We start from the raw sequence: 50,660 nt of genomic DNA, 5'->3' as shown, positions 1-50,660 counted from the left end.
CCAAACACAAAAAACACCAACTCGCCGCGCCGGCCCCCCGCCCCACCCGCCCCCCCCCCCCCCCCCCCCCCCCCCCCCCCCCCCCCCCCCAGGCGGGTGCAGGTGGGCGCCGGCAGGTGCAGCGCGGCCCCCAGCTCGCCCATGGTGCGCCCGCCCCCGGCGAGCGCCCGCAGCACCCGGTACCCGTCGAGCGTGCCGCCGTCCTCCGCGAGGGCGGCCGCCACGCCACCGGCCACCCGGCGCTGGGTCACCGTGAGCAGCTCCACCAGGTCGTCGGCGGCGGGCACGGCGTCGACGTCACCGCCCGGGAACATGGGGAGACCATACTTCTCCGCGTGTCCGGTGCCAGGCCTCCGCTCGACCCGTGGGAGCTGCTGCTCGCGGGGCCGCGCTCCGACGCGCTCCACGTCGGGCTGGCGGTGCCGCTGTCCGGCCCGCTCGCCCTGACCGCACCCTCCGCGCTGGACCTCGCCGGGCTGGCCGCCGACGAGCTGAACGCGGCCGGTGGTGTGGACGGCCGCGAGGTGCGGCTCGTCGCGGTCGACTCCGGGCGCGCGCCGGAGGTCGTCGCGGCCGATGCAGTGTCGCTGTTCGCGGCCGGGGCCTTCGACGTCCTCGTCGGGTTCCACACCAGCGACGTGCACCGCGCGCTCGAGCGCACCCTGCCGCCCGGTGCCCGATACGTCTTCACCCCGCCGCACGAGGGCGGGCGCCCACGGCCCGGCGTCCTGCGCACCGGCTCCTCCCCCGCGGAGCAGCACGCCGCGGCGCTCGCCTGGCTGGTCGCGCACCGCCGGGCCCGCCGCTGGGTGCTGCTCGGCACCGACTACGTGTGGCCGCGCGCGGTGCACCGGGCCGCCCATCGGGCGCTGGCCGCGGCCGGCGCCCGGGTGGTCGGCGAGGCGCTGGTCCCCTTCGGCCCTACGGACATGGGTCCGATGCTGGACCTGGTCCGCCGCACGCGGGCCGACGGCGTGCTGCTGAGCATGGTCGGGCGGGACCTGGTCACCTTCAACCGCGAATTCTCGCGCGCCGGCCTGGACCGGCGGGTGGTGCGGCTCTCCGGGGCCCTGGAGGAGAACGGCCTGTACGCCCTGGGCGGCGACGGCACCGGTGAGCTCTACGCGTGCATGCCCTCGTTCGCCTCCTCCGGTGACGGCCCCGACGAGGCGCAGCTGGACCTGCAGGAGCGGCACGCCCGGCGCTCCGGCCCGTCGGCGCCGGTCGTCTGCGCGTACGCCCGCGGGCTCTACGACGGCGTCCGGCTGGTCGTCTCCCCGGCGCGACCGGGCCGGTCGCGCCGCCGCGCACCGGCCGCCCGGCTGGCCCGCGCGGACGGGCTGGCGCTTCGCGAGATCCCGGACCGTCTCACGGCCTGAGACAGGTACTTCCACCTGGAAGGAATTGGTCCTACTCTGCTCGCGCCCCGGCACCGCACCGGGCAGAGAGACGGAGTGAACCGCCCATGAGCGAGCCCCGCACCACCACCGGCGCCCCCGACGGCGCCCCCGTCCTCGGCGGCGTGAGCCCCGTCGCCAGCGCACAGGGCGTGGAGTCCTTCGGCTACCAGCAGGAGCTCAAGCGCTCGCTCACCTTCGGCGACCTGCTGGTCTACGGCCTGGTCTTCATGGTCCCGATCGCGCCGTTCGGCATCTTCGGCGGCGTCTTCCAGGCCTCGGGCGGCATGGTCGCCCTCGCGTACGTCGTCGGCGGCCTGGCCATGGCGTTCACCGCCGCGTCCTACTCGCAGATGTCGCGGGCGTTCCCGATGGCCGGCTCGGTCTACACCTACGCCGGGCGGGGCATCGCCCAGCCGGTCGGCTTCATCGCCGGGTGGATGGTCCTGCTGGACTACCTGCTCATCCCGGGCCTGCTGTACCTGATCTCCGGGTTCGCCATGAACTCGATCGTGCCCGGCATCCCGGTCTGGATCTGGATCGTCGCCTTCGTCCTGCTGAACACGGTGGTCAACTACTTCGGCATCGAGTTCACCGCCCGCGTGAACAAGATCGTGCTGGTGGCCGAGCTCGTCGTCCTGGCGATCTTCCTCGTGGTCGGCGTCATCGCGCTGGCCGGTGGCGAGGGCGGCGGTTGGGACCTCACACCCATCTACAACAGCGACACCTTCTCCCTGGAGCTGGTGTTCGGCGCGGTCTCCATCGCGGTGCTGAGCTTCCTCGGCTTCGACGCCATCTCCACCCTCGCGGAGGAGAACCGCGACTCCGCGCGCTCCCTCGGCAAGGCGATGATCGCCGCGCTGGTGCTCGCCGGCACGCTGTTCGTCGTCCAGACCTGGGTCGCCGCGCTGCTCGTGCCGAACCCGGACACGCTGATCGCCGAGGGCGACGCCGCCGGCACCGCCTTCTACGACGCCGCCGGGGTCGCCGGTGGCGAGTGGCTGGCCACGCTGACCGCCATCGCCACCGCCATCGCCTGGGGCTTCGCCAACTCGCTGGTCGCCCAGGCCGCCACCTCGCGGCTGCTCTTCGCCATGGCCCGCGACCGCCAGCTGCCCGGCTTCCTGGCCAGCGTCCACCCCGTCCGGCGCGTGCCGGTCAACGCCACGCTGCTGGTGGCGGTCATCTCCCTGGTCCTCGGCGTCTACATGAGCACCCGCGACGACGGCATCACGCTGCTCTCCACGCTGGTCAACTTCGGCGCCCTGTCGGCGTTCCTGCTGCTGCACGTCTCGGTGGTCGTGCACTACATCGGCCGGCTCCGCAGCCGGAACTGGTGGCTGCACCTCGTCGTGCCGGTCGTCGGCTTCGCGATCCTGGCCTACGTGGTCTACAACGCGCAGGTGGCGGCGCAGGAGCTCGGCTTCGTGTGGTTCGCCGTCGGCCTCGTGCTGCTGGTGGTCCTGCTGGCCACCGGCCGCCGGCCCGAGCTGCGGACGGAGGAGAAGCTGTGAGCCTGGAAGTCGTCTCCCTGACGCCGACCCCCGACCAGTACCGGTACCTCTTCGGCGGGGCGCCCGAGCCGCTGGTTCGGGTGCGGCCGGGCACCGTGGTCGAGCTGACCACCGAGGACTGCTTCGGCGGCCGGGTGACCAGCACCGACGACCTGCCCAGCCGGGCCTGCGACTTCTCACAGCTCAACCCGGTCACCGGCCCGATCCACGTGGAGGGTGCCGAGCCCGGCGACACCGTCGCCGTCCACTTCGTGGAGATCGCACCGGCCCGCGACTGGGCGGTGTCCACGACGTTCCCGCACTTCGGGGCGCTCACCGCCACCCACAGCACGGCGATGCTGCACGACCCGCTCGAGGAGGTCGTGTGGGTCTACGAGGTCGACCGGGAGCGGGGCACCTGCCTGTTCCGCCCGCGCCGCGGCGGCCCGGAGGTCGAGCTCCCGCTCGACCCGATGCACGGCACCGTCGGCGTCGCCCCGGCCGGCGGTGAGGTGTTCGCCACGATCACCCCGGGCGCGCACGGCGGGAACATGGACACCCCCGAGCTGCGCGCGGGGACGACGGCGTACTTCGGCGTCAACGTGCCCGGCGCGCAGCTGGCCATCGGTGACGGTCACTGCCGCCAGGGCGAGGGCGAGGTCTGCGGCACCGCGGTGGAGGCGGCCATGCGCACCGTGGTCGTCGTCGACCTGATCAAGGGCGCCGCCACGCCGTGGCCGCGGCTGGAGACCGACGAGTTCCTGATGTCCACCGGCTCGGCACGCCCGCTGGAGGACGCCTACCGGGTGAGCCAGCACGACCTGGTCACCTGGGCCGCCGAGCTCACCGGCTGGGACACCCTCGACGCCTACCAGCTGGTCAGCCAGGCCGGCCTCGCCCCGGCCGGCAACGTCGTGGACACCAACTACACGATGGTCGCCAAGCTGGCCAAGCGGTACCTGGGCCGCGAGGGCGTCGTCGCCGCCGACGGCGTCCACGACCGGCTGCGGCAGACGGGGGCGGCCTACCTCGCGCAGCGCTGAGGCCCGCCGTCACAGGATCGTCGGGTCGACCGCCGTTGGCCCGCCGGCACGGCGGGTACCGGTTCCGGCCATGGACCGGGTCGCCGAGCAGCACCGCCCCGCCCGCCCGCGCACCGAGGCCGCCGACGGCGTGGGCCGGTTCGGCGTCCGCGCCCTCCTGGGGTGGGCCGCGCTGCTGGCCGGAGCCGTGCCGTTCCTGCTGCTCCTGCTGCTGGTGCAGCAGGAGTGGTCGCCGCTGGCTGCGCTGGACGGAGACGTGGCCGCCGACCTCAACGCGGTGGTGAGCGACTCCCCCGCGCTGGTCAGCGTGCTGCGGGTGGTCACCGACCTCGGCGGGAACGCCGCGGTGATCCTGCTGTTCGCGCTGACCACCGTCTTCCTGCTGATCCGGGGTCAGCGCCGGCTGGCCGCCTTCGTCGTGGCAACGGGCGTCGGGATGGCGATCCTGGTGCCGCTGACCAAGGCGCTCATCGGCCGCGCGCGGCCGGTCGTGGAGAGCCCGGTCAGCGAGCTGCCCTCCAACGCCAGTTACCCCAGCGGCCACGCGACGCTCTCGCTGGTGACCTTCGGGATGCTGGCGCTGCTCGTCCTGCCCGCCGTGCGTCGCCGCGCCCGGCCCTGGGTCGTCGCCGCGGCGTTGCTGCTGGCCCTCGCCGTGGGCTTCACCCGGCTGGCCCTCGGCGTCCACTTCGTCACCGACGTCCTCGCCGGCTGGTTCCTGGGGGCGGGGCTGCTGGCGGTCACGACGGCGGCCTTCCGCGGCTGGCAGCACGACCACCGCCGGCCGACGGGGGCGTCGCCGGGCCCCCTCGACGTCGACCCCCACGACGTGCCGCGCCTGGCCCCCTCCCGCCAGCCCGCGCTACCGGACGGTCGCCGCACGGTGCTCCGCCTGCTGGGCGCCGCGGCTGCGCTCTCCGTCGTGCTCGTCGCACTCGGGCTGCTGGTCACCGCGGTGCTCGGCGACAGCACCCTCGGCCGGTTCGACCGGGAGGCCGCACGCGCCGTCGTCGAGCTGCGCACACCGACGCTGACCGACGTCGCCACCACGGTCGAGAGGCTGTCGGGGACCGCCATGATCATCGCGGTCCCCCTGACCCTCGCCACCGTGGCCCTCGCGGTCACCGGGAGCTGGCGGCCGGTGCTCTTCGTCCTCGTCACCGTGCTCGGGGAGCTCGGCATCTACTTCGTCGTCTCGCGGACCGTGGACCGGGCGCGGCCGCCCGTGGCGGACCTGACGTCCGGCCTGCCGACGGCGGCCAGTTGGCCGTCGGGCCACGTGTCCGCGGCGGTGGCGCTCTACGGCGCGCTGGCCGCGCTGGTGATCACCCTCGGCCGCAGCCGGTGGCGGTGGGCGGTGCTCGCCGTGCCCGTCCTGGTGGCGCCGGCCGTCGCGCTGGCCCGCATCTACACCGCGGCGCACTACCCGACCGATGTGCTCGCCGGGCTGGTCCTCGGCACCGTGTGGGTGCTGGTGTGCGCCCGCCTGCTCCTGCGCGGGACGGCCGACCAGGTGCGCTACCCCCGGCCCCGGGTGGCCGGGGAGCCGGCGGACCGGCCGGTCGCCCGCACGGCACCGCGAGACGGCTCGAGCCTGTCGCGCCCCGGTGCGGGGTAGCGCCGTCCACCACGCCGGGCATCCACGTCGGGGCCTCCCGCACCCGGTCGCCCTGGTCCGGCCCCGCAGTCGTCCGGCGACGCCGAGGACCGGTTGTGCACGACCGGATCGTCATCACATCGACACACCGGTCCCGGCCGGCCCGGGTACTGCTGCCACATGACCGACGTGACCTCCTTCGACGGCACCCGACTGGCCCTCCACTCCTGGGGAGCCGAGGACGCCCCCCTCCTGGTCCTCGTGCACGGGTTGGGGATGTCCACCGACTCCTGGGGAGAGGTGCCCGAGCGGCTCGCCGCGCGCTACCGCGTCGTCGGGTACGACCTGCGCGGGCACGCCCAGAGCGGGGACGCGCGCTCGGGGAGCTACCACCTCGCCGCGCACGCCCAGGACCTCTCGGCGGTGCTCGGCGCCGTGGTGCCCGCGGGGCGCTCCGCGATCGTCGTGGCCCACAGCCTCGGTGGCGGGATCGTGCTGGCCCACGTCGACGGCTCCGGTGACGAACGGATCGGCGGTGCGGTGTTCGTCGGCTCGGGTGGCTCGGGCGTCACCGCTCCCGGGTTCCCGGCGCGGAGCCTCCCCCCGTGGGCGCGGGCCCGGCTCCGCTCCTCCTGGTTCTCGCTGCTGCGCACCGGCGCGCGGCTGGGCCGGCGGATCCGGCCGGTGCGCACCGTGTCCGACCGGGCGATACGCCGCTTCGCCTTCGCGCCGGGCGAGCCGGTCGAGCTCGTCGAGCGGGTCCGCGACGACTTCCTGAGCACCCGGCCGCTCGCGCTGGCCGGCACCACCCTGGCCAGCCTCTCCCACGACGGCGTGGAGCTGGCGCCGGCCCTGCGGGTGCCCACGCTCCTGCTGCACGGCAGCCGCGACCCCGAGGTCCCCCGCCAGGAGATCGACCAGCTGCTGTCCGGGCTGCCCGACGGCGAGCTGGTCACGGTCCCCGGCGCCGGCCACATGCTGCCCCTGACCGATCCCGACGTCGTCGTCGACCAGGTCTCCCGGTGGGTCGAGCGGGTCACCGGCCGCGGGAACGCGGCTGCTCAGCCGTCGACGACGACCTCGATCACCGGGTGACCGGCGGCGCCGTCCGGCGCCACCGGGGTCCGCCGGTCGGTCTGCACCTCACCGCCTCCGTCGGTCGCCCGGGCGGCGATGCGGTGCCGGCCGGGCGTCGCGTCCCACGGCAGGTGCCACTGCCGCCAGCAGTCGACGTCGAGCGACTCGGCGAGCTCGGCCTGCTGCCACGCCCCGTCGTCGATCCGGACCTCGACCCGCTCGATTCCCCGGGTCGGCGCCCAGGCGACACCGGCGATCGGCCGCCGCCCGGGCCCGACCGCGACACCGGACCGCGGCACATCGATGCGCGCCTGCGTCTTGATCGGCCCCTCCTTGGCCCAGCCGCGGGGGATCCAGTAGCCGTCCACGTCCCAGTCGGTGAGCTCGATGGCCGAGAGCCACTTCGTCGCCGACACGTAGCCGTAGAGGCCCGGCACCACGAGCCGGGCGGGGAAGCCGTGCTCGGCCGGCAGCGGCTCGCCGTTCATGGCGACGGCGACCATGGCCTCGGCCACGTCGAGGGCGGTGCGCACCGGGAAGCCCGCGGTGAAACCGTCGACCGAGCGGCCGACGAGCTGGGTGGCCCCCGCGTGCGGGCCGGCCCGGTCCAGCAGCGCCCGGAGCGGAACGCCCTGCCAGCGGGCGTTGCCGACCAGGTCTCCGCCCACCTCGTTGGAGACGCAGACGAGCGTCACGTCGGCCTCGATCTGCGGCAGTTCCAGCAGCTCCGCGTAGGTCAGGCTGAACGGCTCGTCCACCATCCCGCGGATCTCCAGCCGCCAGTCGCCGGGGTCGACGGTGGGCACGCGCAGCGCCGTGTCGATCCGGTAGAACTCCGCGTTCGGGGTGAACAGCGGGGTGAGCCCCGGGATCTCCAGGTCCGCCGCGGCGGGCACCGGTCCGGCCGGCCGCGCCGGCACGGGCAGCCGGATGGCGGCGCGCAGGCTGTCGAGGCGCTCGCGACCGGACAGCAGGAATCCCCCGACCCCGGCGAGGACGCCGAGCAGGGTGGCCCCGCCGGTGACGGCCAGGAAGCGACGGCGGTCGACCGGGCCGAGGACCGGCGTGCCGTCGGCACCGGTCGGCGGCGCCGCGGGCAGTGCGCGGCTGGGCAGCGCCCGCACCAGCAGGTGCAGCACGGCGATGCCGGCGGCGGCGCCGATCGCGCCGACGAGCACGCTGAGGACCACCGGGCTGCGGTCGTCGGCGAGTGCGGCCACGACGCCCAGGGCCGCGAACAGCGCGATACCGCCGGCGGCCGGGACGAACCGCCGACGGGCGAGCAGCCCCAGGCCCGCCCCGAGGAGTGCCGACAGGACCAGGATGCCGCCGATCAGCACCGGTTTGTCCGCCGTGCCGAGGGTCGCGATGGCCCACTGCTCCAGCCCTCCGGGCACGCTGTCCACGACCGCGTCCCCGACGGCGATGACCAGGGACGGGGCGCGCGGGACCAGTCCGGCGACGAGCTCGGCGACCCCGAGGGCCACCGCCACCGCCCCGATGCCGGCCAGCGCGCCGCTACCCCGGTCACCTTGGCGCGACGGTCCCGTCCGGCCCTGCGTCGAGGGCATCTCCTCCGGCATCCCCTCACGGTGTCCGGATCCGACGGTCCCGATACCGCCGGCCCCGAGACGTCCCGGGAACGTCATGCGGTGGACCGGGCGTCAGGGACGGCGACCGGCGAGCCCGATCGCTCCCCAGCCCCGCAACGGCCGGCCGACGACGTCGGACGCCACCTCCAGGGCCCGCCTCCGCAGGCCTCGCGCGCGCCACTGCTCCGCGTCGACGCGCTCGCTGCGGTCCACGTCCTCGTCGAAGTGCGCGTCCAGCAGAGCGGCCACCGCCGGATCGTCGGCCACCAGGCACACCTGCTCGTTCAGCGCGAGCGACCGGGTGTCGAGGTTGGCCGTGCCCAGCATCGCGACCGCGCCGTCGACCGTGACGACCTTCGCGTGCAGCAGCGACGGCTGGTACCGCCAGATCTCCACCCCGGCGTCGAGCAGCGGCTGGAAGTCCAGCTCGCCCTGCAGGTGCACCGACGACCGCTCGACGCGCGGTCCGGCGACCAGCACCTGCACCTGCACGCCGCGCTCGGCGGTGGCGACCACCAGTTCGCGGAGCCAGCGCGGCAGCCGGATGTAGGGAGTGGTGACGCGGACGCGGTTGCGCGCCGACCGCAGCAGCGCGGCGACGGCCACGGCGGCGTCGCTCCAGCCCGGCTGGGACGGCGGCCGGACGACCTGGACGGCCGTGCCGCCCGCCGGGGCGAGTTCGGGGAACCGGTCGTCGTCGGACACCAGCCCTCCGGGGAGCCGGACCTGGGCCTGCATCCACGTCTGGAGGAACGCCGACCGCAGCCCCGCGACCGCGGGGCCCTCGACACGGACGGCGGTGTCCCGCCAGCTCCCCGGGTGCCGGCCGTCCCCCGTCCACGCCGTGTCCACCCCGGTCCCCCCGGTGAACGCCACCGTCTCGTCGCAGAGCAGCACCCGCCGGTGCGTGCGCAGGTTGAAGACGCTGAAGCGCGCGGTGTGGAGCGGCCGGTAGAAGAAGACCGTGCACCCGGCCTCCCGCAGCACCCGGAGGTCGGCCCGGTCGATCTCCTTGGCCCCGTACCCGTCGAGCATGATCCGCACCCGGACGCCGTCCCTCGCCCGGTCGGCGAGCGCCCCGGCCATCTGGTGGGAGATCTCACCGCCGCGCCAGGCGAACCACAGCAGGTCGACGGTCCGCCGCGCCGCGGCGATGGCTGCCAGCAGCGCCGGGAAGGTCTCGTCGCCGTCCTTGAGGATGTCGACCCGGTTGCCCTCGGTGAACGGAACGCCGACCAGCGCCTCGATCACCCGCCTGGGTCTCGCCTCCGTGGCCGGCCAGCCGACCCGGTCGTCCCGCTCCTCCGATCGCACCCCGATCGGGGCCACCCCGTCCACCGCGCGTCGGGCAGGCACGCAACGCTCCTCTCGATCGGCACGTCGGTCGTCGACGGGATGTCCGGGAACGCTGCGGCTGAACCACGATGCCGAGGACCGTCGACGGAGCGGCACCGTCGGCCGCGGCGCGCGCCGGGCCGCCACCGGGGGGAGCTACCAGCGCCCCGCCGCGACGGCGACCGCGTCGAGGTGCTGCGGGAGCAGCGGCGCAACGACCGATCGTCGATCTCGCCCGGCCGGCAGCGCCTCGGTGGCCGAAGATGCGCACGTGCCCAGCGCCCGGTGCCGGCCGAGAACCGCGGGACGGGCACCCATGATCGGAGGACGCACGGTGCGGACGGGATGGCTTCGGTGAGACGGTGGTCGAGACGAGGGTCGAGCGAGGTGCCGGAGAACCCTCCCGGTGCCCCCGCGGCCCCGGCCGACGCGTCGGCGGGCGGCGGCCGCGTCCCTGCCGCGCTGCCGATCGCACCGGCGTGGGCGGTGCGGACCCTCGTCGTCAGCGCCGCCCTGCTGGCGCTGGCCGGTATCGGCTGGCTGCTGTTCTGGTTCCTCCTGCGGCTGCCGCTGCTGACGGTGGCCATCGCCGTCGCGCTGCTGCTGACCGCCATCGTGGAGCCCATCGCGCGGTGGCTCTGCCGGGGGCTCCCCCGAGCGCTCGCCGCGCTGCTGTCGGTCCTGTTCCTGCTGGGCGTCCTGGCCGGCGTCGGCTTCCTCATCGGGTTCCGGGCGGCGGACCAGCTGCGGAACCTCACCCGGCCGCTGGCCGCGGGGATCGACCGCATCCGGGTCTGGCTGATCGAAGGGCCGCTGGGCCTGGATCCCCAGCAGGTCACCGAGGCGCGCAACGCCGTGGTGGACCGCATCTACGAGCTCGCGCCCGAACCGACGGCCGCGGCCGGCATGGCGCTCTACGGACTGGCCGCCGTCCTCCTGGTGCTCTTCCTGACATTCTTCCTGCTCAAGGACGGCGCATCGATGTGGGCCTGGGCGCTCCGGCTCAGCCCCGATCGACGGCGCGCCCAGATCGACGGCGCCGGGCGCTCGGCGTGGGCGGTGCTGTCGCAGTACGTGCGCGGGATCATCATCGTGGCGCTCATCGACGCGGTGGGCATCGGTGCCGCGCTGCTCATCCTGGGCGTCCCGCTGTGGGCGTCCCTCACGCTGCTGACCTTCATCGGCGCCTTCGTCCCGCTGTTCGGGGCGACGGTGAGCGGGGCCGTGGCGGTGCTCGTCACCCTCGTGACCAACGGCTTCACCGACGCCGTCATCGTGCTGATCGCCGTCCTGGTGGTGCAGCAGGTCGAGGGGAACATCCTGCAACCGATCATCGTGGGGCGGACGCTCCGGCTGCACCCCGCCGTCATCCTCGTCGCGGTGACCGCGGGCACGCTGCTGTGGGGGCTGTCCGGTGCGCTGCTGGCCGTTCCGCTGGTGGCCGTCGCCTACCGGGTCCTCGGGTACCTGCGCGAGCACCCGGTGGCACCCCCGCCTCCCGCCCCGGTCGTCCTCCCCCGGCAGCCGGCGCCGGGTGCGCCGGGCGCTCCCTGACCTCCCCGGCCGGCGACGGGCGGTTCAGCCGGCGGGCTGCTGCACGGCCTCGACGTCCCGCGCCGCGATGGCGATCTGCCCCCCGAGGTCGGTGAAGAAGGCCTCGGGGTCGTCGACCAGCACGTCGGCGGCGATGCCGAAGATGGCCTCGAAGTCCTCCGGGGACACCCGGCCGACCGTGCCGGTCACCCGCTGGACGTCTCCGACCTCCAGGTCGCCCGGCGGGGTCGCCGTGATCACGCCGACGGTGTTCCCCTCCCCGTCGGCGAGCCGGAAGGCCGCGCCCACCTCGGTGACCGCGACGACGTCCGAGACCTCGGCCACCACGGTGACGTCCCGGCCGATCAGCGCTCCGGGGTCCTGGAACACGCCGGCGGGGTCCTCGACCGGCCGCGGCGACGCCTCCCCTCCCGACGTCGCGCCGTCGCCGGGCTCCGCGCCGTCGTCGGACGGTGGCGCACTCGGCTCGGACGACGGGCGCGACCGCGCCTCCAGCTCGCTGACGCGCTCGCGGAGCGCGGCGATGTCGTCGCGCAACTCCTCCAGCTCCTCGGCGGCTGCCGGGTCGGTCGACGGCCCCGGCGCGTCGTCCCCGCAGGCGGTCAGGCCCCCCAGCGTCAGGGCGAGGACCAGCACGGTCCCGCGGACGGCCGCGCTCCTCCCGGGTCGCGTGCCCTGATGGCTGCGCATGCCTCCTCCTTCCCCCGGCCGGAGTGCCACGACCCCGCTCGGACCGACTGCCGATCACCCTCCAGCCTGCACCCCCGGAGCGGACGGGGCCCAGCGTCCGTTACCCGTTCGACACGGTGCCCGGAGGGCGGCGGCGCAGGCGGAGGCCTCGCGACGACCGTGCTCCTTGTGCCAGGCTCGAGGCATGGCACGACGGGGCGCGAGTCAGCTGGTCGAGGAGCTCGGAACCCTCCTCCTGGGCGCTCCGCTCCCCCTGTCGGTGCGCTGCTGGGACGGCTCCGAGACCGTCGTCGACGGAGCACCCACCCTGGTCGTGCGCCACCGCCGTGCCCTGCGCCGCCTCGTCTACGCGCCGGGCGAGCTCGGGCTCGCCCGGGCCTACGTCAGCGGCGACCTCGACGTCGAGGGCGACCTCTACGCCGTGCTGAGCTTCCCCGACGACCTGCCCTCGCGGCCGGACCTGCGGCTCGACCGGCGGGCGCTGGCCCGGTCGGCCGGCCCCCTGCTCCGGCTCGGCGTCCTGGGGCCGCCGCCCGCGCCACCCGCGGAGGAGTCCCGCGTGCGCGGGGTCCGTCACTCGCTGTCGCGCGACCGGCGGGCGATCAGCCACCACTACGACGTCGGCAACGACTTCTACCGGCTGCTGCTGGGCCCGTCGCTGGTCTACAGCTGCGCCTACTTCCCCGAGCCCGGTGCGACGCTGGAGGAGGCGCAGGAGGCGAAGCTCGACCTGGTCTGCCGCAAGCTCGGGCTCGAGCCGGGCATGCGGATGCTCGACGTCGGCTGCGGCTGGGGCTCCCTCGCCCGGCACGCGGCGTCCCGCTACGGCGTCTCGGTGGTCGCCGTGACCATCTCCGAGGCGCAGGCCGACCTGGCCCGCCGGCGGATCGCCGACGCCGGGCTCGCCGACCGCGTCGAGGTCCGGCTGCAGGACTACCGCGAGGTCACCGACGGACCGTTCGACGCGATCGCCTCCGTCGGGATGGCCGAGCACGTGGGCCACGCCCAGCTGCCGGCGTACGCGTCCCTGCTGCACGAGCTGCTGCGCCCCGGCGGCCGGCTGCTCAACCACGCGATCGCGCGCGGCCCCGCGGCCGGCCCCGACCGCCCCGACCCGGGCTCGTTCCTCACGCGGTACGTCTTCCCCGACGGGGAGCTCCAGCCGCTGGCCACGCACGTCCAGGTCCTGGAGGAGGCCGGCTTCGAGGTCCGAGACGTCGAGGCGCTCCGCAGGCACTACGCGCTGACCTGCCGGGCCTGGGTGCGCAACCTCGAGGACCACTGGGACGAGGCCGTCCGGCTCTCCTCCCCCGGCCGGGCCCGGGTGTGGCGGCTGTACCTCGCGGGATCGGCGCTGGCCTTCGAACGGCACCGCGTCGGGGTCAACCAGGTGCTGGCGGTGAAACCGGGCGGGGACGACCGGCTCCCGCTGCGCCGCCCGGACTGGGCCGGGGCCGGCGTGCCGGGTGCCGGCTCGTGACCGGGCGATACCGCGCGCCGACCAACCCTGCGGCCCTGGACTCGCGTGCGAGGGGACGGTCCCGGCCGGTCGACGGGGACGCGGCACGCACCACGACCCGAGCCGCCCGTAGCGTGAGGGCATGAGTCGCGCGCACCCTGAGCTCCGCCTCCCCCCTCCGCTGCCCGAGGGGGGCCTGCGGGTCGTGGCCCTGGGCGGTCTCGGGGAGATCGGTCGCAACATGACCGTGCTCGAGCACGCGGGCCGGCTGCTGATCGTCGACTGCGGAGTGCTGTTCCCCGAGGAGCACCAGCCCGGGGTCGACGTGATCCTCCCCGACTTCACCGCCATCCGCGACCGCCTCGACGAGGTGGAGGCGATCGTGCTGACCCACGGGCACGAGGACCACATCGGCGGTGTCCCCTACCTGCTGCGCGAACGCCCCGACATCCCCCTGGTCGGCTCGCGCCTCACCCTGGCGTTCATCGAGGCCAAGCTGAAGGAGCACCGGATTCGGCCGGTGACCCGCCAGGTGCGCGAGGGCGACCGGGTCTCGTTCGGGCCCTTCGACTGCGAGTTCGTCGCCGTCAACCACTCCATCCCGGACAGCCTCGCGGTGGCGGTCCGCACCGGCGCCGGCCTGGTCCTGCACACCGGCGACTTCAAGATGGACCAGTTCCCCCTCGACCGGCGGATCACCGACCTGCGCGCGTTCGCCCGGCTCGGCGAGGAGGGCGTGGACCTCTTCCTCACCGACTCCACCAACGCCGACGTGCCGGGCTTCACGACGTCCGAGGCGGAGCTCACCCCGGCGATGGAGACGGTGTTCCGGACCGCGCCCCGGCGGGTCATCGTCTCCAGCTTCGCCAGCCACGTGCACCGCATCCAGCAGGTCCTGGACGCCGCCCACGCCCACGGCCGCAAGGTCGCCTTCGTCGGCCGCTCCATGGTGCGCAACATGGGCATCGCCAAGGACCTCGGCTACCTCACCGTGCCGCCCGGCCTGCTGGTCGACATGAAGGAGCTCGAGAAGCTCCCCCCGGAGAAGGTGTGCCTCGTCTGCACCGGGTCGCAGGGCGAGCCGATGGCGGCGCTGTCCCGCATGGCCAACCGCGACCACGTCATCCGCATCACCGAGGGCGACACGGTGCTGCTGGCCAGCTCGCTCATCCCCGGCAACGAGAACGCCGTCTACCGCGTCATCAACGAGCTCACCCGGTGGGGCGCCAACGTCGTGCACAAGGGCAACGCCAAGGTGCACGTCTCCGGGCACGCCAGCGCGGGCGAGCTCTCCTACGTCTACAACCTCGTGCGACCGCGCAACGTCATGCCGGTGCACGGTGAGTGGCGGCACCTCAAGGCCAACGCCGACATCGCGGTACGGACCGGGGTCCACCCCCGCGGCGTGGTCATCGCCGAGGACGGCGTCGCCGTCGACCTGCTCGACGGCAAGGTGCGCATCACCGGGAAGGTGCCCGCCGGCAACGTCTACGTCGACGGCGCCACCGTCGGCGGCGCCACGGAGGCCCATCTGCGCGACCGGCGCACGCTGGCCCAGGAAGGGGTCATCACCGTCGTGGCCATCGTGGACGCCGACACCGGCGCGCTGGCCGAGGAGCCGGACTTCCTGGCGCGCGGGTTCGTGCACGACGAAACGACGTTCGACGAGGTCGTGCCCCTGATCGAGAAGGCGCTGGCGAAGGCCGCCGAGGAGGGTGTCGGCGGAGCCGTGCAGCTCGAACAGCTGATCGCCCGGGCCGTCGGCCGGTGGGCGGACCGGAGCTACCGGCGCAGCCCGCTGATCATCCCGATCGTCATCGACGCCTGAGCGGAACGTCCGGCCCGGCGTCAGGACACGGAGTCCACGGAATGGCAGACCAGGGGCGCCCGCACCCGGATGTCATGCCGGCGCGCTGGGAGGACCGGGTCCTCGGGCTGCTGCTCGGGGGCGCCGTCGGCGACGCCCTCGGTGCCCGGTTCGAAGGCTCCGCTCGGGTGCCGCCCGACGAGCTCCACCGGTCGCTCACCTCGGACGGGATGCTGCGCTGGACCGACGACACGGCCCTGCAGGTGGCGCTCGCCGATCACCTCGCCGATCTCGGTGCGGACGACCTCGACCAGGACGCCCTGGCGCTGAGCTTCGCCCGGACCTGGGAACGGGAACCATGGCGTGGGTACGGGGCCAACCCGCCGCGGATCTTCGCCGCCGCGCTGGCCGGTCGGGACTGGCGCTCGGTGGCTCGGGACTCGTTCGACGGCTCCGGCTCCCTGGGCAACGGCGGCGCCATGCGGGCCGCGCCGGTGGGCACGCTGAGCGGCGGGCCCGAGCGGGTGGCGGAGGTGGCGAGGCGGAGCGCGGAGATCACCCACGCCCATCCCGTCGGCCAGGACGGCGCCGTCGCGATCGCGGTCACGGTCGGCCACCTGCTCGGGACTCCTCCGGGGGCGCCACCGCCGGTCGACGCAGTGCTGGCGGCGTGCCGCCGGCACCTCTCGACCGCTCAGCTCGAGCGCGCCGTGGCCGCGGTCGCATCGGCCGCCCGGTCGGCCCTTCCCGAGGAGGCGGCGGCGACGACCGGGAACGGCATCACCGCGCACGAGGCGGTGGGGGCCGCCCTGTGCGCCGCACTCCCCCGGCTCGAGGACCCCGTGGCTGCCGTGGTCTTCGCCGTGCGGATGGGCGGGGACACCGACACCGTCGCGGCGATGGCCGGATCGATCGCCGGCGCCTTCGCCGGCGCGCGGGCGATACCGGAGCACCTGCTCGCCCGGCTGGAGGACCGGGAACGGATCGAGTCGGTGGCCCACCGCCTGGCCGCGGGCTCCGGCCGGCCGAGCCCCTAGTCCGGCAGCGCGATCGGGCCGAGCTCGGCGAACACGTCGCCGGGGCCCGGATTCTGCGCGTGAGTGCCGCCGCCGAAGTGCCGGATGATGCCCCAGACCGCGTTGAGGGAGGTCTGCACGGCGCCCTCGACCCAGGCCGGCGTCCACGACACGTCGTCCCCTGCCAGGAAGATCCCCCGCTGCTCGGGCGGGAAGTCGTCCTGCACGAAGTGCGAGTACATCCGCTGGTTGTACCGGTAGTGCCCGGGCAGGGCGCCCTTGAAGGCACCCAGGAAGTTCTCGTCCGCCTCCCACGAGACGGTGATGGGGTCACCGATGATGTGCTGCGCGATGTCGACGTCGGGGTAGATCTTCTTCAGCGCGCCGAGCGCGAGGCGCACGCGCTGGTCCACCGGGTAGGGCAGCATCTTCAGCGCGTCGCTCATCCACGAGTACGTCAGGCAGATGACGCCGGGCCGGTCGTCGCCGTGGTCGAACAGGTAGGTGCCGCGGGTCAGCCGGTCCGTGAGCGTCATGCTCATGACGTCGCGGCCGGTCCTCGGGTCCTTGTCCTTCCAGAACGGCCGGTCGACCATCACGAAGGTCTTCGACGACTGCATGTACCGGGTGCGGTCCAGCGCCGTCCACATCTTCTGCGAGAAGAGGCTCTCGTCGCAGTCGATCTGCGTCGTCAGCAGCCAGCTCTGGCAGGTGACGAGCACCGCGGGGTAGCGGCGGACGTGGCCCCAGGCGTCCGTCACGGCGAAGCTCCCGTCCGCGTCCCGGGCGATGGCGGCGACCCCGGCGCGCGGCCCACCGGAGTGCAGCTTCGCCAGCGTCGTCCCGGCCGGCCAGTGGGCGAGCTGGGACGGCGCGTGGTTCCACAGTCCCCACGGCACCTGCTCCACGCCGCCCACGACGAAGCGCTGGTCCTCGTCGCAGTTGGTCATCACGACGCGGAAGATCTCGAGCATCGAGTTCGGGAAGTCGGAGTCCCACCCGCCGGTGCCGAAACCCACCTGGCCGAAGACCTCCCGGTGGTGGAACGACAGCCGGGAGAACGCCTCCGAGCTCGCGATGAAGTCGTAGAAGGTGCGGTCGTCCCACAACGGGACGAGCTCGTCCCACAGCGACTTCAGCTTCTTCACGTCGCGCGCCCGGATCGCGTCCTGGATCTCGGAGAACCCCACGGTCCCGAGGGCGTCGGCCCACGCCGCCGCGACCTCCTGGAACAGCGGCGGCAGCGCCTCGGACGACTCGGCGTAGTGGGTCTCGCCCTCGATGTCGATCACCGTGCTGCCCGACGCCGGCGTCAGCGGGTTGGGGAACGGCCTCGTCTCCAGGCCGAGCAGGTCGACGTAGCGGTAGAAGGCGGTCGACGACACGGGGAACCGCATGCCGCCCAGCTCGGCGACGATCTCCTCCGGCGCGCCCTCGAACCGCGCCGACCGCAGCCGGCCACCCATCTGCGAGGCCTCGTAGAGCACCGGCTTGAGGCCGAGCTTCATGAGCTCGTAGGCGGCGACCAGGCCGGAGATGCCCGCACCGACGATCGCCACCTCCTCGCCGAGCCGCTCGGGTGGGATCTCGCCGAGGCCCGACGGGTGGGTGATCCAGTCGTCGAACGCGAACGGGAAGTCCGGGCCGAAGATCGTGACCGGCGGCCGGTCCTCGTCGTGGACGGTCTCGCGATCCGGACCGATCGTCATCGCCTCCTCCCTCCCGGCCGGCACCAGCTGCCCGCGGCGCGGTGTCGCACCCTACGGGGACGGCGGGAACCGGTCCGCCGCTCCGGCGTCCTCACGCGAGCAGGGCCGCCATCCGCTCGCGGAGCGCGGTCGCGGCCGAGTAGGGGCGCACCATCACGGTCAGCTCGGTGAGCACGCCGTCGCGGCCGCGCAGGATGTCCACGCCCTGGAGGACGCGGTCGCCGACCCTGGTGTCGAAGGCGAGGACGTGCCCGCCGTCGCCGGCGTAGGACGCGGTGTAGCGGAAGTCCTCGAAGACCGACATCACGCCGGTGAGGATCGCGCGCAGCGCCCCGATGCCGCGGTAGGGCTCGTGGACGATCGGCGACAGGAAGACGCAGTCGTCGGCGAACAGCCGCACCGCGGCGTCGACGTCACGGCTCTCGACCGCCGCCCGGAAGGCGGCGAAGGGGTCGGTCGGCACGGTCGTTCCTCTCTCCACGGGGCAGCGGTCGTGGTGGTGCGGACCACCGCACCACCGGTGGCACCCTCCCACCAGCGCCCCGGCAGGACCACACTGCGGGGGTGGCCACCTGGGAGGACGTCCGGCGGCTGGTCGCCGCGCTGCCGGACACCGACGAGCACCCTTCCTACGGCGGGCAGCCGTCGTGGCGGGTGCGCGGCAAGGGCTTCGTGTGGGCGCGGCCGCTGCGGGAGGCCGAACGGGCGGCGCTCGGCACCGCGGCGCCGGACGAGGACGAACCGGTGCTGGGCGTGCGCGTGCCCGACGAGGGCGTGCAGACCGCGCTGCTCGCCGCGGCGCCCGACGTCTTCCTCACCACCCCGCACTTCGACGGGTACGCGATCGTCCTCGTGCGCCTCGCGCGGATCCCGGTGGAGGAGCTCGCCGAGCTGGTGGAGGACGCCTGGCGGGCACGGGCGCCCCGGCGCCTGCTCGCCCGGTTCGACGGCCGCCGCACCTGACGGCGGGGGCCGCCTATCCGGCGATCCGCGGCACGACCCTGTCCCAGCCGGGCAGGACCGAGAGCTCCAGGGCCGCCCGGCGCAGCAGGCGGCGCATCGTCGACGACGGCAGGAACCACTTGGCGCTGCGCCGCCCGGACTCCTGCCTGGCCCGCACGACCGGTTGCCAGGCGCACTGGTAGCGGTCGAGAGCATCCTCGACCGGTCCGCCACCCGCCAGCTCACCGGCGAGGACGTGCGCGCCGGCCACCGCGAGCGAGGCGCCCTGGCCCGCGAGCAGCGAGACCGCCTGGCAGGCGTCACCGAGCAGGACCACGCGGCCCCGGTGCCACTCCGGCACCTCGACCTGGGCCACCTGGTCGTAGTAGAGCTCGGCGGACGGCGGGCAGTGGTCGAGTGCCCGGGGGACGACCCACCCGAGTGACGCGCACCGGCTGCGCAGGGCGGCGCGGGTGTCCGGCGGGAGCCGGGGCTCGGGCTCCCGGTGCACGGCGAAGGCGGCGACCCGCCCGTCCCGCAGGACGTAGAACCCCATCTCGCGGTCCACCGAGTCGGTCATGGCGAACCGGTTGCCCACCTGCGCCCGGACCTGCGGGTCGTCGAAGACGTAGGCGGCGGTGTGGCAGCCGAGGTAGCGCAGGAACTGCGACTCCGGCCCGAACACCATCCCCCGCACCGCCGAGTGGACGCCGTCGGCCCCGACCAGCAGGTCCGCGGCGAGCACGGTGCCATCGGTCAGCGCGACGCGCACGCCGTCCACCCCGGCGTCGATGCTCTCGACGGAGCAGCCGAAGCGCTGATCGGCCCTGCCCCCGACCCGCTCCCGCAGCGCCCGCTCCAGGTCCGGGCGCATGATGCTGAGGAGGCGTCCGTCCAGAGCGCGGGCGAAGCGCTGGTAGTCGAGGCCGGCCCTCCGCCGTCCGGAGGCGTCGACGTAGGCCAGCTCGTCGACGCGGTAGCTGAGCTCCTGGAGCCGGGGCAGGACGCCCATCACCTCGGCGGCGTCGTAGCCGGGCCCGAAGAAGTCCATCATGTAGCCCTGCTCGCGGGGGCCGGGAGCGCGCTCGGCGACGGTGACGTCCCACCTGTGGTCGGCGAGGCGTCCGGCGAGCGCGAGCCCGGCGATCCCGGCTCCGCAGATCACTGCCCTCATCGCCGGCCCGTCCTTCCCGCGCCCGGGCCGTCCAGGAGCCGGCGCAGCACCGGCGTGACGGCGGTCGAGGTCAGCCCCGGGTCCATCGCCCGGTGGAGCAGCACGCCGTCGACCGCCGCGGCGAGGACGGCGGCCGTGGCGGCGGGCGCCTCCGCGCCCTGCGCGGCGAGCCAGGAGGTCAGCACGCCGCGGAACTCGTCGAGGACGCGGCCGAGCTCCACCCGCAGCTCGGCGTCCCGGGTCGCGCCCAGGTACGCCTCGAGGAAGAGCAGGGACGTCGGGTCGGCGCCGTCGTGGTCGTCGAGCGCGGCGAGCATCCCGGCCAGCGCGTCGTCCCCCGGCCCGGCCGCCGACAGCGCGGGGGTGAGCGAGGACAGCACCTGCCGCACCGACCGCAGCGACGCCTGCCTCAGCAGCGCCTGCACCGAGGCGAAGTGGTAGTGCACCAGGCCGGGCGCCACCCCGGCCCGCCGGGCCACGACGCGGGTGCTCACCGCGTTCCACCCGAGCCCGGGGATCAGCTCGGCCGCGGCCTCCAGGAGCCGCAGCCGGACGTCGGCACCCGGCCCGGTCGGCGTGGACGGCGCCATCGCGGCTCCCTGCGTTGGGCGATCGCCTTGGTCGATCGCCCAAACGCTAGGCCGACCGCGCGGCGCAGGGAACGGTCGGGAACGCGTTGCCGGGCGCGTCGCCACCCTGCGTCCCGAGGCGGCCGACGACAGCGATCACCAGCTCGGCGCAGGCGGCGGGTCGTAGGCCGGGAGGGGCGGCGGGACGAGCGCCGCGGGAGTGCCCTCGGGCGTGCCGAAGACGGTGCGGTACCCGGACAGCAGCAGCTCCGGGGGCACGGGCAGCGGCCGGGCGTCGTCCGGGTGCTCGGCCGTCCGGACGAGGGGCGCCGTCCCGAGGTGCGGGGCGACCAGCGCGGTGTAGGGGTGCCCGAACCAGGTGAGCCAGACCGGGTGGTCGGGCAGCCCCCGCCAGCCGTGGACATCGGCGAGGTTCGCCGGGAGCACCGTGCCGGTGCCGACGGCCAGGCCGGTACCGCGGTGCCCGCGGCTCACCGCCGCCTGGGCGTGGAAGCAGCCGAGGTGGGCGGCGACGGCTCCGAACAGGTGGACCACCTCGTCCCGCCACGCGGGGTCGTCGAGCGCGGGCAGGAGCACGTTGAGGCCGACCCGGTGCAGCGGCCTGTGGCCGGTCGGGGCGTCCCGCCTGCTGAGCCGGCCGACGTACCCCCAGACGAAGGGACGCCGAGCCCGCCAGGAGATGTGGTCGTCCTGCATCACGGCGCGCACGAAGGCGTCCGGGCCGTCGGTGTCGAGACGGTGCTGCAGCGGCTCGAAGGGGCCGAACCGCACCGGCGCCGCCTCGGGCAGCGTCGCGAGCAGCAGATCCAGCAGCCCGGCCACCGTGCCGGGCGTCGGTGCGCGGAGCGTCGTCCACTCGAGGTCCAGCGCATCGACGCGGTCGCCCCCCTGCGGGACCACGGCTGCCCGCCGTCTCGGCGACCCCGGCCACACGACGCTGTCGGCCTGCGGGTCGTAGCAGGCACCGTCGACGGCCTTGGCCAGGGCCGTGCAGGTGCGGCGGGCCAGCGTGGCCGTCGACCCGGAGTCGTCCTGGACGGTCACCTGGAACAGCACGTCGGGCCCGACGATGCGCGCGAGCACCTCCGCCGGCACGTCCTCACGTTCGACGCGGAGGGGGCCGTCGACGGTGAACGCCGGCCGCACCGCTCGGCGCACCTCGCGGGAGACCAGCCGGAACCGCTCCCCCTCCTCCACGACGTGGTCGCGCAGGACGCCGGCGAGCGCCGAGGCCGCCTGGTCGCCGCGCCCGAAGACGTGCAGCTCGATGCCCACCGGGCGAGGATCGCAGAACGGTCCCCCCAGACAGCGGCAGCGCGCCCTTGCCGACAGGCCGCACCGAATGGCAGCCGGCGGGACCGATGAGATCGTCGTGCAGATGATGCTGTCGCTGGACGGCTGCTCCGAGGGGCCGGACCACGACCTGAGCCGGCACCTCCTCGACGGGGAGCTGCACGCCCACTCCAACCGGCCCGATCGACCTGCAGCTGGTGGAGAACCGGGCTTCGGCAACGGCGTCGTCCTGCTGCGCTACGTCGTCCGCGGGCCTGACCGGCGCCGCGCTCGCCCGTGGAGCCGGGTGTCACGGCCGGACCCGCGGACGACGAAGGCCCCGACCGGCGTCTCCGCTGGTCAGGGCCTGTGGTTGCTCCCCCGATTGGACTCGAACCAATAACCCTGCGATTAACAGTCGCATGCTCTGCCAATTGAGCTACGGGGGATCAGCGGTGCGAACCGCTGGCCCGACGAGAGTACCCCACGTGCGGTCGCCCCCTGCACGCGGCTCACGGGGGGCGAAGCGTTGTGCACCGCAGGTACGGTGGCCGTCGTTCACCGCATGTTCACTCTGGAGGTTCCCGTGGCCAAGCTGTCGTTCCTCGCCGGATTCGGGGCTGGCTACGTCCTCGGGTCGCGGGCCGGCCGCGAGCGCTACGAGCAGCTCCGCCGCGCCTGGGAGCACGCCAAGGACGACCCGCGCCTGCAGAGCCTCGCGGGCATGGCGCAGGCCAAGGCCGACGACGCCGTCTCCACGCTGAAGGCCCAGCTGGGCAGCGAGGCCCCGCGCTGATCCAGGCGCCGGGTCAGTCCGGCAGCTCGGCGGCCAGCACCTCGGCGAGCTTCTGCCGTGCGGTCTCCCGGGCTCCCGGGTCGTCGCGGTCGGCGTCGTCGTCGAACACCACGGTCCACTCCCGGACTGCCTGACCGGGCACCCGGCGGGCGACCAGCAGCAGCCCTCCCCGGTCCGGCAGCGGTACGCGCCGGCTGGTCACGATGGTCTGGTCCACCCGGCGCCGCACGACCGCGGGGAGGTCGCCGGCGTCCGCGAGCACGTACCGCACCACCGGCAGCCGCGACTGCACGCCCGGCTCCACCTCGGCGAGCGGCGTGACCGTGAAGGAACCGCCGCCGTCGGCGGTCGCGGCCCAGCGGGCGTGCCCCACCTCGTGCCACGGCAGCATGGTCTCCCCGGCGGCCGGCCCGATCTCCCGCAGCCCGCGGGAGGTGGCCACCAGCCAGCCGGCCTCGCGGGCGAGCGCTCCCCAGGCGAGCACCCGCTCGTCGGGGTCGGCCACCGCGGCCCGCACCTCCTCCGGCGGGCGGGCGAACCGGCGCCGGAGCTCTGCCAGCAGGCTCATGCCAGACCGCCCATCGCGCGCTTGCGCAGCGAGATCGCCAGCTGCTCGAGGTCCATCAGCTGCTTGAAGGCCTTCATGTACTCGTCCCCCGACTCGACCGGGTTCGTCCGCTGCAGCCGACCCTTCAGGGCGGTGATCTCGCGAACGGTCGCCATCTCCTGCACCCGCGCGAGGAGGGCGTTGACGTAGCCGGCGTCGCACTCGCCGCTCACCGAGCGCATCGGCTCCACCGCCAGCGCCGTGAGCAGCGCGCGGGCGCTCTCCCGCTCGCAGTGCGCGGCGACCTCGTCCAGCCAGGCCGGCCCGGTGACGGTCACCGCACCCACGCCCCCCGCCGCCGCGATGGCGGCCACCACGGCGGCGTAGTCGGGGTCGGTGTAGGCGTTCGGCGGGATGGCGTCGAACTCGGGCCCGGCGAGCTCGGGCGCCTGCAAGGCGGCCTTCACCGCCTCCCGCTCGACGGCGACCGCGGCGTCGTCGGGGGTGCGCTGGGGCGCACGAGGGCGGCCCCGGGCGGGTGCTCCTCCCCCGTCACCGCTCGCCCGGCGCACGCGCTCCAGCACCTCGGCCTCGTCGATGTTGCCGATCATCCCGGCGAGCTCGCGGGCGTAGGCGGGGCGCAGCGCGTGGTCCTTGATCTGGGCCACCAGCGGCACGGTCTTCTCCAGCGCGGCGACCCGGCCCTCCACGGTGTCCAGGTCGTAGCCGGCCAGCGTGGTCTTGAGCACGAAGGCGATCAGCGGGGTGCGGCGGGCGACCAGGTCGCGGACGGCCGCGTCGCCGTGCTCCTGCCGGAGCTCGCACGGATCGCGCCCCTCCGACTCCACCGCGACGAACGTCTGCCCGACGAAGCGCTGGTCCTCCGCGAAGGTCTTCATCGCCGCCGCCTGGCCGGCCGCGTCGCCGTCGAAGGTGTAGACCACCTCGCCGCGGAACTCGTCCTGGTCCATCAGCAGCCGGCGGAGCACCCCGATGTGCTCGGCGCCGAACGCGGTGCCGCACGAGGCGACCGCCGTCGTCACCCCGGCGAGGTGGCAGGCCATCACGTCGGTGTAGCCCTCGACGACGACCGCCTGGTGGCGCTTGGCGATGTCCCGCTTGGCGCGGTCGATGCCGTACAGGACGCTGCTCTTCTTGTAGAGCGGGGTCTCCGGGGTGTTGAGGTACTTCGGCCCCGGATCGTCATCCATGAGCTTGCGGGCACCGAAGCCGATGACGTCGCCGGTGATGTCGCGGATGGGCCACACCAGCCGCCGGTGGAACCGGTCGATCAGCGTGCCGCGGGAGGACTCCTTGGCCAGCCCGGCGGTGACCAGTTCGGCCTGGGTGAAGCCCTTCGCGCGCAGGTGGCGGGTGAGCCCGTCCCAGCCGCCCGGGGCGTACCCGCAGCCGAAGTCCAGCGCCGCCTGCCGGTCGAACGCGCGGTCGGCGAGGAACTGGCGGGCCGGCGCGGCCTCGGGGCTGCCCAGCTGCTCGGCGTAGAAGGCGGCCGCCGCGGTGTTGGCCGCGACCAGCCGCGCACGCTGCCCCACCGACGCGCGGTCGGGCCCCGCGGTGGGGCGGCCGCCGTCGTCCTCGTACTTCAGCTCGATGCTGGCGCGGTTGGCCAGCAGCTCGACGGCCTCGGTGAACGACAGGTGGTCGATCTCCTGGACGAAGCGGATGACGTCCCCGCCCACCCCGCAACCGAAGCAGTGGTAGAGCCCGCGGCTCGGCGTCACCTGGAACGACGGCGACTTTTCGTCGTGGAACGGGCACAGCCCCTTGAGGCTGCCGCCACCGGCCCGCTTGAGCTGCAGGTGCTCGCCGACGATGTCGTCGATCTTGCTGCGCTCGCGCACCAGCGCGATGTCCGCGGCGCGGATGCGCCCCCGGCCGGCCATCAGGCCGCCCCCGCCGCTGCCGCGACGCGCCGGCGGATCACGTGCTCCCACCACAGCAGGAAGACCTGCTGGGCCACCGGCAGCTCGCCGTCCACGGTGATGGTGGCCCGCGGGGTCCAGCCCGGGGTGGTGCCGCTCTCGGCGACCTGGCGTCCGTGCAGCAGGAAGCGGTGCGTCCCCTTCCAGCGGGACGCCGGCCTGACCTCGACCGTCGCGCCCTCCACGTCGATCTCCCAGGTGCCCTTCCAGGCCGAGGTCTGCCGGGCCCGCAGCCGTGCAGTGCCTTCCGGGTCACCCGACCTGCGTCCGGTGAGCTCCCGCCTGTGCCGGGCGTACTCCCACGTGGAGCCGTCGATCGTCACCGTCGCGGCCTCCGTCCACGTCGCCGAGCGCAGCGTCGCGACGACCCGGTCGTCGCGGAGCACGGGCAGGACGCCCTTCGGCAGCCCGTGCGCGCCGGCCTTGCCCAGTTCGAGCACCGCGTCCTCCCTCAGCCGATGCCGGGTGCGCCGGCGACGCTCTCACCGGTCACGCGGTAGAGCAGGTAGGCAGCAGTCTCCCGCAGGATGTAGCGGAACTGGGTGGCACGGGTCTGCACGGCCGGGCCCTGGCGGGTCGGGGAGCTCTCCGCCTCCATCCCGGCGTCCTCGGCCATGCGCTCGGCCCGCATCGCGTGCCAGGGGTCGGTGACCAGGACGGCCCGCTCCCAGCCCCGCTCGTCGAATGCCGCGCCGACCACCCGCATGCTCTCCAGCGTGTCCACGCCCTCGGGCACCGCGAGCAGCGCCTCGGCGGGCACGCCTGCCCGGGCCAGGTAGTCGCGGCCGGTCTCGGCCTCGGTGAACTGGTCGCCGGTCGCCTTCCCGCCGACGGTCACGATCACCGGCGCGACGCCCTGCTCGTACAGCGCCCGCGCGTGCTCCAGTCGCGCCGCGAAGATCGACGAGGGCACGCCGTTGTACTGGGCCGAGCCCAGCACCACGATCGCGTCGGACTCCGGCCGGGCGTCCTGCCGCGCCGTCCACCAGATGGCGAGCGCCGTGGAGGCCACCAGCAGCACGGCGGCCAGGACCCCGGCCCCGACCACCCGCGCCAGCAGACTCCGCACACCCACCCGTCATGGGTACCACGCGGGGACGACGACGCGCGGCGGCCCGGGAGGGCACCGGCGCGCCCCCCGGGTCACGCACGGCGGCTCGCCGCCCTGTCGGCCCCCTCGCGCCCCGCACCACCGCGGAGCCGGGTCAACGAGCACTCCTATATGAGAATGATTCTCGTTATAGGTACGGTGGCGCCGTCCGATCCCCGAACGACAGGAGCACCCGTGCCTCCGCTCCCCTCCCTCCGCGCGGCCGCCCTGGCGGCCGCCCTGCCCCTCGCCCTGGCCACCGGCTGCGCGTCGACCGACGGCGGCGAGCCGGCGTCGGCCGGCACCGCGCCGACCGCAACCGGCCCGGCGGAGCTGGGCGCCAGCTCGCCGCGCCTGGCCCTGACCTACGACGGTGGCCTCCTGGTCCTGCACGGCGAGACGCTCGAGGTGCTCGCCGACGAGCCGCTCGAGGGCTTCAACCGGCTCAACGCCGCCGGCGACGGCCGCCACTTCCTGGTGTCGACGCAGCAGGGCGTCCGCCTGCTCGACGGCGGCGCCTGGGCCGAGCCGCACGGCGACCACGAGCACTACTACGCGGCCGAGCCCGAGCTGACCGACGTGGTCCTCCCCGCCGAGAAGCCCGGGCACGTCGTCGCCCACGCCGGGCGGACCGTGCTGTTCGACGACGGCACCGGGCAGGTCACGGCGTTCGACAGCGCCGACCTCGCCGACCCGGACCGCGAGGCGCGCTCGTTCTCCACGCCGGCGGCCCACCACGGCGTCGCGGTGGAGCTCGAGGACGGCACGATGCTCGTCTCCGACGGTACGGAGGAGGAGCGCTCCGGCGTGCGGATCCTCGACGCGGACGGGGAGGAGATCGCCGCCCGCGACGACTGCCCCGCCGTGCACGGCGAGACGGTGGCCGCCGACGAGGCGGTCGTCATCGGCTGCCAGGACGGCGCCGTGCTGTACACCGGCGGCGAGCTGGTGAAGATCGACAGCCCCGACGAGTACGGCCGCATCGGCAACCAGTTCGGCACCGAGAGCTCCCCGATCGTGCTGGGCGACTACGAGCGCAGCGCGGAGGACCGCTCCAGCACCGTGGCGCTGATCGACACCACGACCGCGCAGCTGCGCCTGGTCGACCTCCCGGCCCCGTACTGGTACCGCTCCTTCGGCCGCGGGCCGGACGGCGAGGGTCTGGTCCTGACCTACGACGGCGCGCTGCAGGTCATCGACCCGGTCACCGGCACCGTCACGAACTCCATCCAGGTCACCGGGCCGTGGGAGGAGTCGGAGAACTGGCAGGACCCCCACCCGCAGGTCGTCGTCGTCGACGGGATCGCCTACGTGACCGAGCCCGCCACGCGGGAGATCCACGCCGTCGACGTCGAGGGCGGTGAGGTGTGGAAGTCGGCGCAGCTGGAGGTCACGCCCAACGAGCTCGCCGGCGTCTCCGGGGACGTCGAGGCGCTCGGCGCGCACGAGGAGGACCACGAGCACGGCGAGCAGGGCGAGTGATCCGGCCGGAGGCGCTGCCGCTCGGCCTCGTCGCGGCCGGGCTGGTCGCCGCGCTGGCCGGCTGCGGGGGTGCGGCGAACGGCGCCGACGACGCACGGCTGGACGTCGTGGTGACCTCCTACCCCCTCGAGTACGTGAGCGAGGAGGTCGGCGGTCCGCACGTGGAGGTCACCAACCTGGTGCCGCCCGGCGGGGACAGCCACCGGCTGGAACCGGCGCCCCGGGACGTCGCGGTCCTCGCCGAGGCCGACGTCGTGGTCCACCAGTCGGGCGGCCTGCAGCCGGCGGTCGACGCCGTCCTCGAGCAGGAGCGCCCCGGGGACGTCGTGGACGCCGCCGCCCTGGCGGACCAGGGCGCCGATCCGCACTTCTGGCTCGACCCCACCCGGCTCGCCGACCTCGGTCGCCGCGTGGCCGGCGAGTTCGCCGAGGCGGACCCGGGTCACGCCGGCGCCTACCGGCAGGGCGCCGAGCGTCTGGCGGCCGCGCTCGGGGAGATCGACCGGGAGTACGCCGACACCCTCGCGCCCTGTCGCGGGGCCACCCTGCTCGCCTCCCACGAGGCGTTCGGCTACCTCGCCGACCGGTACGGCCTGCGGCAGATCGGGGTGGCGGGCCTGGACCCGCACGTCGAGCCCTCGCCGAGCCGGTTGCGGCAGGTCGCGGAGGAGGTCACCGGCACCGGTGCGCGGACCGTCTTCTTCGAGGCCACCGCCGGGGACCGCGTCGCTCGGACCCTGGCGGCCGACCTGGGTCTGGCCACCGACGTGCTGCACCCGGTCGAGCGGGTGCAGGCGGAGGAGACCTATCCGGAGCTCATGGCGGCCAACCTCGCCGCCCTGCGCCGCGGGCTCGGCTGCGCCGGTTGAAGGCCGGCACGGGCCCCCGGCCGGCCCCGCCGGTCCGGGGTGCCTCCGGGCCGCCGTCGTCAGGAACCCGCGCGACCTCCGCCGAGCGCGGCGCGCCCGGCCTCCAGCCTGGCCACCGGCACCCGGAACGGCGAGCAGGAGACGTAGTCCAGGCCCACCTCGTGGAAGAAGTGCACCGAGTCGGGGTCGCCCCCGTGCTCGCCGCAGATGCCGAGCTTGAGGTCGGGCCGGGCCGCCCGGCCGCTCTCGGCGCCGATCCGCACCAGCCGGCCGACGCCGTCGCGGTCCAGCGACTCGAACGGCGAGATGCCGAAGATCCCCTTGTCCAGGTACTGGTGGAAGAACGCGGCCTCGACGTCGTCGCGGGAGAAGCCCCACGTCATCTGGGTGAGGTCGTTGGTGCCGAAGGAGAAGAACTCGGCGTACTCGGCGATCTCGCCGGCGGTGAGCGCGGCGCGGGGCACCTCGATCATCGTGCCGATCAGCGGCCGCAGGTCGATGCCGCAGGCCTCGCACACCTCGGCGAGCACGCGTTCGGACTCCTCGCGGATGGCCTCGAGCTCCTGCACCGCCCCCACCAGCGGGATCATGATCTCCGGCCGCGGGTCGCCCCCGGCCTGCTTCCGCTCGCAGGCGGCCTCGGCGATGGCCCGCACCTGCATGGCGAACAGCCCGGGCACCACCAGCCCGAGGCGCACGCCCCGCAGCCCCAGCATCGGGTTGGACTCGTGCAGCCGGCGCACCGCCGCGAGCAGGCGCAGGTTGCCCTCGTCGGGTTCGCCGCGCTCCTCGGCCAGCGCGACCCGGACCGACAGCTCGGTGAGGTCGGGGAGGAACTCGTGCAGCGGCGGGTCCAGCAGCCGGACGGTGACCGGCAGTCCGTCCATCGCCTCGAAGATCTCCAGGAAGTCCTGCTTCTGCAGCGGCTCCAGGGCGTCCAGCGCGGCCTGCCGCTCCTCGTCGCCGTCGGCGAGGATCAGCTTCTCCACCAGCTGCCGCCGGTCCCCGAGGAACATGTGCTCGGTGCGGCACAGGCCGATGCCGCGGGCGCCGAAGCGGCGGGCGCGGGCGGCGTCCTCGGGGGTGTCGGCGTTGGTGCGCACGCCGAGCCGCCGCTTCTCGTCGGCGTGGGTCAGGATCCGGTGCACGCTCTTCACCAGGTCGTCCGCGTCGTCGGACGCCGGGTCGATCTCGCCCTCGAAGTAGCGGACCACGGACGAGGGCTCGACCGGGACCTCGCCGAGCCACACCTTGCCGGTGGAGCCGTCGATGGAGACGACGTCGCCCTCCTCGACGACGGTGCCGTCGGGCGCGGTGAACTTCTTCGCCTTGGTGTCGACCCGCAGCTCCTCGGCGCCGCAGACGCAGGTCTTGCCCATGCCCCGGGCGACGACGGCGGCGTGCGAGGTCTTGCCACCGCGGCTGGTCAGCACGCCCTCGGCGGCGATCATGCCGGAGAGGTCGTCGGGGTTGGTCTCCCGGCGGACCAGCACCACCTTCTCCCCGCGCTGCGCCCACTCGACCGCCGCCTCCGAGGAGAAGACCGCCCGGCCGACGGCCGCCCCGGGTGAGGCGTTCATGCCCTGGGTGAGCTGCTGGGCGTCGCCACCGGAGACGAACCGCGGGAACATCAGCTGGGCCAGCTGGTCACCGGTGACCCGGCGGACCGCCTCGTCCATGTCGATGAGCCCCTCGTCGACCAGCTGGGTCGCGATGCGGAACGCCGCCCCCGCCGTGCGCTTGCCGACGCGGGTCTGGAGCATCCACAGCTTGTTGCGCTCGACGGTGAACTCGATGTCGCACAGGTCGCGGTAGTGCGACTCCAGCCGGCTCATGATGCCCATCAGCTCGCCGTAGGCGTCCGCGTCGATCCGCTCGAGGTCGCGCAGCGGCACGGTGTTGCGGATGCCGGCGACGACGTCCTCCCCCTGCGCGTTCTGCAGGTAGTCGCCGTACACCCCTTGCTCGCCGCTGCCCGGGTCGCGGGTGAAGGCGACGCCCGTGCCCGAGTCCATGCCCAGGTTGCCGAACACCATGGCGCAGACGTTCACCGCGGTACCGGCGTCGCTGGGGATGCGCTCGCGCCGGCGGTAGATGATCGCCCGGTCGGAGTTCCACGAGTCGAAGACGGCGTTGATCGCGAGATCCATCTGCTCCCGCGGCTCCTGCGGGAAGTCGTGCCCGGTGTGCTCGCGCACGATGGCCTTGAACCGGGCGACGACGTCGCGCAGGTGCCCGGCGTCCAGATCCAGGTCCAGATCCGTGCCCTGCTCCTCCTTGGCCGCGTCGAGGGCGTCGTCGAAGAGCGCGCCGTCGATGCCGAGCACGGTCTTGCCGAACATCTGGATCAGCCGGCGGTAGGAGTCCCAGGCGAAGCGCTCGCTGCCCGACTGCGCCGCCAGCCCCTGGACGGAGTCGTCGTTGAGGCCGACGTTCAGGACCGTCTCCATCATCCCCGGCATGCTCGCCGCGGCACCGGACCGGACCGACACCAGCAACGGGTCGGCCGGATCACCGAGGGCCTTGCCCATCGACTTCTCCAGCGCCGCCAGGTGCTCGCTGACCTGCTCGTCCAGCTCCGGCGGGGTGCTCCCGTGCTGCAGGTAGTACCGGCAGGCGTCGGTCGTGATGGTGAAGCCGGGGGGCACGGGCAGGCCCAGGTTGGTCATCTCGGCCAGGTTGGCGCCCTTGCCGCCGAGCAGGTCCTTCTGGTCCCTGCTGCCCTCGCTGAAGTCGTAGACCCACTTCCCGTCAGCCACCCGTACCTCCGCATCCGTCAGCCCTCCGGGGCCGATCCACCAGAGGAGACATTGCCGCGCGGAGCAGACGTCCTAAACGTCCACCGCGACGGCGTCCGTCGATCCTGGCGTACGAGGGCAGCCGGCGCGAGCCCTGGCCCGCGGTCGGGTCAGTCGATGCCGCAGATGCGCGGGCCGTCCTCGTTGACCACCGCGAGCTGGGCCGATCCGCCGCCGTCCCAGCGGACGGTCACCTGCTGCACCCGGGCGCCCTCGCCCGGGTCGTCCTCGACGTCGACGATCTCGGCGCCGCCCGGGCGCGAGTACTCGGCCGCCATGCCGGTGGCGTCCAGCCGCGCGCGCTCGTCCTCGCACAGCAGCTCGTACGCCGTCTCGGTGTCCCCGTTCGCGAGCGCCGCCAGGAACACCCCGGTGACCTCGGTGGCCTGGTCGGCGGGGCCACCCCGGACCAGGTACAGGACGCCGACCATGCCGACGGCCACCAGCACGGTGGCCACCAGGCCGCCGATCAGCCAGCCCTGCCGGCTGCGCGGCGTGCCGGTGTGCAGCGGCGCGGGGTCGTCGTCGTAGAGGAAGGGTCCCTGCGTCATCCGCCGCTCGTCTCCAGTTCTGCGCCCACAGGTGGGCGGGGGTCGTCCCGGTCGGCGAGCCAGCCCTCGGGCAGGGCGACGGGGCGGGGGGTGCTCGTCCGGCCGCGCGGCGCACCGAGGACGGCGGTCGGGTAGGGCTGGTCGGGGATGCCCGCGAGCAGCCCGGCCAGCTCGTCGAGGCTGCTGACCATAGCCAGCGCCCGGCGCACGTCCCCGCCCACCGAGAAGCCCTTGAGGTACCAGGCGACGTGCTTGCGGAAGTCGCTGCAGCCGTGGCGCTCGCCGTGCTCCTCGGCCAGCAGCGTCGCGTGCCGGTGCATGATCGCGGCCACCTCGGCCATGGTCGGCAGCGCCCGACGGGACTCGCCCGCGAAGGCGGCGGCCAGGTCGCCGAACAGCCAGGGCCGCCCAAGGCAGCCGCGGCCGATGACGACGCCTGCGCAGCCGGTCTCGGCGACCATGCGGAGCGCGTCGTCGGCCTCCCAGACGTCGCCGTTGCCGAGCACCGGGATGTCGACGGCCTCCACGAGCCGCGCGATGGGTGCCCAGTCGGCGGTGCCGCTGTAGAGCTGGTCGGCGGTGCGGCCGTGCAGCGTGATCGCGGCGGCGCCCTCGTCCTGGGCGATCCGGCCGGCGTCGAGGTAGGTGACGTGGTCGGCGTCGATGCCGATGCGGGTCTTGATGGTGACCGGCACGTCGCGGGCCGCCCGCACGGCCGCGCGCACGATGTCGCGCAGGAGCACCCGGCGCCACGGCAGCGCCGAGCCGCCGCCCTTGCGGGTCACCTTCGGCACCGGGCAGCCGAAGTTCAGGTCGATGTGCGCGGGCCGGGTGCCGGCGACGTCTTCGTCGACGAGCATCTCCACGGCCCGCCCGACGGTCGCGGGGTCGACGCCGTAGAGCTGGACGGAGAACGCGTCCTTCTCGTCCGCGGTCGCGCGGATCATGCGCAGCGTCTTCTCGTTCCGCTCGACCAGCGCCCGCGTGGTGATCATCTCGCAGACGTAGAGGCCGGCGCCGAACTCGCGGCACAGCGTGCGGAAGGCGGGGTTGGTGATGCCGGCCATCGGCGCGAGGACGACGGCGGGGTCGACGGTCAGCGCACCCAGCCGCAGCGGCGGCAGGGGCGCCGTCGTCGTCGGCTCGAGCGTGGCGGTCACGGAACCCAGCGTAGGCGGCGACGCCTGTCACCTTCGCCGCCCGGCCGGGTGAGCCGCCAGCAGGGTCGAGCCGCCTGGTCGTCCGTCCAGCCGCGCCACGACCCGGGTCGACGGTCGGCGGTGCGACTCGAGCCGCACGCCGTCCCCCGGCCGGCGCCGGTCCACAGATTGGGCGGGGCGCGTCCCGGAGACGGCTGGTTGCCCGACGGTCGTCCCGTGACCACGCACCTGCACGTCCCGCTCGCCGTCGACGAACCCGCACGGCGGCGCCTGGGCATCTTCACCACTGCCGACCTCGCCGCTCGGGGCGTGACCGAGCGCGAAGTCCGGACGGCGACCCGCACGGGCGCGTGGGTGCGACTGCGCACCGGTGTCTTCGTCAGCGCCGCCGACCTCGCCGAGGTGGAGCGCACCGATCGCCGACCGGGCCTGGAGGCGCTGGCCGTCACGACCGCCCTGGCCCGTCCGTCCGCCGTCCTCAGCCGGGACAGCGCGGCCTGGGTGTGGGGGCTGCCCCGCCCGTTCCCGGCTCCGGTCGCCGTGCACCTGACCGATCCGCATCACTGGCGCCGGGGGCGCGGCTGGCTGATGACCCGGGCTGCGCTGCCCGACGACGAGGTCACCGTCCGCGGCGCCTACCGGGTGACGACGGTGGCACGCACGCTGGTCGACGTCGCCCGGGCCTGGCCGGAGATCCACGCCGTCGCCGCCGTCGACGCCGCCCTGCTGCGCGGCCTCACGACCCACGACGACGTGCGCCGCGTCATCGACCGGCAGGTGAACGTGCCCGGGATCCCGCGTGCCGGCCGCGCGCTGGGCCTCGCCGACGGCCGGGCCGAGTCGTGGCTGGAGACCTGCGGCCGGCTGACGTTCGCCGCGCTCGGGCTGCCGCCGTTCGTACCGCAGGTGGAGCTGCGTGTCGACGGTCAGCTGGTGAAGGTGGTCGACGGCTGGTACCCCGGGGCCGCGGTGGCGGTGGAGTTCGACGGCCGGATCAAGTACCGCCGACCGCAGTTCGACCGCACCGCGGAGCAGGAGCTGTGGGAGGAGAAGCGCCGGGAGGATCTGCTCCGCTCGGTCGGGGTGCGGTTCCTCCGAGTCCTGTACGAGGACCTCAACGGGGGGCGTCGACGACTGGACCGGTCGGCACGGCGGCTGCTCGCCGTCCGCGGCCCCGAGGGGCGGGAGTTCCTGGCGGTGCCGCGGCCCGCGGGCCGCGCGCGCGGTCACGCCGCTGGGGACGACGGATGGCTCGCCCGGGTCGAGGACGGCGTCGGCCGACCGGGTTGACCCGCACCGGCGCCCCGGGAGCCGCGCCGTGGCGCGGCGCACCGGTCGGCCGTGCGGGTTGACCCGCCGCACGGCCGACCGGCTTTCACCAGTGGGACGACACGAGCTCAGAACGGGTAGACGCGCGGCTCCACCTGCATGCTGATCCAGCGCAGCTCGGTGAAGGCCTCGATGCCGGCGAGCCCGCCGAACCGCCCGTACCCGCTGTCCTTCACGCCACCGAAGGGCATCTGCGCCTCGTCGTGCACGGTGGGCGCGTTGATGTGGCAGATGCCGGACTCGATCCGCCGGGCGACCTGGAACCCACGCGCGGCGTCGCGCGTGAAGACGGCGGCCGACAGCCCGTAGGCGCTGTCGTTGGCCGCGGCGACCGCCTCCTCCTCGCTCGCGACCCGGGTGATCGTGACGGCCGGGCCGAAGATCTCCTCGTGGAAGATCTCCATGTCCGGCGTGACGTGGTCGAGCACCACCCCGGGCATGATCGTGCCCTGCGGCTCACCCTTCGTCAGCACCTTCGCCCCCTTGGCGACGGCGTCGTCCACCAGTCGCTGGATGTGCTCGACGGTGCTCGTGCCGATGACCGAGCCGAGGACGACGTCGCCCGTGCGCGGGTCGCCGATCGGCAGCGACTCCACCCGGGCGACCAGCTTGGCGACGAAATCCTCGGCGATCGACTCGTCGACGATGATCTTGTCGGTCGACATGCAGACGTGCCCCTGGTTGACGAAGCCGCCGAAGGTCGCCCCCTGGACGGCGGCGTCGATGTCGGCGTCGTCGAGGACCAGGAGCGGGTTCTTGCCCCCCAGCTCGAGGAGCGCCGGCACGAGGTGGCGGGCGCAGACCTCGCCGATGATGCGGCCGACCCGGGTGGAGCCGGTGAAGTTGAGCCGGCGAACAGCCGGGTGGGCCACCATCGCCTCGGTCACCTCGGCGGCGTCCTCCGGGGCCACGGTGATGACGTTGACGACGCCGTCGCCGAGGCCGGCCTCGACCAGGATCTCCCCGAGCAGCATGTGCGTGGCCGGCGAGAGCTCCGAGCACTTGAGGACGACGGTGTTGCCGGCGGCGAGCGGGAAGGCGACGGCGCGGGTCGACAGGATGACCGGCGCGTTCCACGGCGCGATGCCGATCACCACACCCGCCGGCTGGCGGATGCCCATGCTCAGGCTGCCGGGGATGTCCGAGGGGATCACCTGCCCGCCCACGTGCGTGGTGAGGCCGGCGGCCTCCCGCAGCATGCCCGCGGCGAGGTGGACGTTGAAGTGCCCCCAGCCCGCGGTCGCGCCGCACTCGGCGGCCATCCGCTCGACGAAGCGGTCGGTGTTCGCCTCGAGGAGGTCGGCCGCCTTCAGCAGCAGCCGCCGGCGCTCGCCCGGCGTCGTGGCCGCCCACTTCTGGAACGCCGACGCGGCGGCGTCGACGGCCCGGACGGCGTCCTCGACCCCGGCGGCCGGCGAGCGCGTCACGGCCTCGCCGCTGACGGGGTTGGCACGGTCGAAGGTCCGGCCGCCGGCGGCGGGGACCTGCTCGGTGCCGATGAGGAGATTGGTCTCGAACATGGGAGCTCCTTCTACTGGGGGTCGCGCTTCGCGGGGAGGGGAGATCCGCCCGCGTGTGCGCTGAGGCCCGGTTCCAGAGCTCGGAACCGGGCCTCGGCGCACACGCACGGGGTCGGTCAGCAGCCGGGGAGCCGCGCCGCGAGGTAGGACTCGACCTGGTCCAGGGCGACGCGCTCCTGGCTCATCGAGTCGCGCTCCCGGACAGTGACCGCCTGGTCCTCGAGGGTGTCGAAGTCGACGGTGAGGCAGAACGGCGTCCCGACCTCGTCCTGGCGGCGGTACCGGCGGCCGATGGCGCCGGCGTCGTCGAAGTCCACGTTCCAGTTCCGCCGCAGCGTGGCGGCCAGGTCGCGGGCCTTGGGCGAGAGGTCGGCGTTGCGCGACAGCGGCAGGACGGCGGCCTTCACCGGCGCCAGGCGCGGGTCGAGCTTGAGCACCGTGCGGGTGTCGACGCCGCCCTTGGCGTTCGGCGCCTCGTCCTCGGTGTAGGCCTCGACGAGGAACGCCATGAGCGAGCGGGTGAGCCCGGCCGCCGGCTCGATCACGTACGGCGTCCAGCGGGTGTTGCTGGCCTGGTCGAAGTAGGACAGGTCGGTGCCCGAGTGCTGGGTGTGCGTGGACAGGTCGAAGTCGGTGCGGTTCGCGATCCCCTCCAGCTCACCCCACTCCGAGCCCTGGAAGCCGAAGCGGTACTCGATGTCGACGGTGCGCTTCGAGTAGTGCGACAGCTTCTCCTTCGCGTGCTCGTAGTGCCGCAGGTTGTCCGGCGAGATGCCCAGGTCGGTGTACCAACGGGTGCGCTCGTCGATCCAGTACTGGTGCCACTCCTCGTCGGTGCCCGGCTCGACGAAGAACTCCATCTCCATCTGCTCGAACTCGCGGGTGCGGAAGATGAAGTTGCCCGGGGTGATCTCGTTGCGGAAGGACTTGCCGATCTGGCCGATGCCGAACGGGGGCTTCTTGCGCGCGGCGCCCATGACGTTGGCGAAGTTCACGAAGATGCCCTGCGCGGTCTCCGGGCGCAGGTAGTGCAGCCCCGACTCGTCCTCGACGGGGCCGAGGTAGGTCTTGAGCATCATGTTGAAGTCGCGCGGCTCGGTCCACGCACCCTTGGTGCCGCAGTTCGGGCAGGCGATGTCGGCCAGCCCGTTCTCCGGGGCGCGCCCCTTCTTGGCCTCGAACTCCTCCTCGAGGTGGTCGGCGCGGAACCGCTTGTGGCAGCTCTGGCACTCGGTGAGGGGGTCGGTGAAGACCCCGACGTGGCCGGAGGCGACCCACGTCTGGCGCGGCAGGATCACCGAGGAGTCCAGGCCGACGATGTCGTCCCGGCTCTGGACGACGGTGCGCCACCACTGGCGCTTGATGTTCTCCTTGAGCTCGACGCCCAGCGGGCCGTAGTCCCAGGCGGAGCGCGTACCGCCGTAGATCTCCCCGGACGGGAACACGAAGCCCCGTCGCTTGCAGAGGTTGACGACCTTGTCGAGGCGGGCGGCGTCGTGCTTGGCGGTGCTCACGCGGAGAGGCTCCATCCGGCTGGCGGTCGGCGGTTGACCTCTAGACGGTAGTCGGCAGGTCCCGTGCCCCCGGGACGGGCGGTGCACGTTCCGCCCGCGGGAACGATCACCCGGTCTCGTAGACACCCGGTTCGTCGAGGGCGTGCACCCAGACCGGCGCCCCGGCGATCTTGACCTCGGCCGCCGAGAGCCCGCGCCGGTAGGCGCCCACGCCGTCCCAGCGGGTCACCAGGGCCCACAGGGTCGGGTCGTCGGCGGCGCGCCCCAGCTCTCCGCCGCGGTACCCCGGTCGGACGGCCAGCGCGTCCAGCAGCCCGGCCACCGCCTTCTCGACGGCTTCCGCCTGCTCCGCGGTCACCCGCAGCCGTGTCACCGCGAACACCCCTGCTCCCCCCGTCCGGCCACGCCGGCATCCTCCGTCATCGTCCCGCCGCGGGCAGCGCCCGCCGTCAGAAGAAGTCGCAGACCGTCCCGTCGTCGCCGACGTGGACCAGCAGGAGGAACGGCTCGCCGTCGTCGAGCTCCAGGGTGAACGAGGCCATGTCGGTGGCGGACTCCACCTGGTGCTCGACCCCGTCGAAGGTCCCGCTGGTGAAACCCTGGCCGCCGAGGGTGTCGCGGTAGAAGTAGTCGCCCAGCACCTGCGCCGGGTCGTCACCGGCCGCGGCGTCGACCGCCGCCTCCTGGACCGCCACGCAGGAGAGGTCGAACGCGGCCTGGAAGTCGCCCTGGCCCATCGCCTCCACCCAGGCGAGGGCGACGTCGCCCGAGCCGGCGTACCGGCCCTCCTGCGCCGGCACGGGCTCGGCTCCCCGCGCGCCCCCGGGCAGCTGACCCGTGCCACCGAGGGGCGCCGACGAGGGCCCGCCCAGCGGCGTGGCGAACCCGCTGGCCCCACCCACGGACCGCTCGGCGCTGCGCCGTTCGCCGTCGCCTCCGTTCAGCAGGACGACCCACAGGAAGGCGAGACCGGCGATCAGCAGCACCGCGGCGCCGATCAGCCAGGGGAGCAGCGTCCGCTTCCGCGGACGGGCGGCCGACGGCCCCCCGGGCCCGCCGTACGGGGGTGGGCCGTAGGGCGGTGGGGCGGAGGGTGGTTGCCCGCCGTGCCAGGCCTGCTCGCCCGGGTGCGGCTGCTGGCCGGGGGCCGGGGGCTGCTGCCCGTACGGCGGCCGCCACCCGCCGCTCTCCCCCGGCACCGGGGCGGCCGGGGAGGGGCCGGCCGGCTGCGACCAGGCCGTCGCCCCGGAGCCGTCGGCCGGACCGGCTCCCGGCCGCTCGGCCGGGTCGGGTGGGCCGGCGGGCTCGTCACCGGTGGGGGGCTGGGTCATCGTCTCCGCTTCCGCTCGGTGCCGCGGCCGGCGGACTGCCCGGCTGAGCGGAAACGGTACGTCCGCACGGCGTCAGGCGGAACCGAATCGGCGCTGCCGGGAGGCGAACTCCTCGCAGGCGGCCCAGAGGTGCCGCCGGTCGAAGTCCGGCCACAGCGTGTCGAGGAAGACGAACTCGGCGTAGGCGGACTGCCACAGCAGGAAGTTGCTGGTGCGGTTCTCCCCCGAGCTGCGCACGAACAGGTCCACGTCCTCCATGTCGGGCTCGTCGAGGAACCGGGCGACCGTGGACTCGTCGATCTTGTCCGGGTTCAGCCGCCCCGCGGCGACCTCGCGGGCGATCGCGGCGGCGGCGTCGGCGATCTCCGCCCGGCCCCCGTAGTTCACGCACATGGTCAGGGTGAGGACGTCGTTGTCGCGGGTGAGCTCCTCGGCGATCTCGAGCTCCTTGATGACGCTGCGCCACAGCCTCGGCCGCCGCCCCGCCCAGCGCACCCGCACCCCGAGCTCGTGCATCTCGTCGCGGCGCCGGCGGATGACGTCCCGGTTGAAGCCCATGAGGAAGCGGACCTCCTCGGGGCTGCGCCGCCAGTTCTCGGTGGAGAAGGCGTAGGCGCTGATCGCCTTGACACCCAGCTCGATCGCGCCCTCGACGCAGTCGAAGAGCGAGGACTCCCCCGCCTCGTGCCCGGCGGTGCGGGGCAGCCCGCGCTGCTTGGCCCACCGGCCGTTGCCGTCCATGACGAGCGCGACGTGCCGGGGGACCTTGTCCTTGGGCAGCTGCGGCGGACGGACGCCGGACGGGTGGGGGTTCGGTGCCTTCACCTCACGCCTCATGCAGCAGGCTCATCTCCCGGCGGGGCGCCGACTCGGTCCGGTCCACCAGCGGCAGCGAGCGCAGTCCGCGCTCCAGGTGCCACTGCAGCAGCGCGGCGACCAGCCCGCTGCCCTCCCGTCGGTTGATGCCCTGGCTGGCCTCGGCGCGGGCCCAGTCACCGGTGAGGAGCGCGTCGAGCAGCTCGATGGTGACCGGGCTGGGCATCGCCGAGCCGGTGGGCCGGCAGGCCGGGCAGACGGTGCCGCCCGCGGGCACCGAGAAGTGCCGGTGCGGGCCGGCCTCCCCGCAGCGGGCGCACTCCGCGAGCGCGGGCTCCCACCCGGCCACCGACATCGCCCGCAGCAGGAACGCGTCGAGCACAAGCGGCGCGGGGTGGGCCTTCTCCCCCAGCGCCCGCAGCGCGCCCACCACCAGCAGGAACAGCCGGAGCGAGGGCTCCTTCTCCTCCGCGGTGAGCCGGTCGGCGGTCTCCAGGACGGCGGTGCCGGCGGTGTAGGCCGGGTAGTCGGCCACGACCTCCTGGCCGTAGGACCGGATCGACTCGGCCTGGCTGACGATGTCGAGCGTCCGCCCGGTGTAGAGCTGCAGGTCCACGTGGGTGAACGGTTCGAGGCGGGCACCGAACTTGCTCTTGGTGCGGCGCACGCCCTTGGCCACCGCCCGCACCTTGCCGTGCCGGCGGGTGAGCACGGTGACGATCCGGTCGGCCTCACCCAGCTTCTGGGTGCGCAGGACGATGCCCTCGTCCCGGTAGAGCGCCTTGGGGGTGTGCGCGCTCACCTCAGTAGCCCAGCCGGTTGAGCTTCTTCGGGTCGTCCTGCCACTCCCCGAGGACGGTCACGTGCAGCTCCAGGTGCACGCGGGCGTCCAGCAGCGTCTCCATGCCGTGGCGGGCCTCCGTGCCGATCGCCTTGATGATCGAGCCACCCCTGCCCAGCAGCATGGGCTTCTGGCTGGGCCGCTCGCAGTGCAGCAGCGCGTGCACCTCGACCAGCTCGCGCCCGGGGGCCTTCGGATCGGGGCGGCGGTGCAGCTCCTCGATCGTCACCGCCAGGGAGTGCGGCACCTCCTGGAACACCTTCTCCAGCGCGGCTTCCCGGACCAGCTCGGCCAGCTGCCGCTCGGTGTCCTCGTCGGTGGTCTGCTCCTGCGGGTACAGCGGCGGCCCCTCCGGCAGCAGGCCGATCAGCAGGTCCTCCAGCAGCTCGACCTGCTCGCCCTTCACCGCGCTCACGGGCACCACCTCGGCGGCCTCGACCAGCTGGCTGGCCGCCATCAGCTGCTCGGCGACCTGCTTCTTGCCCGTGGCGTCGGTCTTGGTCACCACGAGCACGATCGGGGCCCTCACCTCCTGCAGCTGGCGGGCGATGAACCGGTCCCCGGTGCCGACGGGCTGGTCGGCCGGGACGCAGAAGACCACCACGTCGACGTCGGCCAGCGTGTCGCGGACGACGTCGTTGAGCCGGCGGCCGAGCAGGCTCTTGGGCTTGTGCAGCCCCGGGGTGTCGACCAGCACGACCTGGCCGCCGGGCCGGTGGACGACGCCGCGGATGGCGTGCCGGGTGGTCTGCGGGCGGTTGCTGACGATGCCGACCTTCTCGCCGACCATCGCGTTGGTCAGCGTGGTCTTGCCGGCGTTGGGACGCCCGACCAGCGCGACGAAGCCACTGCGGTACGGCTGGTCAGGGACGGTCACGCGGGCAAGTCTCCCACCGGCGACCGACAACGCCGCGCGCCGGAGTCCGCCGCGCGGCGCCGCGGTCCCGGGGATGCCGCGTCAGGACCAGGGGCGGCCGGTCCGGTCGCGGCGGGCGGCGTCGAGCCGGCCGAGCGTGCGGACGCCCGTCAGGACCTCACCGGCCAACCGCCGGCCCGCCGCGGACCAGGAGGCCACCGGCTCCCGGGGAGTCCCGCCCGCCGGCCGCCCCAGCGACCGCAGGACGAGCACCAGCAGGAGCAGGAAGAGCAGCGTCGTCACACCGTCGACCCTGCGCGCTCCGCACCCGCGGCGGAAGCGGCAGGAAGGTCCATCCGCGCAAGGAACCTGCCAGCCTCCGGTGGGCACTCCCGGACGCCGAGAACCGACCGGCTGGGATGATCGGGGCGTGCCAGGACGACAGCGGAACCGGTCGCAGCCACCCCGCGCGGCGGCGGACCGCGCCCGGCGGCTGCACGTCGAGCAGGTGCGCGGCCACCGCTTCGTGGCCGGCTGGGGCCCGAAGCGCTCGGCGACCGTCGTCCCCGCTCCGCTGCGCTACTGGCAGTACCGGCCCGGAGGCCCGTTCGCGGCCGGCGCCGCCGCGCTCGTCGTCGTCCTGTGGCTCGGCCTGTTCGGCTGGGTCGGCGGCTGGCCGGCCGTCCGCGCGGAGCTGCCGCTGGCGCTCCTCGCCGGCCTGGCGGTGTACCTGCTGAACACCCGCCGGGTCACCGTCTCCGACCACGGGCTCTCGTTCGACGTGGCCGGGAGCCGCACCGAGCCGCGAGCCGTCGTCCCCTCCGCGCTGGTGCAGGAGGTGCGTGTCGGCCCCGCCCCGGCGGACTGGCCCCGGCCGGAGAAGCGCGGTGGGTGGTGGCCGGGGCGCACGCGGGTCGCCGTCCGGTACCTGGGCGACGACGGCGAGCAGTCGCTCACCCTGTGGGTGCGCGACCCGGCGGCGTTCGCCGACGCGCTCGGGGCCCCGCTGACCCGCTAGACGGAGGTGCGCAGGACGCCGTCGGGGGCGGCCAGGTGCACGGGGGCACCGGCGGTGAGGTCGCGGACGGCGGCCAGCCCGGCCGGCTCCACGGCCTCGGCCGCGGAGACGACGACGGCGGCCTCCAGCCCCTCGACCCCGCTGGAGACGGCGGCCGCGACGGCGGCCTGGAGCGCGGTGAGGGTCAGCGAGGGCAGCGCCACGCTCGCCGCGACGTAGGTGCGGCCGTCGGTGTCGCGCACCGCGGCACCCTCGGTCGCGCCGGTGCGCGCCCGCGCCGACCGGGCGAGCGTGACGAGCTTCGTGTCCTCGGGGTGCAGGTCAGCCACGGGGCGTCAGCCTTCCACCACGCCGGCGGGCTGCTCCGCCCGGGTGGCCCCCGACGGCTGCTGCTCGTCGGTGGCCTCCTCGCCGTCCTCCGACGGCTCGGGCAGTCGGCAGACCAGCAGGGTGTCGATGCGGTTGCGGCGCCCACCGGTGCTCTCGGCGACCAGCCGCAGGCCACCCACCTCGGCCGCCGCCCCCTCGATCGGCACCCGCCCCAGCTCGCGGGCGAGCAGCCCGCCGACGGTCTCCACGTCATCGTCCTCGGGGAGCTCCACCCCGGGGAACACGTGGGCGAGGTCCTGCACCGGCAGCCGGGCGGTGACCCGCGCCGAGCCGTCCTCGAGCTGCTCGATCTCCGGCCGCTGGAAGGCGTCGTGCTCGTCGGCGATCTCCCCGACGATCTCCTCGAGGATGTCCTCGATGGTGACCAGGCCGGCGAACCCGCCGTACTCGTCGACCACGATCGCGATGTGGATTCGCTGCGCCTGCATGTCCCGGAGCAGCTCGTCGACCGGCTTGGACTCCGGGACGAACGTCGGCGGGCGCATGAGCTCCTCGACCTTGGGCCCACTGCGGTCCTGCAGGTTCTGCGAACGGCGGACCAGGTCCTTGAGGTAGACCACACCCACCACGTCGTCGACGTTCTCGCCGATCACCGGGATCCGGCTGAAGCCGCTGCGCAGCGCCAGCGCCAGCGCCTGGCGCACCGTCTTGGTGCGCTCTATCCAGACGACGTCGGTGCGCGGGACCATGACCTCGCGGGCGATCGTGTCGCCCAGCTCGAACACCGAGTGGATCATGTTCCGCTCACCGGACTCGACGACCCCGCGCTCCTCGGCCATGTCGACCAGCTCGCGCAGCTCCACCTCGGAGGAGAACGGGCCGTCCCGGAAGCCACGCCCGGGGGTGATCGCGTTGCCGACCAGGATCAGCAGGCTCGCCACGGGCCCGAGCACCCGGCCCAGCAGCCGGACGACCCCGGCGGAGGCCAGCGCCGTCCCGTAGGCGTGCTGGCGGCCGAGGGTGCGGGGCCCGACTCCGACGAGCACGTAGCTGACCACCGTCATGACCCCCGCGGCGGCCAGGACCGCCTGCAGCGTGCTGTCCCACAGGTCGAAGAAGAGCAGCGCCACGATGACCGCGGAGACCATCTCGCAGACGATCCGCAGCAGCAGGAGCAGCGAGACGTGCCGCGCCCGCTCGGCGACGATCTCCTCCAGCGCCGCCGCGCGCTTCACCCCGTCCCGGCGCAGCTCCTCGACGCGGGCCTTCGAGACCCGCTGCAGCGCCGCTTCCATCGCGCCGAACAGGCCGGCGAGCGGAACCAGGCAGATGGCGATCACCAGGGTGGTGATCGCGCCGGCAGTCATCGGGGACCGGTCTCCTGACCCGCCGGCGCGCCGGTCACCGGCTCACGGGGAGCGGCCCGCCAGGCGTCGATGAGCTTCGTCTGGAGGCCGAACATCTCCTTCTCCTCGTCGGGCTCCATGTGGTCGTAGCCCAGGAGGTGGAGGACGCCGTGGGTGGCCAGCAGCACCAGCTCGTCGTCCATCGAGTGCCCGGCGGCCCGGGCCTGCCGGACGGCGACCGCGGGGCACAGCACGATGTCGCCGAGCAGCGCCGGCCCCGGCTCGGGGTCGTCGGGCCGGCCGCTGTCGAACTCGTCCATCGGGAAGGCCAGCACGTCGGTGGGGCCCTTCTCGCCCATCCACCGCTCGTGCAGGCTGCTCATGTAGTCGGGGTCGACGCAGAGCACGGAGAGCTCGGCCATCTGGTTGATCTTCATCTCGCCGAGCACGAAGCGGCAGACGCCGGCGAGCTCGGCCTCGTCCACGGCGATCTCGGACTCGTTGGACACCTCGACGGGCACGGCGGTCAGCTCCCCTGCCGGCGCGGTCGGGAGGTGCGGACCGGTGGCGCGCCGGCGGCCGATCGGCTGGTGGGTGCCTGACGGGTCGCGTCCCAGCGCTCGTAGGCGTCGACGATGTTGCCGACCAGCCGGTGGCGGACGACGTCGGAGCTGCTCAGGTTGGCGAAGTGCACGTCCTCGATGCCGTCGAGGATCTCGCGGACGATCTTCAGCCCGCTCTGCGCACCGCCGGGCAGGTCGACCTGCGTGACGTCACCGGTGACGACGATCTTGGAACCGAAGCCGAGCCGGGTGAGGAACATCTTCATCTGCTCGGCGGTGGTGTTCTGCGCCTCGTCGAGGATGACGAACGCGTCGTTCAACGTCCGGCCACGCATGTAGGCCAGCGGGGCGACCTCGATCGTGCCCGACTGCATCAGCCGCGGGATCGACTCGGGGTCGACCATGTCGTGCAGCGCGTCGTACAGCGGCCGCAGGTAGGGGTCGATCTTCTCCGAGAGCGTGCCGGGCAGGTAGCCCAGCCGCTCCCCCGCCTCGACGGCCGGCCGGGTCAGGATGATCCGGTTGACCTGCTTGGTGGTGAGCGCCTGCACCGCCTTGGCCATGGCCAGGTACGTCTTCCCGGTACCGGCCGGGCCGATGCCGAAGACGATCGTGTGCTGGTCGATGGCGTCGACGTAGCGCTTCTGGTTCAGCGTCTTCGGCCGGATGGTGCGGCCGCGGCGGCTGATGATGTCCAGGCTCAGCACGTCGGCCGGGCGTTCGGAGCCACCGGCCTTGAGCATCGCGATCACCCGGCGCACCGAGTCGGGCCGCAGCTGCTGACCGGTGCCGAGCAGCGCGATCAGCTCGTCGAAGACCCGGACGGCGAACGCGTTGTCGGCCGGCTGCCCGGTGACGGCGATCTCGTTGCCGCGCACGTGCACGTCGGCGTCGAGCTCGGCCTCCACGAGCCGGAGGAGCTCGTCGCCCGAGCCGAGCAGGGCGACCATGGACACCGCGTCGGGAACGGCGATGGTGGTCCGCACGGGTGGGGGGACGGCGCCTGCCGGCGTGCCGGCGGGCGGGGCGGACGTAGCGGCGAGCGTGCCGTCCGCCGCGGCGGCCTGCGCCGAGGCCTCACGCGACGTGGGAGCACCTGGCACGGGGACGTTCGGGGAGGTGTCGGGCAAGAACCCTCGACCCTGCCTTCCTGCGACGGCGAAGTGCGGGGGGACCCGCACTGGTGACCGCTCGACTCTACCCGCGCCCGGACCCGCGAACCCCGGCTCGCCCCGGCGGGGTCATCGCCCCCGGTAGCTCGCCTTGCCCGGGCCCTCGGTGAGGAACGAGGCGACGGCGCCGCGGAGGTCCTCGGTGGCGAAGAGCGGTCCGGAGACCTCCGGCACCAGCGCGTCGGCGGCGCGGGCACCCTCGCGGACCGCGACGGTCGCCAGCCGCTTGGTGGCTGCGTGCGCCACGGTGGGGCCGGCCGCGACCCGGCGGGCGTACTCCCGCGCCGCCTCGGCGAAGCCCTCGTCGGGCAGCACCCGGTTGACGACGTTCCAGCGCTCCAGGACCGCGGCCGGGTAGCGCTCCCCGGTGTAGATCAGCTCCTTGGCCCGGGCCGGCCCGGCCCGCTCGGCCAGCCGCTGCGGGCCGCCCATCGACGGGGTGAGGCCGACGACGATCTCCACGAGCCCGAACGACGCCTTCTCCGCCGCCAGCAGGATGTCGCAGGAGAGCGCCAGCTCGAAGGCCGCGGTCAGGCAGAGCCCGTGCGCCGCGAACACGGTCGGGACCGGCAGGTCCTCGAACGCGTTGGCCACGCGCAGCAGCCGGGCCCACAGCTCACCGCCGCGCTCCGCCGGCTCCGGCCCCTCCGCGATGTCGCGGAAGTAGCTGACGTCCACCCCGCCCGAGACCACCTTGCCGCGCGCCTCGACCAGCACCGCACGGGCCCGGTCGGCCCGCGACGGATCGGTCAGCGCGACCAGCTCGCCCGCCACGGTCTCCATCGCGTCGAACGTCGCGGCGTCGAACAGGTTCAGCGGCGGGTTGTCGAGGACGACGACGGCGACGTCACCGTCGCGCTCGACGCGGAGGGGGGCGGTGGGATCGGCCATGCCCTCACCCTCTCAGCCCGGGCCCGGGGTCGCAGCGACGGCCGTCCGGAAGCCCGAGCTGCTCAGCCGGGGGGCCAGCCGAGGTCGCGGCCGCCCAGGACGTGCAGGTGGACGTGGTGGACGCTCTGCCCGGCCTGCGGACCGGTGTTGGTGACGAGGCGGTACCCGGGTGCGGCACCGCCGTCGGTCACCAGGCCCTCCTGGGTGGCCACCGCATGCGCCCCGGCGACCACCTCGCCGAGCAAGCCCGGGTCCGCCGCCACCAGGGCCCCGGCGGTCGCGTGGTGCTCCTTGGGGATGACGAGGACGTGGGTCGGGGCCTGCGGGTTGATGTCGCGGAAGGCGAGCACCCGGTCGGTCTCGTGGACGACGTCGGCGGGGATCTCGCCGGCGACCATGCGGCAGAACAGGCAGTCGGTCACGCGCCGACCCTAGAAGGACCCCCGTGCCTCCCACCACTCGCTCGCTCGCGGCGGGACCCCGCACGGGGGCCGTTCCAGCACGTCACCGCCCCCACCACTCGCTCCGCTCGCGGCGGGACCCCGCACGGGGGCCGTTCCAGCACGCCGGCGGTCAGCCGCCGCTGTCGACCCCCAGGTACGCCTGCACGATCCGCTCGTCGGCGAGCAGCTCGTCGGCCGGCCCGGAGTGCACCACCTCCCCGCTCTGGAGCACGTACCCGTGGTCGGCGGCGCGCAGCGCCCGGCGGGCGTTCTGCTCCACCAGCACCACGGTGGTGCCCGAGGCGCGGATCTCCTCGATGACGCGGAAGACCTCGTCGACGATCTTGGGGGCCAGCCCCATCGACGGCTCGTCCATGAGCATGACCTTGGGTCCGGCGACGAGGGCGCGGGCGATGGCGAGCATCTGCTGCTCGCCGCCGGAGAGCGCTCCGGCCGGCAGCGCCCGGCGCTCGGCCAGCACCGGGAACCGGTCGTACATCGCGTCGACGGAGCTCGCACCGCTGGTCCCGGAGTGCCACGTGCCCATCTGGAGGTTCTCCTCGATGGTGAGCGTGGCGAGGATCTGCCGGCCCTCGGGCACCTGCACGAGGCCCCGGCCCACCAGCTTGTGCGCCGGGGTTCGGGTGATGTCCTGGCCCTCGAACGTGATCCGCCCACCTGCCGGCCGCAGCATGCCGGAGACGGCGTTGATGACCGAGGACTTGCCCGCCCCGTTCGCGCCGACGAGGGTCACCAGGGAGCCCCGCTCGGCCCGGAAGGTGACGTCCCGGACCGCCTCGACCCGCCCGTAGGTCACCCGCAGGTCCTCGACGGTGAGGATCGGATCGCTCATCTCGCATCCCCCGGGGTGTCGGGCGTGTCCAGGGTGCCGGCGGCGCCGGGTCGCACGTTGGCGACGGCATCCGGCGGCACGTCGTCGTCGGCCGCGGTCGGGTCCACCCGGCTGCCGTCGGCGATCGAGCCCCCACCGTCGTCGTCCCCGGCCGAGCCCAGGTAGGCCTCGATGACCACCGGGTCGTTCGCGACCTGGTCCGGCGCGCCGCTGGCGATCACCTCGCCGAAGTTGAGGACCACGACCCGGGTGCAGGTCTGCAGGACCATGCCGACGTTGTGCTCGATGAACAGGATGGTCAGCCCGTCCCGCGCCAGCGACCGGATCAGCTCGGACAGCCGCGCGGCCTCGACGCGGTTCATCCCCGCGGCCGGCTCGTCCAGGATCAGCAGGGACGGGTCGGAGGCGAGCGCGCGGGCGATCTCGAGCCTGCGCTGGTCGCCGTAGGAGAGCGCCTCCGCCCGGCTGGCGGCGAGCTCGGTCAGCCCGACGCGCTCCAGGCAGCGGGCCGCCTGCCGCAGCGCGGCCCGTTCGTCCCGCCGCGCCGAGGGCAGCCAGAGCAGCCGCCGGAGGAAGGTCGGCCGGCTGACCAGGTGGGCCCCGACCAGCACGTTCTCCAGCGCCGACAGCCGGTTGAAGAGCTTCGAGTGCTGGAACGTGCGGCTCACACCCGCCGCCGCGATCCGGTGCACCGGCGTGCTGCCGATCGTCGTCCCGAGCACCGTCGCACTGCCGGAGCTGGGCGGGACCAGCCCGCTGATCATGTTCACCAGCGTCGTCTTGCCGGCGCCGTTGGGGCCGATCAGGCCGACGACCTCGCCGGCCCGGATCTCCAGGTCCACGCCCCGGACGGCGTGCACCCCGCCGTACTCCTTGCCCAGGCCGGCCAGGGTGACCACCGGCTCTCCCGCCGCCGGGTGGCGGCGAGCAGCCAGGCCGGTGGCGTCGTCGTCGGCGCCCTCGGAGGGCATGCGGGTCCGGCGCGGGATCAAGCTCGCCAGACCACCCGGCAGGAAGAGGATGACGACCAGCAGGAGCAGGCTGGCGAGGAACGGCCGGATCCAGCCGGCCTCCACCCCGACCGCCCGCTGGAGCTCCGGGATGATCGTCTGGAAGCCGCTGCCCAGCAGCGGCCCCAGGAACATCGTGGAGCCACCGACCACGGCGGTGACCAGCCCCTCGACGGCCGCCGTGAAGTCGAAGTCGTTGGGGGCGATGAGCCGGACGTAGTAGGCGTAGAGCACCCCGTACAGCCCGGCGACGGCGCCCGCGGTGACGAACGCGGCGAGCCGGTGGCGGCCCACGTCGATGCCCATGGAGCGGGCGGCCAGCTCGTCCTCCCGGATGGCCTCCAGGGCCCGGCCGTAGCGCGAGCGCCCCATCCGCCAGAACCAGTACGCGACCAGCGCGAGCGCGGTCCACGCCATGCCGACGGTCAGGACCCGGGGCACGCCCAGCCCCTGGGCGCCGCCGGTCCACTCCTGGTTGAGCAGGACCACACGGACGGCCTCGGCGAACCCGAGGGTGGCGATGGCCAGGAAGACCCCGCGCAGGTGCATGGTCGGCAGGCCCAGGACGACCGCGCCGAGCGCACCGACCGACATGCCGATCGCCACGGCGATCAGCAGCGCGGCGACGTCGCCGACGTCGGCGCCGCTGGGGGCGAGGTAGGCGCCGGAGAACGCCGCCAGGGAGGCGAAGCCGGCCTGGCCGAGGCTGAGCTGCCCGGCGATCAGGACGGCGTAGAAGGAGTAGGCGAAGATCGCCCCGAGGGCGATGAAGGTGAGCGTGGTGGCGTACTGGCCCAGCATCAGACCTCCCGGACCTTCCGCGCGCCGAGGAGCCCCTGCGGGCGCAACAGCAGGATCACGAACAGCAGGCCGAACGCGATGACGTTCACCCACGACGAGCCGATGTACTGGACGGCGAACACCTCGGCCAGGCCCAGCAGCAGCCCGCCGATGAGCGCCCCGGGCAGCGAGCCCATGCCGCCGACGATGATGACCGCCAGGCCCTTGAGCTCGATGGCCGCGCCCATGCCCAGCTGGGCGGTGTTCACGTTGATCGCGAACAGCACGCCGGCGACCGCGCCGAGCGCGGAGGAGATCGCGAAGGTGACCGCGGTGACCCGGTCGACGTTCACGCCGAGCACCCGCGCCGCCGTCGGGTTCTCGGCGACCGCGCGCATCCCCCGGCCCAGCCGGGTGCGGGTGACCATGTAGGTCAGCGCCACCATCAGGGCGAGGGAGACGGCGAGGATGACCACCTGCACGAGGGTCACCTGGGCGCCGAACACCTCGTACCGGGTGTCGGGGAACGAGCCCGGGGGGAAGCGGCGGGTGTCCGGGCCGTAGCGCCACTGCAGCAGCGCGATCAGCATGCCGGCGAGCGCGATCGAGGAGATCAGCCCGGCGAAGTGCGCGTCGGCCCGGCCCTTGAGCGGCCGGAACGCCACGCGCTCGATGACCAGGCCCAGGACGGCGCCGAAGACGAACACGATCGGCAGCGCGGCCCAGAGGGACAGCCCGCCCCGCTCGACCAGCTCGATGCCGACGAAGGCGGAGGCCGCGAAGACCGCGGGGTGCGCGAGGTTCAGCCGGTCGAGGATGCCGAACACCAGCGTGAACCCGATGGCGAACAACGCGTAGATGGAGCCGATGAAGATGCCGTTGAGGAGCTGCTGCACAGCGTTGCCTGTTCTCGTCGTGGATGCCCGGGCACGGTAGCCGACACGCGTCCGGGGGCCCGGTCCGAGGACCGGGCCCCCGGCAGGGTGGCGGCGCGGGGGGGGGGGGGGGGGGGGGGGGGGGGGGGGGGGGGGGGGGGGGGGGGGGGGGGGGGGGGGGGGGGGGGG

General features: G+C 74.2%; 49 protein-coding genes and 1 tRNA gene. 16 read left to right on the top strand and 34 right to left on the bottom strand.

Annotation, left to right across the window (positions count from 1 at the left end; genetic code table 11):
- A partial coding sequence (locus ACI79S_RS19040; protein WP_456595011.1) for a hypothetical protein occupies positions 1 to 314 on the bottom strand: 314 nt, incomplete at its 3' end.
- Between the two features lie 21 nt (positions 315 to 335).
- On the opposite strand from ACI79S_RS19040, the gene ACI79S_RS19035 reads away from it, so the two are divergent.
- From ACI79S_RS19035 to ACI79S_RS19015, 5 genes are all read left to right on the top strand, one after another.
- The gene (locus ACI79S_RS19035; RefSeq protein WP_456595010.1) at positions 336 to 1,379 is read left to right on the top strand and encodes an ABC transporter substrate-binding protein; all 1,044 of its coding nucleotides are present in this window, start codon (positions 336 to 338) and stop codon (positions 1,377 to 1,379) included.
- An 86-nt stretch (positions 1,380 to 1,465) separates the two neighbouring features.
- A complete protein-coding gene (locus ACI79S_RS19030; RefSeq protein ID WP_456595009.1) occupies positions 1,466 to 2,911 on the top strand; it encodes an APC family permease in 1,446 nt (481 codons plus the stop codon).
- Entirely contained in the window at positions 2,908 to 3,933 is a 1,026-nt protein-coding gene (locus ACI79S_RS19025; RefSeq protein WP_456595008.1) for an acetamidase/formamidase family protein, read from the top strand. Before ACI79S_RS19030 ends, ACI79S_RS19025 begins: the two co-directional genes overlap by 4 nt.
- A 70-nt stretch (positions 3,934 to 4,003) precedes the next feature.
- Positions 4,004 to 5,551: a phosphatase PAP2 family protein gene (locus ACI79S_RS19020; protein WP_456595007.1), complete on the top strand. Its 1,548-nt coding sequence runs from the start codon at positions 4,004 to 4,006 to the stop codon at positions 5,549 to 5,551.
- A gap of 159 nt (positions 5,552 to 5,710) precedes the next feature.
- Positions 5,711 to 6,625 (top strand): alpha/beta fold hydrolase, encoded by a 915-nt coding sequence (locus ACI79S_RS19015; RefSeq protein WP_456595006.1) that lies wholly within the window; start codon positions 5,711 to 5,713, stop codon positions 6,623 to 6,625.
- Here ACI79S_RS19015 and ACI79S_RS19010 read toward each other — a convergent pair.
- Positions 6,592 to 8,190 carry a molybdopterin-dependent oxidoreductase gene (locus ACI79S_RS19010; RefSeq protein ID WP_456595005.1) on the bottom strand — a complete coding sequence of 533 codons (1,599 nt, stop codon included), beginning with the start codon at positions 8,188 to 8,190 and terminating at the stop codon, positions 6,592 to 6,594. The genes ACI79S_RS19015 and ACI79S_RS19010 overlap by 34 nt on opposite strands.
- 81 nt (positions 8,191 to 8,271) lie before the next feature.
- A complete protein-coding gene (locus tag ACI79S_RS19005; RefSeq protein WP_456595004.1) occupies positions 8,272 to 9,555 on the bottom strand; it encodes a phospholipase D-like domain-containing protein in 1,284 nt (427 codons plus the stop codon).
- A 366-nt stretch (positions 9,556 to 9,921) separates the two neighbouring features.
- Between ACI79S_RS19005 and ACI79S_RS19000 the strand changes: the two genes are divergently transcribed.
- Positions 9,922 to 11,088: an AI-2E family transporter gene (locus ACI79S_RS19000; RefSeq protein ID WP_456595003.1), complete on the top strand. Its 1,167-nt coding sequence runs from the start codon at positions 9,922 to 9,924 to the stop codon at positions 11,086 to 11,088.
- 24 nt (positions 11,089 to 11,112) lie between these two features.
- Here the strand turns inward: ACI79S_RS19000 and ACI79S_RS18995 are convergent, their stop codons facing one another.
- Positions 11,113 to 11,778, bottom strand: a complete 666-nt coding sequence (locus ACI79S_RS18995) for a hypothetical protein (RefSeq protein ID WP_456595002.1) — start codon at positions 11,776 to 11,778, stop codon at positions 11,113 to 11,115.
- 184 nt (positions 11,779 to 11,962) lie between these two features.
- Here ACI79S_RS18995 and ACI79S_RS18990 point away from each other — a divergent pair, with 184 nt between their 5' ends.
- The 3 genes from ACI79S_RS18990 (at position 11,963) to ACI79S_RS18980 (ending at position 16,081) form a co-directional block, all read left to right on the top strand.
- Positions 11,963 to 13,258, top strand: coding sequence for a class I SAM-dependent methyltransferase (locus ACI79S_RS18990; RefSeq protein ID WP_456595001.1), 1,296 nt, complete (start codon positions 11,963 to 11,965; stop codon positions 13,256 to 13,258).
- A 121-nt stretch (positions 13,259 to 13,379) separates the two neighbouring features.
- Positions 13,380 to 15,065, top strand: a complete 1,686-nt coding sequence (locus tag ACI79S_RS18985) for a ribonuclease J (RefSeq protein WP_456595000.1) — start codon at positions 13,380 to 13,382, stop codon at positions 15,063 to 15,065.
- 74 nt (positions 15,066 to 15,139) lie between these two features.
- Complete coding sequence (locus tag ACI79S_RS18980; protein WP_456594999.1) at positions 15,140 to 16,081, top strand: ADP-ribosylglycohydrolase family protein; 942 nt, start codon at positions 15,140 to 15,142, stop codon at positions 16,079 to 16,081.
- Here ACI79S_RS18980 and ACI79S_RS18975 read toward each other — a convergent pair.
- Together ACI79S_RS18975 and ACI79S_RS18970 are read right to left on the bottom strand one after the other, a co-directional pair.
- Complete coding sequence (locus tag ACI79S_RS18975; RefSeq protein ID WP_456594998.1) at positions 16,078 to 17,769, bottom strand: flavin monoamine oxidase family protein; 1,692 nt, start codon at positions 17,767 to 17,769, stop codon at positions 16,078 to 16,080. The two genes, ACI79S_RS18980 and ACI79S_RS18975, sit on opposite strands and share 4 nt — an antisense overlap.
- 91 nt (positions 17,770 to 17,860) lie before the next feature.
- Positions 17,861 to 18,232, bottom strand: coding sequence for a nuclear transport factor 2 family protein (locus tag ACI79S_RS18970; RefSeq protein ID WP_456594997.1), 372 nt, complete (start codon positions 18,230 to 18,232; stop codon positions 17,861 to 17,863).
- Between the two features lie 101 nt (positions 18,233 to 18,333).
- Between ACI79S_RS18970 and ACI79S_RS18965 the strand changes: the two genes are divergently transcribed.
- On the top strand, positions 18,334 to 18,732 hold the full coding sequence (locus ACI79S_RS18965) for an MmcQ/YjbR family DNA-binding protein (protein WP_456594996.1): 399 nt from the start codon (positions 18,334 to 18,336) through the stop codon (positions 18,730 to 18,732).
- A gap of 13 nt (positions 18,733 to 18,745) precedes the next feature.
- Here ACI79S_RS18965 and ACI79S_RS18960 read toward each other — a convergent pair whose 3' ends face one another.
- The 3 genes from ACI79S_RS18960 to ACI79S_RS18950 all read right to left on the bottom strand — a co-directional run bounded on the left by ACI79S_RS18960 (position 18,746) and on the right by ACI79S_RS18950 (position 21,750).
- Positions 18,746 to 19,885, bottom strand: a complete 1,140-nt coding sequence (locus ACI79S_RS18960; protein WP_456594995.1) for an FAD-dependent monooxygenase — start codon at positions 19,883 to 19,885, stop codon at positions 18,746 to 18,748.
- A complete protein-coding gene (locus ACI79S_RS18955) occupies positions 19,882 to 20,475 on the bottom strand; it encodes a TetR/AcrR family transcriptional regulator (RefSeq protein WP_456594994.1) in 594 nt (197 codons plus the stop codon). Before ACI79S_RS18955 ends, ACI79S_RS18960 begins: the two co-directional genes overlap by 4 nt.
- Positions 20,476 to 20,610: 135 nt before the next feature.
- Positions 20,611 to 21,750 (bottom strand): hypothetical protein, encoded by a 1,140-nt coding sequence (locus tag ACI79S_RS18950; protein ID WP_456594993.1) that lies wholly within the window; start codon positions 21,748 to 21,750, stop codon positions 20,611 to 20,613.
- Positions 21,751 to 21,817: 67 nt separating this feature from the next.
- Here ACI79S_RS18950 and ACI79S_RS18945 point away from each other — a divergent pair, with 67 nt between their 5' ends.
- Positions 21,818 to 22,150, top strand: coding sequence for a hypothetical protein (locus tag ACI79S_RS18945; RefSeq protein ID WP_456594992.1), 333 nt, complete (start codon positions 21,818 to 21,820; stop codon positions 22,148 to 22,150).
- Here the strand turns inward: ACI79S_RS18945 and ACI79S_RS18940 are convergent.
- A tRNA-Asn gene (locus ACI79S_RS18940) sits at positions 22,124 to 22,196 on the bottom strand. The genes ACI79S_RS18945 and ACI79S_RS18940 overlap by 27 nt on opposite strands.
- Before the next feature lie 116 nt (positions 22,197 to 22,312).
- On the opposite strand from ACI79S_RS18940, the gene ACI79S_RS18935 reads away from it, so the two are divergent.
- The gene (locus ACI79S_RS18935) at positions 22,313 to 22,543 is read left to right on the top strand and encodes a hypothetical protein (protein ID WP_456594991.1); all 231 of its coding nucleotides are present in this window, start codon (positions 22,313 to 22,315) and stop codon (positions 22,541 to 22,543) included.
- A gap of 13 nt (positions 22,544 to 22,556) precedes the next feature.
- Here the strand turns inward: ACI79S_RS18935 and ACI79S_RS18930 are convergent, their stop codons facing one another.
- From ACI79S_RS18930 to ACI79S_RS18915, 4 genes are read right to left on the bottom strand one after another with little or no spacing between them, the layout of a single operon-like run.
- Positions 22,557 to 23,111 carry a hypothetical protein gene (locus ACI79S_RS18930; RefSeq protein WP_456594990.1) on the bottom strand — a complete coding sequence of 185 codons (555 nt, stop codon included), beginning with the start codon at positions 23,109 to 23,111 and terminating at the stop codon, positions 22,557 to 22,559.
- The gene (gene dnaG, locus ACI79S_RS18925; protein ID WP_456594989.1) at positions 23,108 to 25,045 is read right to left on the bottom strand and encodes a DNA primase; all 1,938 of its coding nucleotides are present in this window, start codon (positions 25,043 to 25,045) and stop codon (positions 23,108 to 23,110) included. The genes ACI79S_RS18930 and dnaG overlap by 4 nt, the downstream gene beginning before the upstream one ends.
- Positions 24,994 to 25,473 (bottom strand): hypothetical protein, encoded by a 480-nt coding sequence (locus ACI79S_RS18920; protein WP_456594988.1) that lies wholly within the window; start codon positions 25,471 to 25,473, stop codon positions 24,994 to 24,996. The genes dnaG and ACI79S_RS18920 overlap by 52 nt, the downstream gene beginning before the upstream one ends.
- A gap of 11 nt (positions 25,474 to 25,484) precedes the next feature.
- Complete coding sequence (locus ACI79S_RS18915) at positions 25,485 to 26,108, bottom strand: YdcF family protein (RefSeq protein WP_456594987.1); 624 nt, start codon at positions 26,106 to 26,108, stop codon at positions 25,485 to 25,487.
- Between the two features lie 210 nt (positions 26,109 to 26,318).
- Between ACI79S_RS18915 and aztD the strand changes: the two genes are divergently transcribed.
- Together aztD and ACI79S_RS18905 are read left to right on the top strand one after the other, a co-directional pair.
- Entirely contained in the window at positions 26,319 to 27,605 is a 1,287-nt protein-coding gene (gene aztD / locus ACI79S_RS18910; RefSeq protein ID WP_456594986.1) for a zinc metallochaperone AztD, read from the top strand.
- Positions 27,602 to 28,474 (top strand): metal ABC transporter substrate-binding protein, encoded by an 873-nt coding sequence (locus tag ACI79S_RS18905; RefSeq protein WP_456594985.1) that lies wholly within the window; start codon positions 27,602 to 27,604, stop codon positions 28,472 to 28,474. The genes aztD and ACI79S_RS18905 overlap by 4 nt, the downstream gene beginning before the upstream one ends.
- Before the next feature lie 59 nt (positions 28,475 to 28,533).
- Here the strand turns inward: ACI79S_RS18905 and ppdK are convergent, their stop codons facing one another.
- The 3 genes from ppdK to dusB all read right to left on the bottom strand — a co-directional run bounded on the left by ppdK (position 28,534) and on the right by dusB (position 32,983).
- Entirely contained in the window at positions 28,534 to 31,233 is a 2,700-nt protein-coding gene (gene ppdK, locus ACI79S_RS18900; RefSeq protein WP_456594984.1) for a pyruvate, phosphate dikinase, read from the bottom strand.
- A 149-nt stretch (positions 31,234 to 31,382) separates the two neighbouring features.
- Positions 31,383 to 31,823: an Rv0361 family membrane protein gene (locus ACI79S_RS18895; protein ID WP_456594983.1), complete on the bottom strand. Its 441-nt coding sequence runs from the start codon at positions 31,821 to 31,823 to the stop codon at positions 31,383 to 31,385.
- Complete coding sequence (gene dusB / locus ACI79S_RS18890) at positions 31,820 to 32,983, bottom strand: tRNA dihydrouridine synthase DusB (protein WP_456594982.1); 1,164 nt, start codon at positions 32,981 to 32,983, stop codon at positions 31,820 to 31,822. Before dusB ends, ACI79S_RS18895 begins: the two co-directional genes overlap by 4 nt.
- A gap of 216 nt (positions 32,984 to 33,199) precedes the next feature.
- On the opposite strand from dusB, the gene ACI79S_RS18885 reads away from it, so the two are divergent.
- Positions 33,200 to 34,273: a type IV toxin-antitoxin system AbiEi family antitoxin domain-containing protein gene (locus tag ACI79S_RS18885; RefSeq protein ID WP_456594981.1), complete on the top strand. Its 1,074-nt coding sequence runs from the start codon at positions 33,200 to 33,202 to the stop codon at positions 34,271 to 34,273.
- Between the two features lie 107 nt (positions 34,274 to 34,380).
- Here ACI79S_RS18885 and ACI79S_RS18880 read toward each other — a convergent pair whose 3' ends face one another.
- The 8 genes from ACI79S_RS18880 to ACI79S_RS18845 form a co-directional block, all read right to left on the bottom strand.
- Entirely contained in the window at positions 34,381 to 35,832 is a 1,452-nt protein-coding gene (locus ACI79S_RS18880; RefSeq protein WP_456594980.1) for an aldehyde dehydrogenase, read from the bottom strand.
- 116 nt (positions 35,833 to 35,948) lie between these two features.
- The gene (locus ACI79S_RS18875) at positions 35,949 to 37,346 is read right to left on the bottom strand and encodes a glycine--tRNA ligase (RefSeq protein WP_456594979.1); all 1,398 of its coding nucleotides are present in this window, start codon (positions 37,344 to 37,346) and stop codon (positions 35,949 to 35,951) included.
- A gap of 106 nt (positions 37,347 to 37,452) precedes the next feature.
- Positions 37,453 to 37,728: an antibiotic biosynthesis monooxygenase family protein gene (locus tag ACI79S_RS18870; RefSeq protein WP_456594978.1), complete on the bottom strand. Its 276-nt coding sequence runs from the start codon at positions 37,726 to 37,728 to the stop codon at positions 37,453 to 37,455.
- A gap of 67 nt (positions 37,729 to 37,795) precedes the next feature.
- On the bottom strand, positions 37,796 to 38,677 hold the full coding sequence (locus ACI79S_RS18865; protein ID WP_456594977.1) for a hypothetical protein: 882 nt from the start codon (positions 38,675 to 38,677) through the stop codon (positions 37,796 to 37,798).
- Between the two features lie 72 nt (positions 38,678 to 38,749).
- Positions 38,750 to 39,502, bottom strand: a complete 753-nt coding sequence (locus ACI79S_RS18860; protein WP_456594976.1) for an isoprenyl transferase — start codon at positions 39,500 to 39,502, stop codon at positions 38,750 to 38,752.
- Between the two features lies 1 nt (position 39,503).
- Entirely contained in the window at positions 39,504 to 40,295 is a 792-nt protein-coding gene (gene recO / locus ACI79S_RS18855) for a DNA repair protein RecO (protein WP_456594975.1), read from the bottom strand.
- A 1-nt stretch (position 40,296) separates the two neighbouring features.
- Entirely contained in the window at positions 40,297 to 41,211 is a 915-nt protein-coding gene (gene era, locus ACI79S_RS18850; protein ID WP_456594974.1) for a GTPase Era, read from the bottom strand.
- Between the two features lie 81 nt (positions 41,212 to 41,292).
- The gene (locus ACI79S_RS18845) at positions 41,293 to 41,493 is read right to left on the bottom strand and encodes a hypothetical protein (RefSeq protein WP_456594973.1); all 201 of its coding nucleotides are present in this window, start codon (positions 41,491 to 41,493) and stop codon (positions 41,293 to 41,295) included.
- 127 nt (positions 41,494 to 41,620) lie between these two features.
- Here ACI79S_RS18845 and ACI79S_RS18840 point away from each other — a divergent pair, with 127 nt between their 5' ends.
- Complete coding sequence (locus ACI79S_RS18840) at positions 41,621 to 42,208, top strand: hypothetical protein (protein WP_456594972.1); 588 nt, start codon at positions 41,621 to 41,623, stop codon at positions 42,206 to 42,208.
- Here ACI79S_RS18840 and ACI79S_RS18835 read toward each other — a convergent pair.
- The 9 genes from ACI79S_RS18835 to ACI79S_RS18795 all read right to left on the bottom strand — a co-directional run bounded on the left by ACI79S_RS18835 (position 42,205) and on the right by ACI79S_RS18795 (position 50,492).
- Entirely contained in the window at positions 42,205 to 42,537 is a 333-nt protein-coding gene (locus ACI79S_RS18835) for a cytidine deaminase (RefSeq protein WP_456594971.1), read from the bottom strand. The two genes, ACI79S_RS18840 and ACI79S_RS18835, sit on opposite strands and share 4 nt — an antisense overlap.
- A 6-nt stretch (positions 42,538 to 42,543) precedes the next feature.
- On the bottom strand, positions 42,544 to 43,905 hold the full coding sequence (locus ACI79S_RS18830; RefSeq protein WP_456594970.1) for a hemolysin family protein: 1,362 nt from the start codon (positions 43,903 to 43,905) through the stop codon (positions 42,544 to 42,546).
- Positions 43,902 to 44,405 (bottom strand): rRNA maturation RNase YbeY, encoded by a 504-nt coding sequence (gene ybeY, locus ACI79S_RS18825; protein ID WP_456594969.1) that lies wholly within the window; start codon positions 44,403 to 44,405, stop codon positions 43,902 to 43,904. Before ybeY ends, ACI79S_RS18830 begins: the two co-directional genes overlap by 4 nt.
- Before the next feature lie 5 nt (positions 44,406 to 44,410).
- Entirely contained in the window at positions 44,411 to 45,433 is a 1,023-nt protein-coding gene (locus ACI79S_RS18820) for a PhoH family protein (protein ID WP_456594968.1), read from the bottom strand.
- Positions 45,434 to 45,688: 255 nt separating this feature from the next.
- Complete coding sequence (locus ACI79S_RS18815) at positions 45,689 to 46,510, bottom strand: enoyl-CoA hydratase/isomerase family protein (RefSeq protein ID WP_456594967.1); 822 nt, start codon at positions 46,508 to 46,510, stop codon at positions 45,689 to 45,691.
- 62 nt (positions 46,511 to 46,572) lie between these two features.
- Positions 46,573 to 46,932, bottom strand: a complete 360-nt coding sequence (locus tag ACI79S_RS18810; RefSeq protein ID WP_456594966.1) for a histidine triad nucleotide-binding protein — start codon at positions 46,930 to 46,932, stop codon at positions 46,573 to 46,575.
- Positions 46,933 to 47,083: 151 nt separating this feature from the next.
- Positions 47,084 to 47,806 (bottom strand): ABC transporter ATP-binding protein, encoded by a 723-nt coding sequence (locus tag ACI79S_RS18805; protein WP_456594965.1) that lies wholly within the window; start codon positions 47,804 to 47,806, stop codon positions 47,084 to 47,086.
- Positions 47,803 to 49,617, bottom strand: coding sequence for a branched-chain amino acid ABC transporter ATP-binding protein/permease (locus ACI79S_RS18800; RefSeq protein ID WP_456594964.1), 1,815 nt, complete (start codon positions 49,615 to 49,617; stop codon positions 47,803 to 47,805). Before ACI79S_RS18800 ends, ACI79S_RS18805 begins: the two co-directional genes overlap by 4 nt.
- Complete coding sequence (locus tag ACI79S_RS18795; RefSeq protein WP_456594963.1) at positions 49,617 to 50,492, bottom strand: branched-chain amino acid ABC transporter permease; 876 nt, start codon at positions 50,490 to 50,492, stop codon at positions 49,617 to 49,619. The genes ACI79S_RS18800 and ACI79S_RS18795 overlap by 1 nt, the downstream gene beginning before the upstream one ends.
- Positions 50,493 to 50,660: the final 168 nt, after the last annotated feature.

The organism is Blastococcus sp. SYSU DS1024 (assembly GCF_054050795.1).
Note: the sequence above shows the minus strand (reverse complement) of the source record. Positions and strands in the feature narration are given on the sequence as shown.

Bases quoted from the DNA above. Each gene is read 5' to 3' on its own strand.
- ACI79S_RS19030 (WP_456595009.1), top strand. From the start codon at position 1,466: ATGAGCGAGCCCCGCACCACCACCGGCGCCCCCGACGGCGCCCCCGTC.
- ACI79S_RS19020 (WP_456595007.1), top strand. From the start codon at position 4,004: ATGGACCGGGTCGCCGAGCAGCACCGCCCCGCCCGCCCGCGCACCGAG.
- ACI79S_RS19015 (WP_456595006.1), top strand. From the start codon at position 5,711: ATGACCGACGTGACCTCCTTCGACGGCACCCGACTGGCCCTCCACTCC.
- ACI79S_RS19010 (WP_456595005.1), bottom strand. From the start codon at position 8,190: ATGCCGGAGGAGATGCCCTCGACGCAGGGCCGGACGGGACCGTCGCGC.
- ACI79S_RS18995 (WP_456595002.1), bottom strand. From the start codon at position 11,778: ATGCGCAGCCATCAGGGCACGCGACCCGGGAGGAGCGCGGCCGTCCGC.
- ACI79S_RS18990 (WP_456595001.1), top strand. From the start codon at position 11,963: ATGGCACGACGGGGCGCGAGTCAGCTGGTCGAGGAGCTCGGAACCCTC.
- ACI79S_RS18985 (WP_456595000.1), top strand. From the start codon at position 13,380: ATGAGTCGCGCGCACCCTGAGCTCCGCCTCCCCCCTCCGCTGCCCGAG.
- ACI79S_RS18980 (WP_456594999.1), top strand. From the start codon at position 15,140: ATGCCGGCGCGCTGGGAGGACCGGGTCCTCGGGCTGCTGCTCGGGGGC.
- ACI79S_RS18975 (WP_456594998.1), bottom strand. From the start codon at position 17,769: ATGACGATCGGTCCGGATCGCGAGACCGTCCACGACGAGGACCGGCCG.
- ACI79S_RS18960 (WP_456594995.1), bottom strand. From the start codon at position 19,885: ATGAGGGCAGTGATCTGCGGAGCCGGGATCGCCGGGCTCGCGCTCGCC.
- ACI79S_RS18955 (WP_456594994.1), bottom strand. From the start codon at position 20,475: ATGGCGCCGTCCACGCCGACCGGGCCGGGTGCCGACGTCCGGCTGCGG.
- ACI79S_RS18945 (WP_456594992.1), top strand. From the start codon at position 21,818: ATGGCAGCCGGCGGGACCGATGAGATCGTCGTGCAGATGATGCTGTCG.
- ACI79S_RS18935 (WP_456594991.1), top strand. From the start codon at position 22,313: ATGTTCACTCTGGAGGTTCCCGTGGCCAAGCTGTCGTTCCTCGCCGGA.
- ACI79S_RS18930 (WP_456594990.1), bottom strand. From the start codon at position 23,111: ATGAGCCTGCTGGCAGAGCTCCGGCGCCGGTTCGCCCGCCCGCCGGAG.
- ACI79S_RS18895 (WP_456594983.1), bottom strand. From the start codon at position 31,823: ATGACGCAGGGACCCTTCCTCTACGACGACGACCCCGCGCCGCTGCAC.
- ACI79S_RS18880 (WP_456594980.1), bottom strand. From the start codon at position 35,832: ATGTTCGAGACCAATCTCCTCATCGGCACCGAGCAGGTCCCCGCCGCC.
- ACI79S_RS18865 (WP_456594977.1), bottom strand. From the start codon at position 38,677: ATGACCCAGCCCCCCACCGGTGACGAGCCCGCCGGCCCACCCGACCCG.
- ACI79S_RS18830 (WP_456594970.1), bottom strand. From the start codon at position 43,905: ATGACTGCCGGCGCGATCACCACCCTGGTGATCGCCATCTGCCTGGTT.
- ACI79S_RS18815 (WP_456594967.1), bottom strand. From the start codon at position 46,510: ATGGCCGATCCCACCGCCCCCCTCCGCGTCGAGCGCGACGGTGACGTC.
- ACI79S_RS18805 (WP_456594965.1), bottom strand. From the start codon at position 47,806: ATGAGCGATCCGATCCTCACCGTCGAGGACCTGCGGGTGACCTACGGG.
- ACI79S_RS18800 (WP_456594964.1), bottom strand. From the start codon at position 49,617: ATGCTGGGCCAGTACGCCACCACGCTCACCTTCATCGCCCTCGGGGCG.